General features: G+C 66.0%; 53 protein-coding genes and 1 riboswitch (1 of these 54 only partly in view). Of the genes, 19 read left to right on the top strand and 34 right to left on the bottom strand.

Annotation, left to right across the window (positions count from 1 at the left end; translation table 11 throughout):
- Positions 1-131: 131 nt before the first annotated feature.
- From SLQ30_RS29900 to SLQ30_RS29880, 4 genes are all read right to left on the bottom strand, one after another.
- A complete protein-coding gene (locus SLQ30_RS29900; protein WP_319450459.1) occupies positions 132-431 on the bottom strand; it encodes a GlsB/YeaQ/YmgE family stress response membrane protein in 300 nt (99 codons plus the stop codon).
- 118 nt (positions 432-549) lie between these two features.
- The gene (locus tag SLQ30_RS29895; protein ID WP_319450460.1) at positions 550-1,506 is read right to left on the bottom strand and encodes an APA family fibronectin-binding glycoprotein; all 957 of its coding nucleotides are present in this window, start codon (positions 1,504-1,506) and stop codon (positions 550-552) included.
- 196 nt (positions 1,507-1,702) lie between these two features.
- Positions 1,703-2,785 carry a sulfate/molybdate ABC transporter ATP-binding protein gene (locus SLQ30_RS33200; protein WP_413468216.1) on the bottom strand — a complete coding sequence of 361 codons (1,083 nt, stop codon included), beginning with the start codon at positions 2,783-2,785 and terminating at the stop codon, positions 1,703-1,705.
- Positions 2,786-2,830: 45 nt separating this feature from the next.
- Positions 2,831-3,631, bottom strand: coding sequence for an ABC transporter permease (locus tag SLQ30_RS29880; protein WP_319450461.1), 801 nt, complete (start codon positions 3,629-3,631; stop codon positions 2,831-2,833).
- 155 nt (positions 3,632-3,786) lie between these two features.
- Between SLQ30_RS29880 and SLQ30_RS29875 the strand changes: the two genes are divergently transcribed.
- From SLQ30_RS29875 to SLQ30_RS29860, 4 genes are all read left to right on the top strand, one after another.
- A complete protein-coding gene (locus tag SLQ30_RS29875) occupies positions 3,787-4,458 on the top strand; it encodes an SDR family oxidoreductase (RefSeq protein ID WP_319450462.1) in 672 nt (223 codons plus the stop codon).
- Between the two features lie 74 nt (positions 4,459-4,532).
- Positions 4,533-5,462, top strand: a complete 930-nt coding sequence (locus SLQ30_RS29870; RefSeq protein WP_319450463.1) for an LLM class F420-dependent oxidoreductase — start codon at positions 4,533-4,535, stop codon at positions 5,460-5,462.
- A 4-nt stretch (positions 5,463-5,466) separates the two neighbouring features.
- Entirely contained in the window at positions 5,467-6,396 is a 930-nt protein-coding gene (locus SLQ30_RS29865) for an LLM class F420-dependent oxidoreductase (RefSeq protein WP_319450464.1), read from the top strand.
- Positions 6,397-6,529: 133 nt separating this feature from the next.
- Positions 6,530-7,912, top strand: a complete 1,383-nt coding sequence (locus tag SLQ30_RS29860; RefSeq protein WP_319450465.1) for an NAD(P)/FAD-dependent oxidoreductase — start codon at positions 6,530-6,532, stop codon at positions 7,910-7,912.
- On the opposite strand, the gene SLQ30_RS29855 is transcribed toward SLQ30_RS29860, so the two are convergent.
- From SLQ30_RS29855 to SLQ30_RS29820, 8 genes are all read right to left on the bottom strand, one after another.
- The gene (locus tag SLQ30_RS29855) at positions 7,905-8,537 is read right to left on the bottom strand and encodes an urease accessory protein UreD (RefSeq protein WP_319450466.1); all 633 of its coding nucleotides are present in this window, start codon (positions 8,535-8,537) and stop codon (positions 7,905-7,907) included. The two genes, SLQ30_RS29860 and SLQ30_RS29855, sit on opposite strands and share 8 nt — an antisense overlap.
- Positions 8,538-8,551: 14 nt before the next feature.
- Positions 8,552-9,226, bottom strand: a complete 675-nt coding sequence (gene ureG / locus SLQ30_RS29850) for an urease accessory protein UreG (protein WP_319450467.1) — start codon at positions 9,224-9,226, stop codon at positions 8,552-8,554.
- A 24-nt stretch (positions 9,227-9,250) separates the two neighbouring features.
- Complete coding sequence (locus tag SLQ30_RS29845; protein ID WP_319450561.1) at positions 9,251-9,886, bottom strand: urease accessory protein UreF; 636 nt, start codon at positions 9,884-9,886, stop codon at positions 9,251-9,253.
- 8 nt (positions 9,887-9,894) lie between these two features.
- The gene (locus tag SLQ30_RS29840; protein ID WP_319450468.1) at positions 9,895-11,616 is read right to left on the bottom strand and encodes an urease subunit alpha; all 1,722 of its coding nucleotides are present in this window, start codon (positions 11,614-11,616) and stop codon (positions 9,895-9,897) included.
- Entirely contained in the window at positions 11,616-11,927 is a 312-nt protein-coding gene (locus tag SLQ30_RS29835; protein ID WP_319450469.1) for an urease subunit beta, read from the bottom strand. The genes SLQ30_RS29840 and SLQ30_RS29835 overlap by 1 nt, the downstream gene beginning before the upstream one ends.
- Before the next feature lie 7 nt (positions 11,928-11,934).
- The gene (locus tag SLQ30_RS29830) at positions 11,935-12,237 is read right to left on the bottom strand and encodes an urease subunit gamma (protein WP_319450470.1); all 303 of its coding nucleotides are present in this window, start codon (positions 12,235-12,237) and stop codon (positions 11,935-11,937) included.
- A gap of 84 nt (positions 12,238-12,321) precedes the next feature.
- Positions 12,322-12,720, bottom strand: coding sequence for a PaaI family thioesterase (locus SLQ30_RS29825; protein WP_413468215.1), 399 nt, complete (start codon positions 12,718-12,720; stop codon positions 12,322-12,324).
- 216 nt (positions 12,721-12,936) lie between these two features.
- A complete protein-coding gene (locus SLQ30_RS29820) occupies positions 12,937-13,716 on the bottom strand; it encodes an iron reductase (protein WP_319450472.1) in 780 nt (259 codons plus the stop codon).
- Positions 13,717-13,928: 212 nt separating this feature from the next.
- Between SLQ30_RS29820 and SLQ30_RS29815 the strand changes: the two genes are divergently transcribed.
- The 10 genes from SLQ30_RS29815 to SLQ30_RS29770 all read left to right on the top strand — a co-directional run bounded on the left by SLQ30_RS29815 (position 13,929) and on the right by SLQ30_RS29770 (position 26,459).
- Positions 13,929-14,363 (top strand): BlaI/MecI/CopY family transcriptional regulator, encoded by a 435-nt coding sequence (locus SLQ30_RS29815; protein WP_319450473.1) that lies wholly within the window; start codon positions 13,929-13,931, stop codon positions 14,361-14,363.
- Positions 14,364-14,377: 14 nt separating this feature from the next.
- The gene (locus SLQ30_RS29810; protein WP_319450474.1) at positions 14,378-15,313 is read left to right on the top strand and encodes a M56 family metallopeptidase; all 936 of its coding nucleotides are present in this window, start codon (positions 14,378-14,380) and stop codon (positions 15,311-15,313) included.
- Between the two features lie 56 nt (positions 15,314-15,369).
- Entirely contained in the window at positions 15,370-16,827 is a 1,458-nt protein-coding gene (gene gndA, locus SLQ30_RS29805; RefSeq protein ID WP_319450475.1) for an NADP-dependent phosphogluconate dehydrogenase, read from the top strand.
- Positions 16,828-16,829: 2 nt separating this feature from the next.
- Positions 16,830-18,266: a GuaB1 family IMP dehydrogenase-related protein gene (locus SLQ30_RS29800; protein ID WP_319450476.1), complete on the top strand. Its 1,437-nt coding sequence runs from the start codon at positions 16,830-16,832 to the stop codon at positions 18,264-18,266.
- Positions 18,267-18,306: 40 nt separating this feature from the next.
- A complete protein-coding gene (locus tag SLQ30_RS29795) occupies positions 18,307-18,441 on the top strand; it encodes a hypothetical protein (protein ID WP_319450477.1) in 135 nt (44 codons plus the stop codon).
- Positions 18,438-19,796, top strand: coding sequence for a hemolysin family protein (locus SLQ30_RS29790; RefSeq protein WP_319450478.1), 1,359 nt, complete (start codon positions 18,438-18,440; stop codon positions 19,794-19,796). Before SLQ30_RS29795 ends, SLQ30_RS29790 begins: the two co-directional genes overlap by 4 nt.
- A complete protein-coding gene (locus SLQ30_RS29785) occupies positions 19,789-20,838 on the top strand; it encodes a hemolysin family protein (protein ID WP_319450479.1) in 1,050 nt (349 codons plus the stop codon). Before SLQ30_RS29790 ends, SLQ30_RS29785 begins: the two co-directional genes overlap by 8 nt.
- 44 nt (positions 20,839-20,882) lie before the next feature.
- A complete protein-coding gene (locus SLQ30_RS29780; RefSeq protein WP_319450480.1) occupies positions 20,883-21,731 on the top strand; it encodes a 3-methyladenine DNA glycosylase in 849 nt (282 codons plus the stop codon).
- A gap of 120 nt (positions 21,732-21,851) precedes the next feature.
- Positions 21,852-24,062 (top strand): malate synthase G, encoded by a 2,211-nt coding sequence (locus SLQ30_RS29775; protein WP_319450481.1) that lies wholly within the window; start codon positions 21,852-21,854, stop codon positions 24,060-24,062.
- Between the two features lie 81 nt (positions 24,063-24,143).
- Entirely contained in the window at positions 24,144-26,459 is a 2,316-nt protein-coding gene (locus tag SLQ30_RS29770; RefSeq protein ID WP_319450482.1) for a substrate-binding domain-containing protein, read from the top strand.
- Here SLQ30_RS29770 and SLQ30_RS29765 read toward each other — a convergent pair.
- The 12 genes from SLQ30_RS29765 to secA2 form a co-directional block, all read right to left on the bottom strand.
- Entirely contained in the window at positions 26,456-27,322 is an 867-nt protein-coding gene (locus SLQ30_RS29765; protein ID WP_319450483.1) for an alpha/beta hydrolase, read from the bottom strand. The genes SLQ30_RS29770 and SLQ30_RS29765 overlap by 4 nt on opposite strands.
- 10 nt (positions 27,323-27,332) lie before the next feature.
- A complete protein-coding gene (gcvP, locus tag SLQ30_RS29760) occupies positions 27,333-30,140 on the bottom strand; it encodes an aminomethyl-transferring glycine dehydrogenase (protein ID WP_319450562.1) in 2,808 nt (935 codons plus the stop codon).
- 257 nt (positions 30,141-30,397) lie between these two features.
- Positions 30,398-30,496: riboswitch (glycine riboswitch) on the bottom strand.
- A 78-nt stretch (positions 30,497-30,574) separates the two neighbouring features.
- Entirely contained in the window at positions 30,575-31,192 is a 618-nt protein-coding gene (locus SLQ30_RS29755; protein WP_319450484.1) for a MerR family transcriptional regulator, read from the bottom strand.
- A gap of 231 nt (positions 31,193-31,423) precedes the next feature.
- Positions 31,424-31,918, bottom strand: a complete 495-nt coding sequence (locus SLQ30_RS29750; RefSeq protein WP_319450485.1) for a bifunctional nuclease family protein — start codon at positions 31,916-31,918, stop codon at positions 31,424-31,426.
- A 57-nt stretch (positions 31,919-31,975) separates the two neighbouring features.
- Positions 31,976-32,710 (bottom strand): MerR family transcriptional regulator, encoded by a 735-nt coding sequence (locus SLQ30_RS29745; protein WP_319450486.1) that lies wholly within the window; start codon positions 32,708-32,710, stop codon positions 31,976-31,978.
- Between the two features lie 61 nt (positions 32,711-32,771).
- On the bottom strand, positions 32,772-33,251 hold the full coding sequence (garA, locus tag SLQ30_RS29740; RefSeq protein WP_319450487.1) for a glycogen accumulation regulator GarA: 480 nt from the start codon (positions 33,249-33,251) through the stop codon (positions 32,772-32,774).
- A 127-nt stretch (positions 33,252-33,378) separates the two neighbouring features.
- Positions 33,379-33,774 carry a glycine cleavage system protein GcvH gene (gene gcvH / locus SLQ30_RS29735; RefSeq protein WP_319450488.1) on the bottom strand — a complete coding sequence of 132 codons (396 nt, stop codon included), beginning with the start codon at positions 33,772-33,774 and terminating at the stop codon, positions 33,379-33,381.
- 37 nt (positions 33,775-33,811) lie between these two features.
- On the bottom strand, positions 33,812-34,630 hold the full coding sequence (locus SLQ30_RS29730) for a DUF881 domain-containing protein (protein WP_319450489.1): 819 nt from the start codon (positions 34,628-34,630) through the stop codon (positions 33,812-33,814).
- A gap of 2 nt (positions 34,631-34,632) precedes the next feature.
- Positions 34,633-34,965 carry a small basic family protein gene (locus SLQ30_RS29725; protein ID WP_413468214.1) on the bottom strand — a complete coding sequence of 111 codons (333 nt, stop codon included), beginning with the start codon at positions 34,963-34,965 and terminating at the stop codon, positions 34,633-34,635.
- On the bottom strand, positions 34,962-35,876 hold the full coding sequence (locus SLQ30_RS33195) for a DUF881 domain-containing protein (RefSeq protein ID WP_413468213.1): 915 nt from the start codon (positions 35,874-35,876) through the stop codon (positions 34,962-34,964). The genes SLQ30_RS29725 and SLQ30_RS33195 overlap by 4 nt, the downstream gene beginning before the upstream one ends.
- Positions 35,873-36,511, bottom strand: coding sequence for a CDP-alcohol phosphatidyltransferase family protein (locus tag SLQ30_RS29715; protein ID WP_319450490.1), 639 nt, complete (start codon positions 36,509-36,511; stop codon positions 35,873-35,875). The genes SLQ30_RS33195 and SLQ30_RS29715 overlap by 4 nt, the downstream gene beginning before the upstream one ends.
- Before the next feature lie 11 nt (positions 36,512-36,522).
- The gene (gene secA2 / locus SLQ30_RS29710; RefSeq protein ID WP_319450491.1) at positions 36,523-38,871 is read right to left on the bottom strand and encodes an accessory Sec system translocase SecA2; all 2,349 of its coding nucleotides are present in this window, start codon (positions 38,869-38,871) and stop codon (positions 36,523-36,525) included.
- A gap of 220 nt (positions 38,872-39,091) precedes the next feature.
- Between secA2 and SLQ30_RS29705 the strand changes: the two genes are divergently transcribed.
- Genes SLQ30_RS29705 through SLQ30_RS29695 form a run of 3 tightly spaced genes read left to right on the top strand, consistent with a single transcriptional unit; the run spans position 39,092 to position 44,899 of the window.
- Positions 39,092-40,999 carry an ABC transporter ATP-binding protein/permease gene (locus tag SLQ30_RS29705; RefSeq protein ID WP_319450492.1) on the top strand — a complete coding sequence of 636 codons (1,908 nt, stop codon included), beginning with the start codon at positions 39,092-39,094 and terminating at the stop codon, positions 40,997-40,999.
- A gap of 42 nt (positions 41,000-41,041) precedes the next feature.
- On the top strand, positions 41,042-42,955 hold the full coding sequence (locus SLQ30_RS29700; protein WP_319450563.1) for an ABC transporter ATP-binding protein/permease: 1,914 nt from the start codon (positions 41,042-41,044) through the stop codon (positions 42,953-42,955).
- A gap of 36 nt (positions 42,956-42,991) precedes the next feature.
- On the top strand, positions 42,992-44,899 hold the full coding sequence (locus SLQ30_RS29695; RefSeq protein WP_319450493.1) for an ABC transporter ATP-binding protein/permease: 1,908 nt from the start codon (positions 42,992-42,994) through the stop codon (positions 44,897-44,899).
- On the opposite strand, the gene SLQ30_RS29690 is transcribed toward SLQ30_RS29695, so the two are convergent.
- From SLQ30_RS29690 to SLQ30_RS29680, 3 genes are all read right to left on the bottom strand, one after another.
- A complete protein-coding gene (locus SLQ30_RS29690; RefSeq protein WP_413468217.1) occupies positions 44,896-46,374 on the bottom strand; it encodes an FAD-binding protein in 1,479 nt (492 codons plus the stop codon). The two genes, SLQ30_RS29695 and SLQ30_RS29690, sit on opposite strands and share 4 nt — an antisense overlap.
- Before the next feature lie 32 nt (positions 46,375-46,406).
- Complete coding sequence (locus tag SLQ30_RS29685; RefSeq protein WP_319450495.1) at positions 46,407-46,901, bottom strand: VOC family protein; 495 nt, start codon at positions 46,899-46,901, stop codon at positions 46,407-46,409.
- 77 nt (positions 46,902-46,978) lie between these two features.
- The gene (locus SLQ30_RS29680; RefSeq protein WP_319450496.1) at positions 46,979-47,662 is read right to left on the bottom strand and encodes a TetR/AcrR family transcriptional regulator; all 684 of its coding nucleotides are present in this window, start codon (positions 47,660-47,662) and stop codon (positions 46,979-46,981) included.
- Between the two features lie 105 nt (positions 47,663-47,767).
- Here SLQ30_RS29680 and SLQ30_RS29675 point away from each other — a divergent pair, with 105 nt between their 5' ends.
- The gene (locus tag SLQ30_RS29675) at positions 47,768-48,208 is read left to right on the top strand and encodes a nitroreductase/quinone reductase family protein (protein WP_319450497.1); all 441 of its coding nucleotides are present in this window, start codon (positions 47,768-47,770) and stop codon (positions 48,206-48,208) included.
- A 6-nt stretch (positions 48,209-48,214) separates the two neighbouring features.
- Here the strand turns inward: SLQ30_RS29675 and SLQ30_RS29670 are convergent, their stop codons facing one another.
- The 7 genes from SLQ30_RS29670 to SLQ30_RS29640 all read right to left on the bottom strand — a co-directional run bounded on the left by SLQ30_RS29670 (position 48,215) and on the right by SLQ30_RS29640 (position 54,562).
- A complete protein-coding gene (locus SLQ30_RS29670; RefSeq protein WP_319450498.1) occupies positions 48,215-48,394 on the bottom strand; it encodes a SecDF P1 head subdomain-containing protein in 180 nt (59 codons plus the stop codon).
- A gap of 15 nt (positions 48,395-48,409) precedes the next feature.
- Positions 48,410-49,051: a hypothetical protein gene (locus tag SLQ30_RS29665; protein WP_319450564.1), complete on the bottom strand. Its 642-nt coding sequence runs from the start codon at positions 49,049-49,051 to the stop codon at positions 48,410-48,412.
- 146 nt (positions 49,052-49,197) lie between these two features.
- Entirely contained in the window at positions 49,198-49,788 is a 591-nt protein-coding gene (locus SLQ30_RS29660; protein WP_319450499.1) for a LysM peptidoglycan-binding domain-containing protein, read from the bottom strand.
- Between the two features lie 148 nt (positions 49,789-49,936).
- Complete coding sequence (locus tag SLQ30_RS29655; RefSeq protein WP_319450500.1) at positions 49,937-51,343, bottom strand: FAD-dependent oxidoreductase; 1,407 nt, start codon at positions 51,341-51,343, stop codon at positions 49,937-49,939.
- Positions 51,344-51,391: 48 nt separating this feature from the next.
- Complete coding sequence (locus SLQ30_RS29650; protein WP_319450501.1) at positions 51,392-52,315, bottom strand: sterol desaturase family protein; 924 nt, start codon at positions 52,313-52,315, stop codon at positions 51,392-51,394.
- Between the two features lie 37 nt (positions 52,316-52,352).
- The gene (locus SLQ30_RS29645; protein WP_319450502.1) at positions 52,353-53,918 is read right to left on the bottom strand and encodes a carboxylesterase/lipase family protein; all 1,566 of its coding nucleotides are present in this window, start codon (positions 53,916-53,918) and stop codon (positions 52,353-52,355) included.
- Positions 53,915-54,562, bottom strand: coding sequence for a VWA domain-containing protein (locus tag SLQ30_RS29640; RefSeq protein WP_319450503.1), 648 nt, complete (start codon positions 54,560-54,562; stop codon positions 53,915-53,917). The genes SLQ30_RS29645 and SLQ30_RS29640 overlap by 4 nt, the downstream gene beginning before the upstream one ends.
- Before the next feature lie 167 nt (positions 54,563-54,729).
- Between SLQ30_RS29640 and SLQ30_RS29635 the strand changes: the two genes are divergently transcribed.
- On the top strand, positions 54,730-55,750 hold the 5' portion of the coding sequence (locus tag SLQ30_RS29635) for an acyl-CoA dehydrogenase family protein (protein ID WP_319450504.1). It continues 221 nt past the right edge of the window; 1,021 of the gene's 1,242 nt are visible here — the first part of the coding sequence; the start codon lies at positions 54,730-54,732; the stop codon falls past the right edge of the window.

The raw sequence follows: 55,750 nt of genomic DNA, 5'->3' as shown, positions 1-55,750 counted from the left end.
AACGTTCATCCCAGTCGAAAGCAGTGCTCACCGGCCAGCGGCTCAATGATCAGCGTCCCGCCAACCGGCTCCCAAACCAGTCAACGCCACGCTCATCGACTCCCATTAGTCGAAGCGCTGGTGAATCGCGACTACGTCTTGCGTACCAATCCGACCAGCCACAAGAGGATCACCGAGCCGAGCACGGCGGTGAACAACGTGAAGAACCAGCCACCTCCCGCGGTATTGAGGATGAAGCTGAGCAGGAAGCCGCCGATCAGCGCGCCAATGATGCCGATGACGATGTTCATCAAGATGCCCGAGCCCGCGCCCTTGACGATCTTGCCCGCGAGCCATCCCGCAATCGCGCCGATGATGATGTAGCCGATCCATCCCACGCTGGTCAGCGTGCTCGACCGAGCCAAGAACTCGGTTGCCGCAACGATTTCCATGTCGAACTCCTTTTGCCAGCACGGCCCCAGCGGCTGCTGAGTCACCTTCCGGTATACCCGCCGAGCGTAACGATTCGACGTGCGAAACGTTTACGAAAACGCTGTCCTACCGGCTTTGCTAGCCCCCGGGCATCATCTCGGGCGGAGCATTCTCCACCGGTACCGGCACCCCGACGCCGGGCCTCGGCGCCGGTGCGTTCGGGTCTGGCGGAGGAGCGTTCGGGTCCGGTGGTGGAGCCTCCGGCGGAGGCGGCGGCGTAAACGGGCGGATCGACTGAGCCAGCACCGCCGCGTTGGCCTTGTCCACGGGGTTGGTGGCCGAACCGAGCCAGACCACGAACCAACGCTCGGGGGCCCGCTGGCCGCGCGGTGTTCCCGGCGCTGCCGTTTGCCCGACCACGCCGGCCCAGATCTGCCCGTCGGGCTTGGTGGTGTCGGTGAACTTCACCGAGTAGGACGAGAACGCCCCTGGCAAGCCCCCGGCGTTGAGCGGCCCGGCCTGCTGATCGTTGCGGGTACCGGCGAATGGCATGAAGAACTCGCCCATGTCGGATGCGAGTCGGGTCGCGGCCTTGGCGTTGTCCGTCTCGGCCCCAGCGAACAGCTTGAGGTCGAGACGGCCCAGCAGCACGCTGGTGTCCGTCGGAGCCTGCTCGGTGCCGGGTGCCGGAATCCTGGTCAACAGCGCTTGGCCGTAGGACAGATTGGTGTTGTCCGACACCTTCCAGCCGGCAGGCACGACGTAGCTGAATCCGCCAGAGGCGTTGTCGACGCGGCCGGGTTCCGGTGGCGGCGGTACGGGCGCGACGGCGCCCGGCGGCGCGTTGGGGTCGGGCGGGGGCGCGTTGGGATCCGGCGGAGGTGCGTTCGGATCAGGCGGAGGGAGCGGCACTCCTGGCGGCGGGGGCGGGACCGGCAGGCCGGGCGCCGGCGGAGGAGGAACCGGCTCCGGGTCAGCGAACGCCAGGCCGCCGGGGAAGGCGAGCGACACCGCCGTAGCGCCCGTGACGGCGGCGATCGCCAGCGATCTCATGAGGGTCTTGGGGTGTCGACCACGTGCGTCCGGGTGCTGCATGGGGAAGAAACTACCGTGTTACCGCCGTGACGCAAGTGTGAGTTGTTCTTAGGTTGTCATTCTTGGAAATAGCTGTGCACCGATAAGCCCAGTCATGGCTACATGGGGAAGGTTGCTGGCAGCAAAAGACGCGGGAGGCCGTAAAGCGACGCCATCCCGAGGTCTCGTCCGTTGATCGCCCGGGTGCGAGCGGTCGTTACGGCATGGGGTGGAGCATGACCTCCTGGGACTTCACCACGAAGTACACGCGCTCCCCCGGCGTCAGCCTCAGCTCGACCGCCGATTCCGCCGTCACGTCAGCGGCCAGCCCGGGCGAGCCGTCGAGTTGCTCCTCGGCGCGCACGCGCACCGCCGGTCCGCCGCTCTCTAGTTCGGCGACGGTCACCGCGATGACGTTGCGCGGGCTGCCGTGCGGTTCGTTTCGGTACACGGCGACCGCCGCCGGTGGGAAGACGGCAACCGCTGGGGCATCGACGGGCATGTCACCACTCGCGGTGCCGTGCCACGTCGTGCCCCACTCGGTGGTGAGCACCCCACCGGCGCCAAACCGCCCACCGACCAGGTTGACGCCTGCGAAGCGCGCCCCGAACCGGCTGCGCGGCGCGGCGAGAATCGCCGCCGTCGGCCCGGATTCGACGATGTGGCCCGATTCGAGCACGACGACGCGATCGGCGAGCGTGACGACGTCGAGCAGATCGTGCGTGACCAATAGCGCGGATCGCCCGTTGCGCGCGAGCACCCGACGCAAGAGCTGGCGCATCGCGGTGGCTACTCCGACGTCGAAACCCGCCATCGGCTCGTCGAGCAGCAGCACTTCGGGGTCGACGGCAAGAGCGCGGGCGAGCGCGACGCGCTGAGCTTGCCCTCCGGACAGCTGCCGCGGCATGTGGTAGGTGAGCTTCTCGGCGTCCACCTCTGTGAGCCATCGATCGGCCAACTGTCGAGATTCGTTGCGGCCAAGTCGTTTTCCGCTGCGCGGCCCGAACGCGACATTGGTGACCACGTTCAGATGCGGGAAGAGCAGCGGATCCTGCATGAGCAAGCCGACCCTGCGGTCGTGGGGAGCGACGTTGATGCCCGCCCACGTGTCGGTCAGCACTCGCTTTCCCAAGCGCACGGTCGCAAAGTCGGGCCGGACCAGTCCTGCGATCACGTTGAGCACGGTCGACTTGCCTGCCCCGTTCGCGCCGAGCAGTGCGACTACTTCGCCTGGCTCGACGCTCAATTCCACGTCCAGCCGCCGACTTTCGACTACCGCGCGCACCTCGATGCCGCTCACGTCGCACAGCCCCTGAGGCGCTTCGCGTCTGCCCCGCCGGAATGCTCACCAGCCACTGACGCCACCCGCCTTCAGTCGTCGGCTACCAAGCCCGAGCACGACCACGGCGGCGACCGCCACCAAGAGCATCGACAGCGCGACGGCGGCGTCGGCGTCGGTCTCGCGTTGCAGGTAGATCTCCAGCGGCAGCGTCCGCGTCACGCCCTCCCGCGACCCGGCGAACGTCAGGGTCGCGCCGAACTCCCCCAACGATCTGGCGAACGCCAGCACCGCCCCCGACACCAACCCGGGCGCCAACAGCGGCAGCGACACCCGCCACCACACGATGGTCGGGCGGACGCCGAGGGTGGCTGCGACCACCTCGAACTGGGAGCCTGCGGTGCGTGCGGCACCCTCGAGTGCGATGACCAGGAAGGGCAGTGACACGAACGTCTGGGCCAACACCACGGCCGATGTCGTGAACGCGATGTGAATGCCCGCGGCGTCGAGGTACCGACCGATCAGCCCCAGCCTGCCGAACGCGTACAGCAGCGCGATTCCGCCGACGACCGGCGGCAGCACCAGCGGCAACAGGATCAGCGGTCGCGTCCATCGCACCAGCCTGGACTGATTGCGGGCAAAGACCATGGCCATCGGCACGCCGAATGCAATGCACAGCGTGGTGCTCACCGCGGATGTCTTCAGGCTGAGTTTCAAGGCGGTCAACGACGAGGTGCTCGTGATCAGTGACCAGAACTGCGACCAGTCGACCCTGGCTGCGACCGCAACGAGCGGCAGCACCACGAAGATCGCCCCCACTGCGGCAGGGAAATAGAGCCACCGGGGCAGGCCGGTCGAATGGGTCAAGGCTCGCGGCGGATGCTCGGCACGGTGAAACCCTAGGGCAAACGAAACCGGACTGTCCGCAGATCTCCGCGTGGCGATTTCCTCGGCTAGCTACTGTCCAGTAACATAACGCTCGACTCGCTGGGTTCAGCGTTGAACACGAGGAGGTCGTGGCCATGGACATGCTGCTAACCGGTGGCGACACCGAACTCGGACGCACCATTGCGGAGGGTTTCCGCGATGCAGGGCACACCGTGGTGATCGCAGGCGCCCGTCGCGACGACCTCGAGGTCGCCGCCAAGGAGCTCGAAGTCGACTCGATCGTGTTCGACAACACCGATGCGGCCAGCCTCGAAGAGGCGCGCAGCCTGTTCCCCCACCACCTCGACACCATCGTCAACGTGCCCGCACCCCTTTGGGTCGGCGGCGACCCACGCACGTTCACCCTCGCCGACCAGGCCGCCGCCTGGCGTAGTTCGCTCGACGCCACGTTGCTGTCGGCGGTGCTGACCGTCCAAATCCTTGGCGACCATCTGCGGTCCGGAGGCGCGATCGTCAACGTCGTGCCAGAGAGCCCGCGCGAGGGCAGTTCGGAAGCTGCCATCAAGGCCGCGGTCTCCAACTGGACGGCCGGTCAGGCCACTCACTTCGGAATCCGTGGGATCACCGTCAACACCGTGGCCGCCGGACGCGGCGCCGAACCCGGCTACGACGGCATCGGTGGCACTCCGTCGTCGGTGGCCTCCGAGATCGCCAGGCTCGCACTGTTCCTCACCACGCCGTCCGCGCGGCACATCACGGGGCAGACGTTGCATGTAAGCCACGGCGCGCTCGCCAATTTCGGCTGAACTGCGATTTATTCCGGCTTCGCGCCAAGCGAAACGGACGGCCCTCCGGCTCGATCGGTGGTTAGGTCGAATTCGTGAGCATTCGACTCGGACTTCAGATCCCCAACTTCTCCTACGGCACCGGCGTCAACGAAATCTTCCCCACTGTCATCGCACAGGCCAAGGAAGCCGAAGCGGCGGGCTATGACTCGGTCTTCCTGATGGACCACTTCTATCAACTGCCAGGGCTCGGCACGCCCGACCAGCCGATGCTGGAGGCCTACACCGCGCTGGGCGCGCTCGCCGCGGCCACCGAAAGCGTGCAGTTGGGCACCCTGGTCACCGGCAACACCTACCGCAACCCGACGCTGCTGGCCAAGGCCATCACCACGCTCGACGTCATCAGCCAGGGCCGCGCCATCCTCGGCATCGGCACCGGTTGGTTCGAGCTCGAGCACGACTCGCTGGGCTATGACTTCGGCACGTTCACCGACCGTTTCAACCGGCTCTACGAAGCGCTCGAGATCATCCTGCCGATGTTGGAAGGCAAGCGCCCCACCGTCACCGGAAAGTACTACCGCACCCAGGAGGCGATGGCCGAGCCGCGGTTCCGCGATCACATTCCGCTGATGATCGGTGGTAGCGGCGAGAAGAAGACGATTCCGTTGGCGGCCAAGGAATTCGACCACCTCAACATCATCGCCGGCTTCGACGAGCTGCCCCGTAAGGTGCAGGTGGTCCGCGAGAGCTGCGAGAAGATCGGGCGGGATCCGGCCACGCTGGAGACCAGCATGCTCGTCATCGCGATCATCGACGAGAACGTCACGGCGGACTTCGTTCCCGACGACTTCAAGCAGCAGGCCGTGTTCGGCAGCCCGGAGCAAGTGGCCGACCAGATCAAGACCAAGGTGCTCGATGCCGGGGTCGACGGCGTCATCATCAGCCCGGTGACGAGCCTGAACGGCTACCAGCCCGGCGGTGCCACCGCGGTCGCCGAGCTGCTCAAGCCGCACCTCGCCGGGTGAGCGGATGAGCATTCGACTCGGGCTCCAGATTCCCAACTTCTCCTACGGCACCGGGGTCGACGAGTTGTTCCCCACCGTCATCGCGCAAGCTCGGGAAGCCGAGGCGGCGGGTTTCGACTCGGTCTTCGTGATGGACCACTTCTATCAACTGCCCATGCTGGGCACCCCGGATCAGCCGATGCTGGAGGCCTACACCGCGCTGGGGGCGTTGGCCACGGCAACGGAGCGGGTGGCGCTCGGCACGATGGTGACGGGCAACAGCTATCGCAACCCGGCGCACCTGGCCAAGGCCATCACCACGCTCGACGTCGTGAGTCAGGGCCGCGCCATCCTGGGCATCGGCACCGGTTGGTTCGAGTTCGAGCACGACTCGCTCGGGTTCGAGTTCGGCACCTTCACCGACCGTTTCAACAAGCTCGGCGAGGCGTTGCAGATCATCCTGCCGATGCTCGAGGGCAAGCGGCCGACGTTCACCGGAAAGCACTACCGCACCGTCGAGGCGATGGCGGAACCTCGCTTCCGCGAACACATTCCGCTACTGATCGGCGGCAAGGGCGAGAAGAAGACCATCCCGCTCGCCGCCAGGCACTTCGATCACCTCAACCTGACGGCGGGCTTCGACGAGCTCCCCGGCAAGCTGGACGTCGTCAAGCGCAGCTGTGACGAACTCGGCCGCGACCCGGCGACGCTCGAGACCAGCGCGCTCGTCACGGCGTTCGTCGACGAGCACGTGAGCGTCGACGTGATTCCCCCCGAAATCGTGCAACGGACGGCCGTGGGCAGCGCCAAGCAGGTGGCCGAACAGATCAGGGCGAAGGTGTTCGACGCCGGTGTCAACGGGGTGATCATGAACATGCCGACGAACATTCAGGGCTACGTGCCCGGGCTCATCACGGCGGTCGCGGAGGAGCTCAAGCCGCTGATCAACGGGTGAACTTCCGAGGGGCTGGAGCGAAGCCCCCCGGGATGAACAATTGGCGTGGTGGGTTATCTCACCGCGCTGGCGGGATGGCGGCCGACTAACCTATGGGTTGTATTGATTAGGTTTTCGTCGGCGAGGAGCAGCAATGAGCCACCCCGGAGCTACGGCATCGGATCGGCATAAGGTCGTCATCATCGGTTCGGGGTTCGGCGGTTTGAACGCCGCCCAGAAGCTCAAGCGAACCGATGTCGACATCAAGCTGATCGCGCGCACGACGCATCACCTGTTCCAGCCGCTGCTGTACCAGGTGGCGACGGGCATCATCTCCGAAGGTGAGATCGCCCCACCGACCCGGCTGATCCTGCGCAAGCAGGAGAACGCGCAGGTGCTGCTCGGAGACGTCACCCACATCGATCTCGAGCACCAGACCGTCACGTCTGAACTGCTCGGGCACGATTACACGACCCCGTACGACACGCTTATCATCGCCGCGGGCGCAGGCCAGTCCTACTTCGGCAACGACCACTTCGCCGAGTTCGCCCCCGGCATGAAGTCGATCGACGATGCGCTCGAACTGCGTGGGCGCATTCTCGGCGCCTTCGAGCAGGCCGAGCGGTCAAGTGACCCTGTGCGTCGCTCGAAGCTGTTGACCTTTGTCGTGGTGGGCGCTGGCCCGACGGGCGTCGAGATGGCCGGCCAGATCCAGGAGTTGGCCGACCAGACGCTCAAGGGCAGTTTCCGGCACATCGACCCGACCGAGGCGCACGTCATCCTGCTGGACGCGGCTCCCGCCGTGCTGCCGCCGATGGGCGAGAAGCTCGGGCTGAAGGCGAAGGCTCGGCTGGAGAAGATGGGCGTCGAGATCCAGCTCAACGCCATGGTCACCGACGTGGACCGCAACGGCCTCACCGTCAAGGACAAAGACGGCACCATCCGGCGCATCGAGTCGGCGTGCAAGGTGTGGTCGGCCGGTGTGCAGGCCAGCCCGCTCGGCAGGGACCTGGCTGAGCAGTCCGAGACCGAGATCGACCGCGCCGGTCGGGTGAAGGTCAATCCGGATCTGTCGATCCCCGGCTATCCGCACGTCTTCGTCGTTGGCGACATGGCCTTCGTCGACGGCGTGCCAGGCATGGCGCAGGGTGCCATCCAAGGCGCCAAGTACGTCTCGAAGATCATTCAGAACGAGGTCGCGGCGCGCGCGCACGGCAATGTGCCGAAGCCCCGCGAGCCGTTCAAGTACTTCGACAAGGGTTCGATGGCCACGGTGTCGAAGTACAACGCGGTCGCCCAGGTCGGCAAGCTGGAGTTCGGCGGCTTCTTCGCCTGGCTCGCCTGGCTCGGCCTGCACCTGATCTATCTGGTCGGCTTCAAGACCAAGATTGCCACGCTGTTGTCCTGGGCGGTGACGTTCCTGAGCCGCAGCCGCGGTCAACTGACCATCACCGAGCAGCAGGCGTACGCGAGAACCCGGATCGAGCAGCTCGAGGACATGGCTGCGGCGGCAGTGCAGGAGAAGGCTGCTAGCTGAGTAGCCGTTCGCCCTGCCAGGTGGCCAGGCATCCGCCCGCGGCGAGGTTGAGTTTGGTGCCGACGCCGTCGAACTCCGTTTCCGGATAGCGCAATTCGCTGATGCAGGCGAGCGGTGTGCCGAGTTCGTCGTCGTTCACCGAGCCTGCGCCCAACTCGATGCGGTGCCGCAACAGCGGCGCACCATCTACGTCGGCGCGCAGGGTGCCCGTCCAAAAGCCTTGGCGCTCGCCAGATCTGCCGACCTGAATGCGCTCGCGCAGGCGTACGCGGCCCTCCCCCGTCACCGACAGGCGCATTGACGTCACGTGCCTCGCCTGCCCGGCGACGATGGTCGGTTGAGGGTCGACGTCGAGATGACCTGCCACCTCGAGTTCCCAGTCTGCGCGTGACTCCATGGTGAGCGCGCCCGGCATCGCCATGGTGGCCGCGGCGGTGCGCAGCCGGAGCACGGCACCGGGTTCGACGATCACGCGCACTCTTATGGTGTCTCCGCCGAGTGGCGTCGCCGCGGTCGAGATCAGGTGAACGGTGAAGGCGTCGGTTCGGCGGGCCGCCACCCCGCCCGCACACTCGAGCCGAGGCGAACGGTCGGGGCTTGCCACGATCAGAACATCGGAAAGCATTGTGGCGGTTACCGTTACACCGGAACGCGGAGCTGTTGATGGACCCAGTCCAGCACCAGGGACGCCGCCGGATCGTCGGTCAGCGAGATCAGGACGAATGGGCGGTCACCGCGGACCGTCGCGGAGTCCCTGCGCATGACGTCGAGGTCGGCACCCACCATCGGGGCCAGGTCGGTCTTGTTGATCACCAACAGATCCGAGAACGTCACCCCGGGTCCGCCCTTGCGTGGCACCTTGTCGCCGCCCGCGACGTCGACGACGAAGATCTGTACGTCGACGAGGCCAGAGGAGAACGTCGCGGTGAGATTGTCTCCCCCTGACTCGACGAGGATCAGGTCGAGTTTCGGGTTGGCCGCGACGAGGTCGTCGATCGCGTCGAGGTTGGCAGTGATGTCGTCGCGGATCGCCGTGTGCGGGCATCCACCCGTCTGCACGGCCGCGATCCGCTCATCGGAAAGAACGGCATGTCTGCGAAGGAAGTCGGCGTCCTCGGTGGTGTAGATGTCGTTCGTCAGTACCGCAAGGGACAACTCGTCGCGCAACTGTCGGCACAGCGCGGCAACGAGTGCCGTCTTCCCCGAACCGACGGGACCGCCGATGCCGATGCGCAGCGGCTCGCCCGCGTGGCGGACGCGGCGGGGACGAGCGGTATGGGCGTGGGGCTCGCCGTCGAGCAGATGTGGTGGCATGTGGCACCTTTCGGGGGTCGAGCGTCACGAGACGAAGAGCGGACGGTCGCGTTCGACGTGACGCTGGGCCAAGGCGTCGAGCAGCGGGTCGGACAGGTCGGCGAGTTCCTTGGCCGCCTCGGCGGCGGTCTGGTCGCACAGCGGCGAGAGCGTAAACGTGAGCGCCGCGACGTCACCCGGATCGAGGGCAAGCAGGCGCTGGGCGGCGGTCGCCGAGCCCGTCATCGTGGTGTAGACCACCGAGATCGCCGTCTGCTCGGGGAGCAGGCCGCTGGCCGAGCCGAGGGCACCCGCCGCAACGCCAAGGTGGGGTTTGACCCCGACGGAGTCCCAGTCCCACTCCGGCCATACCTTGCGGGCCAGCCGGACCAGGCCCCTGCCCTGCGCCCTCGATGCGCTGCGTGCCGCGGGAGCCGGTGTGCGAGCATCGGATTCGCGGTCGCCCTCCGGGAGACTCAGTGAGCCGGCATGCACGGCTGCGGCCACCGATGCGGTGACGAGCCCATGCGTACGGATCCGCCTGCGCAGGAACGCGCGCAGCGTCGCAAGGTCTACGACAAGACCGCTGGTGACGGCCTCTTCGACGCCACCGGAGTGGACGTGTCCGCCGGTCGGGAGCCGCGAGTCGGCCAATGCCAACAACGTGGACAGCCCAGGCAAGCTAGTCATCAGAACAGGAAATAGCGTTGTGCCATCGGGAGTTCCACGGCGGGCTGTTCGGCCCAGACGTCGCCGTCGATGGTGACGGTGAAGGTGTCGGGGTCGACCTCGATCTTGGGCAGTGCGCTGTTGAGCGGCATCTGGGCTTTACCGACCTTCCGAACGTCCCCGACCGCTACCAGCCTGCGATTGACCGCAAGCCGGTCGGCGAGCCCGTCCTCGATGGCCTGCGGCGCGACGAAGTGCACCGAGGTCGCCGCGGCCGCCACAGGCGCGGCGCCGAACATGGGGCGTGGCAATACCGGTTGCGGGGTGGGAATCGAGGCGTTGGCGTCGCCCATCGCCGCCCACGCGATCATGCCGCCCTTGATCACGGCGTGCGGTCGCACTCCAAAGAAGGCGGGCTCCCACAGCACCAGGTCGGCGAGCTTGCCGACCTCGACGGAACCGACCTCGTGGTCGAGGCCGTGTGCGACGGCCGGGCAGATCGTGTACTTGGCGACGTAGCGGCGCACCCTGTTGTTGTCGGCCGCCGTGTCTCCTTCCAGCGCGCCGCGGCGCTTCTTCATCACGTGGGCGGTCTGCCAGGTGCGCAGCACCACCTCGCCGATGCGCCCCATCGCCTGGGCGTCGCTGCCGATCATCGAGATTGCGCCGATGTCGTGCAGCAGGTCCTCCGCGGCGATCGTCGACGGCCGGATCCGGCTCTCGGCGAACGCGAGATCCTCTGGGACGCTTGGGTTCAGGTGGTGGCACACCATCAGCATGTCGAGGTGCTCGTCGAGCGTGTTGACGGTGTGCGGCCGCGTCGGGTTGGTGGAGCTGGGCAGCACATTGGGGTGCGACACCACGGTGATGATGTCGGGCGCGTGACCGCCGCCCGCTCCCTCGGTGTGATAGGCGTGGATGGCGCGGCCGTTGATCGCGGCCAGCGTGTCCTCGACGAAGCCGGCCTCGTTGAGTGTGTCCGAGTGAAGGTTGACCTGTACCCCCGCGACCTCGGCGACGGTCAGGCACGCGTCGATGGCAGCGGGCGTCGTGCCCCAGTCCTCGTGCAACTTGAATCCTGCTGCGCCGGCACGCAGTTGCTCCCACATGGCGTCGGCGCTCACGGTGTTGCCCTTGCCGAGGAGCGCGACGTTCAATGGCCAGTGATCGAGCGCCTCGAGCATGCGGGCCAGGTGCCACGCGCCCGGCGTGACGGTGGTGGCCTTGCTGCCCTCTGCGGGTCCGGTGCCGCCCGCGACGATCGTGGTGATGCCGCCGCCGAGGGCCTCTTCCATGATCTGCGGGCAGATCAGGTGGACGTGGCAGTCGATCGCGCCTGCGGTCAGGATCCGCCCGTTGCCCGCAATGATCTCGGTCGACGGGCCGACGACCAGCTCCGGATGGACACCCGACATGATGTCCGGGTTGCCCGCCTTGCCGATCGCCGTGATGCGGCCGTCGCGAATCCCGACGTCGGCCTTGATGATTCCCCAGTGATCGATGATCACCACGCCCGTGATGACGGTGTCCGGCGCGCCGTCTGCGCGGGTCGCTCGCGACTGACCCATGGACTCGCGCAACACCTTGCCGCCGCCGAAGACGGCTTCGTCGCCCGCCAATCCCGGCCCACCGCTGCGGTCTTCGGTGATTTCGATGAACAGGTCGGTGTCGGCCAGCCGGATCCGATCGCCGGTAGTGGGTCCGAACAAAGCTGCGTAGCGTGCGCGGGACAGCTCACTCATCAGGCGTCCAGCTTTCCGGGCGGATTCAGCGACAACCCCCACACCTCGCGGGTGCCGCTGAGTGGGACCAATGAAACATGTTGAGCAACACCGGGTTCGAAGCGCACTGCCGTGCCTGCCGGAATGTCGAGCCGGTGCCCGTGCGCGGCCACGCGATCGAACTCCAAGGCGGCGTTGGCCTGCGGCAGGTGAACGTGACTGCCCACCTGGACGGGCCGATCGCCGTTGTTGACGACGTTGAGCTCGAGCCGTTCGGCGCCCTCGTTGATCACGATGTCGCCGTCGCCGTAGACGACCTCTCCTGGGATCATCGCAACCTCACGGGATCGGGTGATGGACGGTGACGAGTTTGGTTCCGTCCGGAAAGGTGGCCTCGACCTGGACGTCGTGGAGCATTTCGGGCACGCCCTCCATCACGTCTTCGCGGGTAAGCACCTCGCGCCCGCTGTTCATGAGCTCCGCGACCGTGCGGCCGTCGCGTGCCCCCTCGAGCAGGTGATCGGTGATCACGGCGACGGTTTCGGGATGGTTCAGCCGCAATCCGCGCGCCTGACGGCGACGGGCAAGTTCGGCCGCGTACGAGATGAGCAGGCGATCCTGCTCATGCGGGGTCAGGCGCATAGTGCGCGATCCTGCCACGGCACGCGACAGTCAGCAGCGCACGCGCGAACGGCCCTGGGCCGTAGGCCCTCGGGCGGAAGGGCGCTAGGCCTCCGGAGGAAGGTTCTGCAGGCGCACCTGACCGCGCGCCACCATCTTGTCGTTGGTGTCGGTGATCTCGACGAGCCACAGCTGTTGACGCCTGCCGCGATGGATCGGGGTGGACACCGCGGTGACCATGCCCGCCATGATGGCCCGCAGGAAGTCGGTGTTGTTGTTCACCCCGACGACCTTGTTTCCACCGCCACTGGCCTGAAGCCAGGCGGCCGCTGACACGCTGGCCACGCTCTCCACGACCGAGCAGTACACGCCGCCGTGCACGATGCCGTGAGGCTGCAGCAGTTTGTCGGTGATGGTGAGTTGCGCCGTCACCTTGTCGGGACTCACGTCCAGATAGGTGAGTCCGAGCTCGTCGTCGAATCCGCCGCCTACGTCGGTTGGCATCCAAGTCGTCACATCGATCTGTCTACCCGACGCCCGCCTGGAACTCGTGGGCTACCCCAAAGATGCGGGCGGGCCCCGCACTGATGTGCGGGGCCCGCCCTCGAGAGGACCGGGAGTCTCTGCAGCCCTCAGGACTCCGGTGCGGTCCGGTGGTTTCTCGACGATGTGGCTCGAACCTCGCCCACATCTCGTGTCGTAAGCATAGGCAAGGCTGCCCTAATTTAGCAAGACCTTACTTCGACCGGTACGCGACTGGCCGCGCACTGGCGCGCCGAATCCGACCAGCGCATCGAGCACCGCCTGCGCCCGTCGCATGCTCGTCAGTTCGCTCGAGCCCGCCAGAAGAGGAACCTGGGTGGCTGCGCCGACGACTGCAATGCCGACGGTGTGCCACATGGCAGACACCGACATCGCGCCTTCGCTCACTTCGCACAGCTTCTCGAACAACGGCTGCAGCGCGCGATGGCTGCGATGGGCCACCCACGTCGCCAAGGCCGCCTCGCTCGGCAGCGCGACGATGCGATCCCTGGCGGGATGGCGCCTGCGAAAGCCCGAGTGGCTGCTGAAGTACGGATCTTCTTGCAGCACCCGCAATGTGGGGTCGGCAACGCCGACCCAATCGATCGCGCCCTCGGAGTCGACGTGCACCCACAGGTTCTCCAGGCCGGTGTCCCACGCCCGGCCTTCGAGCGCGAGCAGCGGGACGACCCGGCCGATGACCACGTGGGACAGCGTGGCGGCCAGTTGCTGAGCCACCGCCAGGCGGCTGTCGGTCTCGGCCGCGGCGGCGTCGAACATCACCTGAAGGCGGTCGGTGGTGAGCGCCTCCGTCAGCGGCCACCACCTGCGGCGGGTGAGGTCGCCGATGACGGCCACGCCGTACACGCGGGGACATTCCGGATAGAGGTCGCGCAGTCGCCGGCTCGACTCGTGCAGGGGCAGCGTGTGGCTGATCGCCATGCGCGAGATCAGTGGGTCGTCAACGACCACGGTCATAAGGCACCTCCAAGTTAGGTTAGCCTTACTATAGTGTGACTGGCGGCAGGGGAAACCCCTTGTGACTCGACTCACAGCGTCGCGGGAAATGGTCGCTGACCGGCGAAGGATCCATCAATGCGGGAGTCGACACCGCCCACCGAGTTTGGATACGACACACGGTAGTACGCGCGTAGTACTCTGGATTTACTGCTCAGGAGAGTGAACGGACTATGTCTGTTAATAGGACGAGGGCCAAATTGACGCGACTCGGGGAACTCGAACGCGAGGTGATGGATCACCTGTGGGCCTCGCGCGAACCCCAGACCGTACGCCAAGTGCACGAAGCCCTCTCGGCGCGCCGTGACCTGGCCTACACCACCATCATGACGGTGCTCCAGCGGCTCGCCAAGAAGAATCTCGTCGTCCAGCACCGCGATGATCGGGCTCACCGGTACGCGCCCACCCACGGCCGCGATGAACTCGTCGCCGGCCTGATGGTGGACGCGCTCGACCAAGTCTCGGACTCCGGGAGCCGCGAGGCCGCGCTGGTCCACTTCGTCGAGCGGGTGGGCGCGGACGAGGCCGCTGCGCTACGCCGTGCGCTGGCCGAACTGGAAGCCAAACATCGCAGTACGCCGTTGGCTGGCGATCAGGGCACCGCCTGAGGGACACTGGCAGTGTGTCCGCGCTGGCCTTCACCCTCGTCGCGCTGATACTCGTTGGGCCGGTACCGGCCATGCTGGCCAGAGCGTCGTGGCCGTTGCGCGCGCCGCGTGCCGCCATCGTGCTGTGGCAGGCCATCGCCCTTGCTGGGGTGCTCTCGGCGTTCAGTGCGGGCCTGGCGATTGCCAGCCGCCTGTTCGTACCGGGCCCCGATGGGCGCCCGACGGCAACGGTGACCAGCGAGCTCGAAGTGCTGGGCTGGCCGTTGTGGACGCTCTACGTCGTGGTCTTCGCGCTCACGCTCATGGTCGGGGTTCGCCTCGCGGTCGCCGTGATTCAGGTGGCGATCGCCACGCGGCGTCGCCGCGCTCACCACCGCATGCTGGTCGATCTGCTTGGCATCGACCATGATTCGGCGCCACGGGCCAGCGGCCTTCGCATTCTCGACGTCGCGCAGCCGCTGGCCTACTGCCTTCCCGGGGTGCGCAGTCGCGTCGTCGTCAGCGAGGGCACCTTGAGCGCGCTGTCGGATGGGGAGATGTCCGCCATCCTCAGCCACGAGCGCGCCCACCTGCGGGCCCGCCACGACCTGGTGCTGGAGATGTTCACCGCAGTCCACGCCGCATTCCCCCGCTTCGTCCGCAGCGGCAGTGCGCTCGACGCCGTCCGGCTGTTGATCGAACTGCTCGCCGACGACGCCGCCGTGCGTACCGCGGGTCCCACTCCCCTGGCCCGCGCGCTGGTGGCGTGCGCCTCCGGCCATACCCCGTCGGGCGCCCTCGCCGCGGGTGGCCCGACCACCGTGTTGCGCGTGCGGCGCCTTGGCGGCCGCCCCAACAGTTTGGTGTTGGCGGTGTTCGCCTACCTCGCCGCGGCTGCTGTGCTCCTCGTGCCGACCATCGCGCTCGCGGTACCGTGGCTGACGGAACTCCAGCGGTTGTTCACCAGATAGCGCTGCGCAAGACTCATCCAAAGATCCACTGCTGCAACCAAACCGAAAGGCCTTCCATGAGCCCGTCTGAAACCCCTGTCGGCACCGCCCAAATCGGCGTCACCGGCCTGGCCGTGATGGGTTCGAATCTCGCGCGCAACTTTGCGCACCATGGCTACACGGTGGCGCTGCACAACCGATCGATCGCCAAGACCGACGCGCTTCTGGCCGACCACGGTACTGAAGGCAAGTTCGTGCGCAGCGAGACCATCCCGGAATTCCTTGCCGCCCTTGAAAAGCCACGCCGCGTCATCATCATGGTCAAGGCCGGCGATCCCACCGACGCCGTGATCAACGAGCTCGCCGACGCCATGGAGGAAGGCGACATCATCATCGATGGCGGCAACTCCCTCTACACCGACACCATCCGCCGCGAGAAGGCCATTCGCGAACGTGGCCTGCACTTCGTCGGCGCGGGCATCTCGGGTGGCGAGGAGGGCGCGCTCAACGGCCCGTCGATCATGCCTGGCGGACCCGCCGAGTCCTACAAGTCGCTTGGCCCACTGCTGGAAGAGATCTCCGCCCACGTCGACGGGGTGCCCTGCTGCACGCACATCGGCCCCGACGGCTCTGGGCACTTCGTCAAGATGGTGCACAACGGCATCGAGTACTCCGACATGCAGTTGATCGGCGAGGCTTACCAGCTGCTTCGCGACGGGCTTGGCAAGACCGCGCCCGAGATCGCCGACATCTTCGCCGAGTGGAACAAGGGCGATCTGGACAGCTACCTCATCGAGATCACCGCAGAGGTGCTCAAGCAGGTCGACGCCAAGACCGGCAAGCCGCTGGTCGACGTCATCCTCGACGAGGCCGAGCAGAAGGGCACCGGGCGGTGGACGGTGAAGTCCGCACTGGACCTCGGGGTACCCGTGACCGGCATCGCCGAGGCCGTCTTCGCCCGCGCGCTGTCCGGCTCGGTGGCTCAGCGTAAGGCCACCACCGGCCTGGCGTCGGGCGAGCTTGGCGCCAAGCCAGGAGATGCCGCGCAGTTCATCGACGACGTCAGCAAGGCGCTGTACGCGTCGAAGATCATCGCGTATGCCCAGGGCTTCAACCAGATTCAGGCCGGCAGTGCCGAGTACGACTGGGGCATCACGCTCGGCGACATGGCCACCATTTGGCGCGGTGGCTGCATCATCCGGGCGAAGTTCCTCAACCGCATCAAGGAAGCGTTCGACGAGGACCCGCAGCTTGCCACCCTGATCGCCGCACCGTATTTCCGCAGCGCAGTGGAGGCCGGGATCGACAGCTGGCGCCGCGTCGTCGTGACGGCCACCGAACTGGGAATCCCGATCCCCGGCTTCGCCTCGGCCCTGTCCTATTACGACGCGCTGCGCACCGAACGGCTGCCTGCGGCGCTGACGCAGGGTCTGCGCGACTTCTTCGGCGCCCATACCTACGGCCGCATCGACGAGGACCCGAGCAAGAAGTTCCACACCCAATGGAGCGGCGATCGCAGTGAGTCGCCGGTCTAGTCATGGAGTTCCTTCACGGTCACATTCCGCCGTACGACCTCACGTACAACGACGTCTTCATCGTTCCCGGGCGATCCGATGTCACGTCGCGGTTCGACGTCGACCTGTCCACGGTTGACGGCTCCGGCACCACCATTCCGGTGGTGGTCGCCAACATGACGGCGGTGGCAGGTCGGCGCATGGCCGAGACCATCGCGCGGCGCGGAGGCATCGTCGTAGTGCCGCAAGATCTTCCGATCACGGCGGTGAAGGAGACGGTCGACTTCGTCAAGAGCCGTGATCTGGTGGTGGACACCCCGGTGATCCTCGCGCCCGACGACTCCGTCTCGGATGCGATGGCCTTGATCCACAAGCGCGCCCACGGCGCCGCCGTCGTCGTCTTCGAGGACCGCCCGATCGGACTGGTCACCGAACAATCCTGCGCGGGGGTGGACCGCTTCGCGCGGGTGCGGGACGTGGCCGTTTCCGACTACGTCACGGCGCCCGTCGGGACCGATCCGCGCAAGGTGTTCGACTTGCTCGAGCACGACGCGATCGGCGTGGCGGTGATGACGGGACCAGATGGCCGGCTGGCCGGTGTGCTGACCCGCACGGGCGCGATCCGTGCGGGCATCTACGCGCCTGCAGTGGACGCGACGGGTCGGCTGCGGATCGCGGCGGCCGTTGGCATCAACGGCGACGTGGCCGCGAAGGCTCGCGCGCTGGCCGAGGCAGGGGCCGACCTACTGGTCATCGACACCGCCCACGGCCATCAGCTCAAGATGCTCGACGCTATCAAGTCGGTGTCGTCCCTCGACCTCGGGCTGCCGCTGGCCGCCGGCAACGTGGTGTCGGCAGAAGGAACGAGGGACCTCATCAGCGCGGGCGCATCGATCGTGAAGGTCGGCGTCGGACCCGGTGCGATGTGCACCACCCGGATGATGACCGGGGTGGGACGACCACAGTTCTCTGCCGTAGTCGAATGCGCCGACGCGGCAAGGCAACTCGGCGCTCACGTCTGGGCCGACGGTGGCGTTAGGCACCCGCGGGACGTCGCGCTGGCGTTGGCCGCGGGCGCCGCCAACGTCATGATCGGATCCTGGTTCGCAGGCACCTACGAGTCGCCGGGCGATGTGATGTACGACCGGGAGAACCAGCTGTACAAGGAGAGCTACGGGATGGCGTCCAAGCGGGCCGTGGCCGCCAGAACCGCGGCGGACAGTCCGTTCGACCGAGCCCGCAAGGCGTTGTTCGAGGAAGGCATCTCGAGCTCCCGGATGGGCATGGATCCGACCCGCGGTGGCGTGGAGGACCTGCTCGACCACATCACCTCCGGCGTCCGAAGCACCTGCACGTACGTCGGCGCCGCGACGTTGCCGGAGCTGCACGAACGGGTGGTGCTCGGCGTCCAGTCGGCGGCCGGGTTCGCCGAAGGCCATCCGCTGCCCAGCGGTTGGTGAGTAAACCGACTCCCCCCGAGACCGCTAACATGGTGCATTCATGACGCCGGCCAAGGAGAGGGAGCACGTGCCGCTGGTGCCCGCAACGGCCCCTGCATCCGAGCCGGACGACGCCGAGCCATCCAGTAGTTCGCCGGGCCAAGTGCCTGGCGCCTTCGCCGCGGACACTCGATGAGTCTTACCGTCACCTTGCTGGGTTTGCTGGCGTTCGTGGTGCTCACCGCAGGTACTGCGATATTCGTCGCCGCCGAATTCTCTCTGACCGCGCTCGAGCGCAGCACCGTCGACGCGAATGCCCGCACCGGCGGCCCCAGGGACAAGCTGGTGCAGCGCGCACACAAGACGTTGTCGTTCCAGCTGTCGGGCGCGCAAGTCGGCATTTCGATCACCACCCTGATCACGGGCTTCTTGGCCGAGCCGCTGCTCGCCCAGCTGCTCAAGCCGGCCTTCGAGGCGCTTTCTCTGAGCAAGGGGCTCTCCGATGGCCTTGCGCTGGCCGCGGCGCTGCTGATCGCCACCTCGGTGTCGATGGTGTTCGGCGAACTGGTCGCGCAGTATCTCGCAGTCGCGAAGCCCCTGGCGACAGCCCGTGTCGTGGCCGCGCCGCAGCTGTTGTTCTCGATGGCCACCACGCCGTTGATCAAGATGACGAACGGCACTGCCAACTGGATTCTGCGTCGACTGGGCATCGAACCAGCCGAAGAGCTGCGGTCGGCGCGGTCGCCGCAGGAACTCGTCTCATTGGTGCGAAATTCGGCCAAGAGCGGCTCGCTCGACATCGCGACGGCCACGCTCGTCGACCGTTCGTTGCGGTTCGGCACCCGGACCGCCGAGGAATTGATGACGCCCCGTTCGAAGATCGACGTGCTGCAGTCCGACGACACCGTCGCCGACTTGGTGGCCAAGGCGATGGAAACCGGCCACTCGCGATTCCCGATCATCGAAGGCGACCTCGACGAGACCATCGGGATCGTGCACGTCAAACAGGTTTTCGAGGTGACCCGAGCCGACCGGCCCCACACCAGGCTGGCGACCCTCGTCCAACCGGCCCCGACGGTGCCGTCGACCCTGGACGGCGACGCTGTGATGACGCAGCTGCGAGCAAGCGGACTGCAGACCGCGATGGTCGTCGACGAGTACGGCGGAACGGCCGGCATGGTGACCGTCGAGGACCTCATCGAGGAGATCGTCGGCGACGTCCGCGACGAGCACGACGACGAGACCCCCGACGTCGTCGAGATGCGCAACGGCTGGCAGGTTTCGGGGCTACTACGCATCGACGAGGTCGACACGGAAACCCCGTTCCGGCCGCCAGAAGGTGACTACGAGACCATCGGTGGCCTGGTCCTTCAGGAGATCGGCCACATTCCGGTCGAGGGCGAGTCGGTGACGTTGACCCAGTTCGACCCCGACACGACGCTCGATCGAGCGGTGCGGTGGGAGGCCAGTGTCGAGCGGATGGACGGTCGCCGCATCGACCTGATCAAGCTGGTCAGGCTCCCCCCGGACGAGGAATCCACGGATGGGTGACCTCCTGGGTGTGCTGCTCACCGTGCTGTTGTTGGCAGCCAACGCGTTCTTCGTCGCTGCGGAGTTTGCATTGATCTCCGCGCGCCGCGACCGGCTCGAGGCGCTGGCCGAACAGGGCAAGCGCAACGCGGTCGCCGTCATCAAGGCGGGGCAGAACCTCTCGCTGATGCTTGCCGGCGCGCAGTTGGGCATCACGGTGTGCTCGATCCTGCTGGGCCGGGTCGGCGAACCCGCGGTAGCTCACCTCTTGGAGAAGCCGTTCGACCTGTTGGGCGTCCCGGACGCCGTGCTGCACACCGTGTCGTTCCTCGTCGCGATCACGGTCGTCGTGGTGCTACACGTATTGCTCGGCGAGATGGTCCCGAAGAACATCGCCATCGCCGGGCCAGAGGCGGCCGCAATGCTGCTCGTCCCGCCATATCTACTCTGGATCCGGATCGCGCGCCCGTTCATCGCCTTCTACGACTGGTGCGCCAAGCTGGTGCTCCGCGTGTTCGGTGTCGAAGCCAAGAACGAGCTCGAGAACACCGTGTCGACCATCGAGCTGTCCGAGATGATCGCCGAATCTCTGTCCGAGGGCCTACTCGACCCGGAGGAGCACACTCGCCTGTCGCGGGCGCTGCAGATCCGCAACCGCGTCGTGGCGGACGTCGCAGTGCCCATCAAGGAGATCTACGCATTGCCCGCCGCATCCGATGGCAGGGCGCCGACCGTGGCAGCCATCCAACAGGCGCTCGCCGAGACTGGATACTCCCGATTCCCGGTCGTCGATCCTGCCGGGCGGATCACCGGCTACGTGCACATCAAGGACGTGCTGCCACTCGTCGATGACATTGACGCGGTGCTCGACTCGTCAATGGTGCGGCCCTTGCCGTCGGTTCCTGCTTCCATGCCGCTGCCCGACGCATTGTCCCGGCTGGTGCTCAACAACAGCCACCTCGCCTTGGTCACCACCGACGACGTCGTCACCGCGGTGGTCACGCTCGAGGATCTGGTGGAGGACCTCGTCGGCACCGTGCGCGACGGAACCCATCGGGTCTAGCGGTCAGCGTGCCTCGAGAAGTCGTTCTTGCGCAGCAAGACTGGATGCGTCGCCGAGACGTCCACGAGAGTCGCCTCGATGGGCTCGCCGGCCCGTACCTACGTGCGCGAGCGGCAGGCCAACCGCATCCGGTGCTTGACTTCTTGTTCACCTACTACAACCTGAAGCCGCGCCACCTTCGGCGCTGGCATCCGGGTTTCGGTGTCACCCTCGCCGGACCGGGAGCCGACGAGTATTCGCATCTAAAGGGTTACTGTGCAACGGATTTGGGTGTCACCGTGGACCGGCGCCAGCTCGCGCGTCGCCGCGAGACCACCGAGTATGTCGAGCGGCTCATGGCGGCGACCGCAAGTCGCTCCCCCGCGCTGTCCTGCTTTGGGCTGCACGAATGGGCCATGGTGTACCGGGCGAAGGAGCTGCGCCACGACGCGATTCCGCTTCGGCTGGGTCCCGCGGGAACGGACGTCGTGGTCGAATCGTTGCCCGTGCGCTGTACTCATTTCGACGCGTATCGGTTCTTCACGGAGTCGGCGCGCCCGCTCAACGCCACGCCGCTGACCCGACAGGGTCAGGTCGCCAGCGAACAGCCGGGGTGCCTCCACGCGACGATGGACCTGTACAAATTCGCCGCCAAGCTGTTGCCGCTTGTCGACTCCGACCTACTGATGGATGCGTTCGAGCTGGCGTTCGCAGCGCGCGAGCTCGACATGTGCGCCAGCCCCTATGATCTTCGCGACTTCGGATACGAAGCCGTGGCGATCGAGACGGCTTCGGGCCGAGCGGAGTACACGCGGCGGCAGGCCGACCTGTCGCGGCGGGCCGCCGGCGTACGGACCGCACTGCTCCATCGGTGCCGGGAGCTGCTGGCGGCCTCCAGCGAAGTGGCCGGATAGCGCCCGCGACGCATCTTGCTCGCGCTAAACAATGGTATGACGGGCTTCTCACCCCGGGTACATGGCAGTTAGCTGCAGTTACTCGCGGGTAAGCTTGATCGACGCTTCAGAGAGGAAACCATGACAGATCGCGTGACGGCCGGGAACCTGCGGGTGGCCCGCGTGCTGTACGACTTCGTCAACAACGAGGCCCTACCAGGTACGGGTCTCGATCCGGACAGCTTCTGGGCGGGCGTCGACAAGGTCGTCACTGATCTTGCCCCCAAGAATCAGGACCTGTTGGCCCGCCGCGACGACCTGCAGGCCCAGATCGACAAGTGGCACCGCCAACGCGTGATCGAACCACTCGACATCGAGGCCTACGAGCGGTTCCTCAACGAGATCGGCTACCTGCAGCCCGAGCCCGCCGACTTCACGATCACCACCTCGGGAGTCGACAGCGAGATCACCAGCACCGCCGGACCGCAGCTCGTGGTGCCCGTCCTGAACGCACGGTTCGCGCTCAATGCCTCCAACGCACGCTGGGGTTCGTTGTATGACGCGCTGTACGGCACCGACGTCATTCCCGAGACCGACGGTGCCGATAAGGGCACCAGCTACAACAGGGTGCGTGGCGACAAGGTCATCGCCTACGCCCGCGCGTTCCTCGATGAGGCAGTGCCCCTGGCCACCTGCTCCTGGGCGGACGTGACCGGACTCAGCGTCGCCGACGGCCAGTTGGAGGTCGCGACCAGCGCCGGGGAGTCCGTGGCGCTCGCGAGCCCGGAAAAGTTCGTGGGCTACACCGGAACACTCGGCTCGCCCGAATGGTCGGTGCTTCTGGTCAACAACGGCCTGCACATCGAGATCCTCGTCGACCCCGAGTCGCCCGTCGGCTCCACCGACGAAGCCGGCATCAAGGATGTCGTGCTGGAGTCGGCGATCACCACGATCATGGACTTCGAAGACTCCGTGGCCGCCGTCGACGCCGACGACAAGGTGCTCGGATACCGCAACTGGCTCGGCCTGAACCGCGGTGACCTGACCGAAGAGGTCAGCAAGGGCGACAAGACCTTCACCAGGGTGCTCAACGAGGACCGCACCTTCACTCGGCCGAATCCGGGCCTGGACGGCGAGTCCGAACTGACCCTGCCTGGGCGCAGCCTGCTGTTCGTGCGCAACGTGGGCCACCTGATGACCAACGACGCGATCACCGATGCAGACGGCAACGAAGTGCCCGAAGGCATTCAGGACGCGCTGTTCACCAGCCTCGTCGCGATGCACGGACTCAAAGCCGACGATGACAACGGCCCGCTGCTCAACAGCCGCACCGGCTCGGTGTACATCGTCAAGCCCAAGATGCACGGTCCCGACGAGGTCGCGTTCACCTGCGAGTTATTCAGCCGGGTCGAGGACGTGCTCGGCCTTCCGCAGGCCACGCTCAAGGTCGGCATCATGGATGAAGAGCGCCGCACGACGCTGAACCTGAAGGCATGCATCAAGGCGGCCGCGGATCGCGTCGTGTTCATCAACACCGGGTTCCTCGACCGCACGGGCGACGAAATCCATACCTCGATGGAGGCTGGCCCGATGGTGCGCAAGGGCACGATGAAGAACCAGCCCTGGATCAAGGCCTACGAGGATGCCAACGTCGACGCGGGCCTGGCCGCCGGGCTATCCGGCAAGGCGCAGATCGGTAAGGGCATGTGGGCCATGACCGAGCTGATGGCCGACATGGTCGAGCAGAAGATCGGGCAGCCCAAGGCCGGCGCCACGACGGCGTGGGTGCCGTCGCCGACCGGCGCGACGTTGCACGCGATGCACTACCACCAGGTCGACGTGTTCGATGTCCAGAAGGAACTCGCAGGCAAGAAGCGCACCACGATCACCGAACTGCTCACGATCCCGCTGGCCAAGGAGCTTGCATGGGCGCCCGAGGAGATCCGCGAGGAGGTCGACAACAACTGCCAGTCGATCCTCGGTTACGTGGTGCGCTGGATCGACGCCGGCGTCGGTTGCTCCAAGGTGCCCGACATTCACAATGTGGCATTGATGGAAGACCGTGCCACGCTTAGGATTTCGAGTCAGCTACTCGCGAACTGGCTGCGCCACGGGGTCATCACGGAGGCTGACGTCAAGGCGAGTCTGCGGCGGATGGCGGCGGTTGTCGACGAACAGAACGCAAAGGATCCTTCGTATCTGGCCATGGCGCCCGATCCGGACGCCAGCATCGCCTTTGCCGCTGCCCAGGAGCTGATCCTGTCGGGTACCGAGCAACCGAACGGCTACACGGAGCCGATCCTGCACCGGCGCCGCCGGGAGTTCAAGGCTCGCCAGCTTGCCAGTGGCTAGACTTCGGCGTCAGGACCCGGATGACAGAGGTAAAACCACGTGGGCGACGTCCACGTCGCGTAGCGAGCACAGAGGTTAGGGATGGGTAGGCACAGCGTTCCCGATCCCGACGACCTGTCGGGCGAGCAGCCCTACCAGGGCGACGACTACGACGACGATTACCGGACCACCCAGATACCGCGGGTCGAGCCGGAGCAGGAGCCACCGCCTGGCTACGACCAGTACGGGCAGCCGGGGTACGGCGCGCGCGGTTACCGAGACACAGGTCATCGGGACACAGGCCGCCAGGACGCTCGGTATCAGCCTGGCTACCCCGACGCCGGCTACGAGGACGATGCTTATCAAGCGGCCGGTTACGAAGAGGCCGAGTATCGGGCACCTGGCCGTCAGGACGCCGGCTACCGGGACGGCGGATACCAGGCACCGGGATATGCGGCGCCTGGATATGAGGACGCTGGTTACGAGGTGGCCGGTTACGACGATGCCGGCGATGACGATCAAGAGGATCAGGACTACCCCGAATCCGACTTCTGGTCGCATGACGACGACCTCGGCTACGAGGAGCCCGAACAGGCCGCCCTGTCGTTCGCGGCGTCCACCCCGCCGCCCCGTCCGCCCGCGACCGGCCCGCAGCACGGCGGCGAATGGGAGGGCGGCGATTGGACCGGCAGCCACCGCGCGGTCGCTGCCGGACGGCGTGGTGTCAGCAAGGGCGTCGTCGGCGCGCTCGCAGCGGTCGTCGTGGTCGTCGGCGCGTTCATCCTCTGGCGCTTCTTCGGTGACGCGTTGTCCAACAGATCCCAAGTCGCGGCCGCGCGCTGTGTCTCAGGCGACGTCGCCGTCGCGGTCATTGCCGATCCGTCGATAGCGGACCAGGTCCGTACGTTCGCAGACCAGTACAACAAGTCGGCCACCCCGGTCGGCGACAAATGCGTGAAGGTCGGTGTCACGTCCGCTGGTTCGGATCAGGTGGTCGACGGATTCACCGGAAAGTGGCCAGCCGAACTCGGTGAGCGACCCGCGCTGTGGATTCCTGGCAGTTCCCTTTCGGCCGCCAGGGTGGAAGCGGCGACCAGCCAGAAGACCATCACCGCCAGCCGCTCCTTGGTCAGCTCGCCCGTCATGCTCGCCATGCGTCCGGAGTTGAAGACCGCACTCGCCCAGCAGGGTTGGGGTAACTTGCCTGCCTTGCAGACCAATCCGACCGCCCTGGACGGACTGCGCCTGCAAGGCTGGGGGCCGCTACGTCTGGCCTTGCCGTTGATCGACGACAGTGACGCCACGTACCTCGCGGCCGAAGCGGTTGCCACCGCTGCCGCACCGCCCGGCGCCCCCGCCACGGCCGGCGCAGGTGCCATCTCGACGCTGATGTCGGGACAGCCCAAATTGGCCGACACCAAGCAGTCGACGGCGCTGGACGCCTTGTTGCAGGACGGCGCTCCTGCGGCCGCCCCGGTTCATGCCGTGGTGGCTACCGAACAACAGATCTTCCAACGGGCTGCCTCCCTGCCGGATGCCAAGAGCAAACTGGCGGCGTGGCTGCCCTCGGGCCCGGCAGCCATCGCCGACTACCCGACCGTGCTGCTGTCCGGGGATTGGCTCGAGCAGGAGCAGGTCACTGCTGCAAGTGAGTTCGAGCGGTTCCTGCACAAGCCGGAGGCTCTGGCCGACCTGTCGAAGGCCGGTTTCCGAGTCGATGGCGCGACGATGCCCGAGAGCGACGTCACCGAGTTCAGCGCGCTGTCAGGGCCGCCGCTTTCGCTGGGAGACAAAGACGTCCGGACAACGCTCGCCAACGCCGTGAGCGCACCGGCTCAGAACCCAGCGGTGACCATCATGCTCGACCAGTCGATGAGCACCGAGGATGGCGGGAAGTCGCGGGTAGGCAACGTGACCGCGGCGCTCAACACCCGACTCCAGGCGTTGCCACCTACCGCGGTCATCGGCCTGTGGACCTTCGATGGTGTCGCTGGTCGCTCCGAGGTCGCCACCGGTGAGCTCGGTGATCTCGTCAACGGGCAGGCGCGTTCGGGCGTGCTCACTTCCAACCTGAACGGTCAGGTGGCGTCCGGGGGCGGTGCGGTGTCGTTCACTACGCTCCGTGCGCTTTACACCGACGCGGTGGCGAACTTCCGTGAGGGCCAGGAGAATTCAGTGCTCGTCATCACGACGGGTCCGCACACCGACCAGAGCCTCGACGGGGCAGGTCTGCAGGAGTTCATCAAGCAGAACTTCAGTCAGGCGAAACCCGTTGCGATCAACGTCATCGACTTCGGTGGCGACCCCGACCGGGCCACGTGGGAAGGCGTGTCCCAGTCCACGGGCGGCAGTTACCAAAATCTCAACTCCTCGGTGGGCCCCGAACTCGGTGCGGCGCTCGCCACCGTCCTCGGTTAGCCGCCAAGCAGCGCCAGCGCCCGCGCGGTGAACTGCTCGGGTACCTCGACCTGCGGGTAGTGGCCGACACCTGGAAGCTCGACCACGTCAGCGGCAGGTCGCAGCAGGCGTAACCCGTCGAGCACGTTCGGCGTGGCCACCGGATCGTCGAGGGCCCAAAGGAAGCTGAGCGGCTTGGCCCAGTCCCGTACCGCACCATGCCAACGTTCGGCGTACTTCACGCGCTCGTCGAGGTACGAGATCAACAGGTGCGCAATCCGGTGGCCACCGTTGTGTTCCAACAGTTCCCACTGCGCCGTCGCCTCTTCTTGCGACAAGGGATGCGCGGCGCTGAACAGCTCCGCGAAGCCCTTGGTGAACATCGTTCGGTTGGCCAGCCTGGAGGCGAGCGGGCCGAGTGGACCGCGGAGCACCTTCTGAATCGGGCGCAGGCTGGCACGTTCGAGGATGACGCTGCCGTTGGTCAACACCGCGCGCTGAAGCTCGAAGGGCAAGCGGCCCTCGAGATCTCGGGCGAGCAGTTCGGTGGCCACCGACGTGCCCATGTCATGGGCTATGAGCACCACGGGGCCCGACGACTCCCCTGCGACGACGGTCTGTACCAGATCGGCCTGCTCGAGCAACGAATACCGGTGCGGCCGCGGTTTTCCGGACAGGCCGAAGCCGAGGAAGTCCATCGTGACCCAGGCCCGTCCGCCAAGATGCGGGACCACCATGCGGTAGTCGAACGAACTCGACGGGTAGCCGTGAAGCAGCAATATCGTGGGGCCGTCACCTGCTGCGGCCCGGACGAATATCGAGCCGACACCGGTCTTGATGAAATGGCCGCCTTCGAGCCAGTCCCGAACGATTGCCGCCGACATGTCCGGAAGGCTAGGCGAACGCCTCCACCGGCGGGCAGGAACACATCAGGTTGCGATCGCCGTACGCGCTGTCGATGCGTCGCACCGGCGGCCACACCTTGGGACGGAAGCCCTTGCCCAACGGATATGCGGCCTGTTCCCGACTGTAGGGGTGGGTCCATTCGTCGACCAGCAGGCACTCGGCGGTGTGCGGCGCTCCGCGCAGCGGATTGTCGTCGGCGGGCCAGTTGCCGGAACCCACCTCGTCGATCTCGGCCCGGATGGCGATCATCGCCTCGCAGAACGCATCGACCTCGGCGAGGCTCTCACTCTCGGTCGGCTCGACCATCAGGGTGCCCGCGACGGGAAAGCTCATGGTCGGGGCGTGAAAACCGTAGTCCGCCAATCTCTTCGCGACGTCATCGACGGTCACGCCGGTGGTCTTGGTGATACCGCGGAGGTCGAGGATGCATTCGTGCGCGACCATTCCGCGCTCACCCGTGTACAGCACCGGGTAGTACTCATCTAGCCGACGCGCGATGTAGTTGGCCGACGCCATCGCCACCAGCGTGGCCGCCCGCAGCCCTGGTGCGCCCATCATCCTGATGTATGCCCACGTGATGGGCAGGATCGATGCGGAACCGTACGGCGCCGCCGAGACGGTGTAGTCGTCGCCGAGCTCGTCGGCGAGTGGATGGCCGGGCAGGAACGGCGTCAGATGGTCGCGCACCGCCACCGGACCAACGCCTGGGCCACCGCCGCCGTGCGGGATGCAGAACGTCTTGTGCAGGTTGAGGTGGCTGACGTCTCCGCCGAACTTCCCTGGCCGCGCCAGCCCCACCAAGGCGTTCAGGTTGGCCCCGTCGACATATACCTGGCCGCCGACGTCGTGCACGGCGGCGCAGATTTCGGCCACGTCGTGTTCGTAGACGCCGTGAGTGGACGGGTATGTGATCATCAGTGCTGCAACGTTTTCCGCATGTTCGGCGATCTTGGCGCGCAGATCGTCAAGGTCGACGTCGCCGTTGTCGCGGCAAGCGATCACCACGACCCGCATGCCGGCAAGGGCTGCCGATGCGGCGTTGGTGCCGTGGGCGCTGGATGGGATGAGGCAGATATTGCGTTGGTCGTCGCCGCGGCTGCGGTGATAGGCCTGAATCGCGAGCAGACCGGCGTACTCACCTTGAGACCCCGCGTTGGGCTGCAACGACACCGCGTCATACCCGGTGAGCTGCGTCAGCCAGGCTTCGAGGTCGGCGATCAACGTGCGCAGGCCCGGGGTATCCGACGTTGGGGCGAACGGATGCTGGCGAGCGAACTCCGGCCAGCTGATCGGTTCCATCTCGGCCGCAGCGTTGAGCTTCATGGTGCAAGAGCCCAGTGGAATCATGCTGCGATCGAGCGCGATGTCCTTGTCGGCCAGCGACCGGAGATAACGCATCATCTCCGTCTCGGTGCGGTACCGCGTGAACGCCGGGTGGGTGAGGAAGTCCGTTGTACGAGTGGCAATTTCGGGTCCCGACCAGTGATGTCCGCCCCGGGTTGCGCCGAATGCTGCGAGCACGTCCTCCACATGGTGCGCGGTCGTCGCCTCGTCACACGACACCGACACGTGGTCGGCATCGACCAGCCACACGTTGATGCCCCGCGCCTTCGCCGCTGCGCGCACCTCCTCGGCACGCCCGGGCACGCGGGCCAGCACGGTGTCGAAGAAGGCTGCGTGCACGACCTCCACCCCGGCTTCGGTCAGCCCCATCGCCACGGCGAGGGCGTCGCCGTGCACCCGGTGCGCGATGGCCCGCAGTCCGTCCGCGCCGTGGTAACTGGCGTACATGGACGCCATCACGGCGAGTAGCACCTGGGCGGTGCAGATGTTGCTGGTCGCCTTGTCCCGCCGGATGTGTTGTTCCCGGGTCTGCAGCGCGAGGCGGTAGGCCGTCGATCCGTCAGCGTCGAGCGACACCCCGACCAGCCGGCCGGGCAGCTGACGGGCATGCTTGGTATGCACTGCCAAGTAACCGGCGTGCGGTCCACCGAACCCCATTGGCACGCCGAAGCGTTGGGTGCTACCGAACGCCACGTCGGCGCCGTACTCCCCCGGTGGCGCAACGAGGGCGAGCGCCAGCAGGTCGGCGCCAACGGCCACGAGTGCGCCGCGGTCGTGTGCTTCGGCGACCAATCCCGACCAGTCGACCACGGCGCCGCTGGCCCCCGGCAGCTGGACGATGACGCCGAAGAACTCTCCGTCGGGCAGGCCGTTGCGGAGGTCGGCGGACACGACCTCGATACCCAGCGGCTTGGCGCGCGTCTCGATGATGGCCGCCGTCTGACGATAAATGTCGACGTCCACTGCGAGCCGGTTGGCTGAACCCTTGACCGCGCGGTGCATGAGCGTCATCGCCTCTGCCGCGGCCGTACCCTCGTCGAGCATCGACGCATTGGCGACCTCTAGGCCGGTGAGGTCTTCGACCATGGTCTGAAAGTTCAACAGCGCCTCGAGCCGGCCCTGGCTGATCTCGGGCTGGTACGGCGTGTAGGCCGTGTACCACGCCGGGTTCTCAAGGATGTTGCGACGCAGCACCGGCGGCGTGAGCGTGTCGAAGTAACCCTGGCCGATCATGGAGACGGCCACCGTGTTGCTGTCGGCCATGGCCCGCAGTTCAGCCAAGGCATGCTCTTCCGTCGCAGGAGCCGGCAGCCGGTCGAGTCCTGGTGCAACACCGTCCACGGTCAAGGTGTCGAGGATGCCTGCGGGGAGCGCCTTTTCGGCGAGTTCATCGAGTGAGTCGACACCGATCACCTTGAGCATCGTCGTGACTGCGACGGTGTCGGGACCGATGTGCCGATCGGCGAAGCGGGCTTGGTGGCGACCGTCCCCCGAATCCGGACGACCATCTGAATCAGAACCTGGATGAGCATGTGTACCGGACACGGGAACCTCTCGGACTCAGAGCGCAGAACCGCCCAGCGGTTCCTCTCCCTCTGTCGTCGACCCGTACCGGGCGCCTGAGAGATTCGGCAACTGCGGCTGGTGACCGCCTGCGCCTTTCCCCATGGGCGGGCGAGTTAACTACTCACCGCTTTCCAGAGGCATCGTGGCTCCGCGCGGTCCTGGGTGCCTGAGAGGTTGACGGAGAGGTATTGCTCCTTCGGCGCTCGTGGCTGGCGACCACGAAACTCTCCCGCGCAGGGGCGATGCTCGGCTGAGTCTACCGGAGGGCAGGAGCGAAGCGACCCGGGAAGTGCGGCCGGCATGCATCCCGCGTCGAGCGATCAGCCGATCTTGCGGTCGCGAGTCTTGCGCCGGGAGGCCAGTTCGTCCTCGGGGGTGGGAAGGGACTCGCCGCCGTCGGCGCGCTCGCCAGGAAAGTCTGCAATGGCTCCGGTGAGTTCCCGCATGGCCCCGGATACCGCGATACCGAAGACGCCCTGGCCGCCCTGCAACAGGTCGACGACCTCCTCGGCGGACGTGCACTCGTAGACGGTCGTGCCATCGGAGAACAGCGTGATGTTGGCCAGGTCCTTGACGCCGCGCTGACGAAGGTGATCGACGGCCACCCGAATGTTGTGCAGCGAGATGCCAGTGTCCAGCAGCCTTTTCACGATCTTGAGAACAAGGATGTCCTTGAACGAGTACAGCCGTTGGCTACCGGAACCCGCGGCACCGCGGATGGACGGCACGACGAGCGACGTGCGCGCCCAGTAGTCCAGCTGGCGGTAGGTGATGCCCGCGATCTGGCACGCACTTGGCCCGCGATAGCCGACGAGCTCGTCGGGCACCGAATTGTCGGGGAACAAGCCGGCCTGCACGGGCTCACTCGGCGCGGCGGCCGGTGGCGGCGTGTCGATCGAAGAGAGCTCCAATTGATCTTGACGTGGCGTGTCGCCCACTGTCCATCCTCTCGCCGATCGAACTCGCCCAGCAGCGCTACCAGCAAAACTCCCGCAACGCGTTTGTCCCCGAGCCCGAGTGTGTCGAGCATACGCTTTTCGTCCTAGCCGCACTGCCCTAAAGCTGCCCGGGTCCTCAAAGTATGGCTGCCCGATCGACGGATGACGGAAACCTCCGCCGCGTGTCGAGCACGATGCCGCAGTTGAGACGCATCCGTGATGAAAGCGGCCTCAGGTGGCCTTGAAGTCGTCGGGCGACACGCTGTCGAGGAACTCCTTGAACTTCTCGACTTCGTCCTCACGAACGGCGCCTGCGGCTTCTTCGTCGTTCTCGTCGGGGATGAGCAGCCCGGCCTCGGCCAGCACGGCTTCCTCGACGTAGATCGGGACCCCGACGCGCATCGCGATGGCCACCGAGTCCGACGGTCGCGCCGACACCTTGATGTCGCGGTCGAACACCAGATCTGCGTAGAAGGTGCCCTCCTGAAGGTCCACGATCCGGACTTCCTTCAGCGAATGCCCAAGGGCGGCAATCAGATCTCGAATCAGATCATGGGTGAGCGGTCGGGCCGGCTCGACGCCCTGCTGCTCGAGGGCGATTGCGTTGGCCTCGGGCTGCCCGATCCAGATCGGAAGATAGCGGTCACCGTTGGACTCGCGAAGCAACAAGACCGGTTGGTTCTGGGGCTGCTCAATGCGAATGCCAACCACGCGAACCTCGCCCATCAGTGTCTGCCCTCCAGCACCGTCACGCCCGCCATCAGCCTGTAGCGAGTCTAGACCTCAGTGATCCAGAACGTCGCGCACAGCGGACTTGATCAGCGACGTGTGCAACGTGATAGCCAGCGCCGCGACCTCGCGAGCAAGGTCGTCGGCGCGATCCCGGGCGCCGGCCTTGCCCGCCTTCACGACGGGACCCGCGATCTGTGCGATGAGGTCGGACTGGCGGTCGGCCGCGGACCGGAACGCGCGCAGATGGCGGGGTTCGATGCCGTACTCGGCCAAGGCCTGCGCACACTGCGCCGTGACGACGGAGTGTTCGTCGAAGAATCCGCCCGGTCCTGGCTTGATGATGCCCGCCTTGACGAGCGCGTTGAGCACCTCGACGCCCACCCCCGAGCGAGCCAGGAGATCCTCCCGGCTCAATCGCACCTGAGCGGGCCCGACGGCCGCGATGCCTTGGTGGTCTGCTTCGTCGTTCACCGGCACCAACCGCGGCACCCCGTAAGTAGACCGCTGCTCCGGCAGGTCACCGTCAGGGTGCGAATCCAATTGCGACTTGATGACCTTCAACGGAAGGTAGTGGTCCCGTTGCGCGGTCAGGACGAAACGAAGCCGAGCGCAGTCATATGCGGTGAATCGTCGGTATCCGGACGCCGTGCGCTCCGGCGTGACCAGTCCTTCGGCTTCCAAGAACCTGATCTTGGAAATGGTGACGTCCGGGAAGTCGGGGCGGAGCAGATCAAGCACCGCTCCGATGGACATCCCGGCAAGCGCGGGCTGGTCGGGCTGAGTCATCTGCTTTTCCCGCAAGCGCTCATCGGCGTCATCTGCTTTCCGCGCAGGCGCTCATCGGCGCCTAGCTACCGGCGCTGCCGTCGTCGGATTTGGGTCCGGTCAGGAACACCAGGCGGAACTTGCCGATCTGCACCTCGTCACCGTTGGCGAGGACCGCGGAGTCCACCGGCTCACGGTTCACGTAGGTGCCGTTGAGGCTGCCGACGTCAACCACCTGGAACTCACTGCTCTCGAGCCGGAACTCTGCGTGCCGACGACTGACCGTGACGTCATCGAGGAAGATGTCGCTATCGGGATGACGACCGGCCGATGTTCTCGGCTGGTCGAGCAGGAACCGCGAGCCCGCATTGGGGCCGCGCTTGACCACGAGCAGGGCCGAGCCTGCGGGTAGTCCCTCAACTCCGGACACCGCAGTTTCGGTACCGGTGGTCGTGGACGGGTCGAGTTCGTTGAGGAAGTCAGAGCGGAAGACCGATGTGGTCTCCACCGAGACGTCATCCGACGTCTGGTCCGCTCCCGAAGTGGTGTCGTTATCCGTCACCCGCTGCTCCTCACTGGCCGCTGTGGCGATCGTTGGTCGGCCTTCTGACGCGATGGCCGACGGGCATACATCTCCCCACGACCGTACCGCGCGGCGTGGCGGGATGTGCCCACCACCGCCGTAATGGTCATTCCTCGACGACCTCGCGGTAGCCGTCGGCGTCGAGCAGCGCTGCGAGGCCCTGTTCCAACGCCTCGGTACCGAGCTCGAGGTCGATGAGCCAGCCAGCGCCATACGGATCGGAGTTGACCAGCTCCGGTGAGTCTGCCAGATCACTATTGATCGCAACGACTTTCGCGCTGATCGGCGCGTACAGATCTGACTGCGACTTGGTCGACTCCACGTTTCCGAATTCGGTGCCCGCGGTCACGTCGGCTCCGACTTCTGGCAACTCTACGAACACCACGTCACCGAGCGCGGACTGCGCGTAGTCGGTGATGCCGACCCGCACGGTGCGCTCACCGGTGCGTTGCACCCACTCGTGGTCGGGGGTGTAATTCAGCTCGGACGGAATCTCGCTCACGTTGCTCCTTGGGTGTGTCGGCGCGGGGAATCGACCGTCATTTGACTGGCTGAGCGTATTGGCGCGGTTTCGGTTGTCGCAAGGTGGTCACGTTAACGACGTCGGCCTGTTGGACCGTCATCGTCCCACCGACCCGCTCGATGCTGTCCATCGCGCCGCCGGGGATGTTCATCGCCGCGGCCAGCGTCGCTGGATCGCCAATCGCCAGAACTGAATACGGCGGACTCATCGGTACCCCGTCGAACACCAACGCGCCCGGCGCGCCTACCACCCACGTGTCGACGCCAACGCGCACGGTCGACTGACTCCCCTCTTGCCCTCCGGCATCATTTCCCGGGTCGCTTCGCTCCTGCCCTCCGGAGCCGACTTGCATGGCTTCGGCTCCCGCTGCGCGCAACTCGTTGATGACGTCGAGCATCGTCTCGGACGACACGCCCGGCGCGGTGTCGCCGATGGTCAGCGTGACGCCAGGACCGGTCGCTGCGACGGTCCCGATCAGGATCGACAGGGCGGCCAGCCGGGACTGCGCATTTTCGATCGCCGCCTGGTCGCTGCTGCCCGAGGCTTGCAACGCCGCCAGGGTGCGCTGTAGATCGGCCACCTCGGTGTTGAGCGCGGCTTCTCGCTGCTGCAGCGAATCGAGCAGGATCAGAAGGTCCGCAGGGCGGGCGCTGTCCAACGAATCGCCGGATTCCGTCTGCCTGACCTGTGTGACGATCGCGATTCCGAGCACGACGCACAGCACGACCGCCAACGCCCCGAAGACGAGCCGTGATCGTCCGCGTCGCGCGCCGCCACCTGGCGGTTCGCCGGGGGTGAGCTCGTGCCTGCCCTTGGGGGCGTCCGGATCAGTCATGGTCACGCCCCAAACAGCCTGCGCCGGAGCGCGGCGGCGTTACCGAAGATGCGAATGCCGAGCACGACGATGATCGCCGTGGACAGCTGGGTACCGACGCCCAGCTGGTCCCCCACGTAGACGATGAGTGAGGCCACCAGCACGTTGAACACGAAGGAGATCACGAAGACCTTCGAGTCGAAGATGTGCTCGAGGTAGGCACGGAGTCCACCGAAGACCGCGTCGAGTGCGGCCACCACCGCGATCGGCAGGTACGGCTGGATGACCTCCGGCACACTGGGATGGAACACCAGGCCAAGCGCGATCCCGGCGACGAGGGCGATGATTCCGATCATGACGACCCAATCTTCTTGGCGAAGTTGAGGTCTCGGACCGAACTGGCCGGGACCACGAGGCCTTCGCCTTCACTGACGTTGACACCTACGCCGTAGGACGTCTCCAGCAGCCGGAGCCGCTGCAGTGCGGGACTGTTGCCGAAGACGTCGCGCACGGCGTGCGGTGGTCCGATGGCAACGATCACGTACGGACTGGCAATGGGTTGATTGTCGACCAGCATGCCGCCCCCAGCCTGCCGGATGGTCACGTTGGGTCCAATTCGCACTCCCCCCACGGAGATGGCCTCGGCGCCACTCACCCAAAGGGAGTTCACGGTGAGTTGCAGGTCGCGATCGAGGATGATCTGCCGACTCCCCGCGATGCGCTGCTTCGACACGTCGCTCAAGTCCTTGGCGGCAGCCGGTTCGGTGACGGTGACCGTCAATCCCGGCCCGGTGACTGCAGTGGCGGCGGCGGCGGACTCCGCGGCGTCCAACGCTGCGAGCAGCTGCCTGCCGCGCTCGTCGCCCTCCAGCCGGCTGCGCCGCTCGGACTCGACCTGTCCGGTCAGCGCATCGCGCCGGGCGGTCGCATCGCGGGTGGAGGTATCGGCGGCCCGCACACGGGCGGCGAGCACCTGCTGAGCGGTCTTGGTCGCGGGTGCGACGGACTCGGCCTGGGCGGCCGCGGTCGCGAACACCGTGGCAACGGCCAAGCCTGCACAGAGCTGCCAGGCCAATTCGGAAGTCCGGCCCCGCCCCTTGCCGTCCTTGCGACGTTCGGCAGCTGCCGCGTAGCCCGGGTCGAGATGATCGGACAGCAATGAGCGCAACAGCGACGGCACCGGGATCAGCGTCGGTGCGTCCGCCTCGTGGGCGTTGCGTCCGGCCTCAAGGCTGTAGCCACCGAGCGCGCGCTCGTCGTCGCTCACCTGCCAGACGTCCCCTGGTCGCCAGTCGCGCGCGGCAGTTGCCGCACCACCAACTGCACCTGAATGAGGTACAGCACCGCGGACCACAGATACATCGCCATGCCCCAGATGAGGAAGGCCCAGCCGCAGGCGAGGATGACGCGACTCCACAACTCATCCCACTGACCAAGCAGGACAAGGGGAAAGCCCGACATGAGCGCGAACGTGGCGGCCTTGCCCAAATACGAAACGGGCAGCGCCGTCAGCCCGCGGCTACGCAATACCGGAAGCGTGGTGGCCAGCAGCACGTCGCGCCCGAGCAGGACGGCGACGAACCACCACGGCACGATGCCCGCAAACGCGAGGGCGATCGGAACGGCCGCCATGTAGATGCGGTCGACCGCCGGATCCAGCAGTGCCCCCAACCGCGACGACTGGTTGGCGACCAACCGCGCGATCTTGCCGTCGGCCCAGTCGGAGAAGCCGCTGAACATCAACACGGCCACCGCCCAGCCGTATTCGTGAACACCGAACAACAGATAGAGAAAGACTGGAACCAGGATCAGCCGCAACACGCTCAACGCGTTCGGCACCGTCAACACCCGATCGCCGGGTGCCTCCCGCACGTCGCGCTTGCCCTCGGTATTGGGCTCCATAGGCCGTAAACCTAGCGGAACACTCCGGGCAGACTGAGCGCCGCCATGGCGTCGTCGTCCAGCGGATTGTCGTGGATCATGTACGTCCACGTCGAGGTGGGCCTTGCGAGTTTCGACAAGTCGAGTCCTGGCTCGTCTTCGAGCACGTTCGCCGTCTCAAACGTTTGTTGCGCCGCCTCGATCGCATCCGCGGCGAGCGACCCGAACGCGTCGACCGCCATCCGGTGGAATTCGTCGAGCGGGTCCTGCCTGCCAAGCGCGCGCAGGTGGATGCTCTCTCGGATGTCGGAAAGGTAGGCCTGGTGATCGGCCCATCCGCGGTCGAGGTGATACAGCATGATCAACCGACAGATCTTCTCCAGCCGTTCCTCACCCACCTCCTCGACCAGTTCGTCGTAGCGCTCGGGAGAAAGTTCGGCGAGCTCCTCTCGGGCGGCCGCGGTGCGCAGGAGGTGCTCGCGGCGCTCGGAGATGATTCCGCGCTGCTGAGCGATGAGTTGGTTGTAGCGCCAGGTGTTCGCGTGGACGTCGAGCAGCTTGCCTTCCGCGACCCGCTGGGCGTGTTCGAGCAGCGTGGCCGCTCGGTCGCTGGTGATGCGGCCGTCCTCGTCGGTATCCATGGGCAGCTTCTGGGGCTCCAGGTGGGCGACGACGACGTCGTCCTCCCAGCTGGAGAAGAACAATGACGACCCGGGATCGCCCTGCCGTCCGGCCCGCCCGCGCAGTTGGTTGTCGAGGCGCTCGGTGTGGTGCCTGCCGGTTCCGATCACGTGCAGGCCACCGAGCTCGGCAACATCGTCGTGGCCGGTCTCGTCGGAGCCGCCCAGTCGGATATCGGTACCGCGTCCGGCCATCTGAGTGGACACCGTGACCTTGCCCAACGTGCCCGCCTCGGCGATCACCGCCGCTTCCTCGGCGTCGTTCTTGGCGTTCAGCACGACGGCGGGGATGCCCGCCTTGACGAGCCGTTCGTGAAGTTCTTCCGATTCGGCGACGTCGCGGGTGCCGACCAACACCGGTTGCCCGGTCTTGTGGACCGCGGTGATGTGCTCGACGACGCCGTCGTACTTGGCGGCCGCCGTGATGTAGACCCGGTCCGTCTCGTCCTCACGGACGTTCGGAGTGTTCGGCGGAATCGGGGACACCCCGAGCTTGTAGAACTTGCGCAGCTGCTCGCCCGCCGCCAACGCGGTGCCCGTCATTCCGCACACGGTGGGATACCGGTTGATCAGCGCCTGCACGGTGATGGTGTCGAGTACCTCACCCGTCTCGGTGGTCTCGATGCCCTCCTTGGCCTCGACGGCGGCCTGCAGCCCATCGGGCCACCGCTGCAGCGACGCGATCCGGCCGCGCGACGAGTTGATCAGATGCACGGCGTCGTCGCGGACGATGTAGTGCACGTCGCGTTGAAGCAGCACGTGCGCGTGTAGCGCGACGTTGATCTCGGTCAGCGTGGTTCCGACGTGCTCCTCGGAGTACAGATCGATGCCGCCGAGCGCCGACTCGAGCTTGGCCGCCCCGGCTTCGGTGAGTTGGACGTTGCGCCGATCGGCGTCGGTTTCGTAGTACGTACCCGACGTCGATCCCGTGGTCAGGTCGCCGATCAGCGCGATGATCTCCAATCGGGGGGTCTCGCGGTGTGTGGTGCCTGCCAGCACCAAGGGCACCAGCGCCTCGTCGACGAGCACCGAGTCGGCCTCGTCGATCAGTGCGACGTCCGGCTCAGGCGAAACCAGGTCGGCGACGTCGGTCACCAACTGATCGCGCAAGACGTCGAAGCCGATCTCGTTGACCGAGGCGTAGGTGACGTCGCACCCGTAGGCATGGCGCCGCTCGTCAGCAGTCGAGTCGGCGGTGATCCAGCCGACGGTCAGTCCCATCGCCTCGAACAGCGGACCCATCCACTCCGCGTCGCGCCGCGCCAGGTAGTCATTGACCGAGATGACGTGGACGCTGCGCCCCGCGATGGCGTACCCGGCCGCAGCGATGGCACCGGCAAGCGTCTTGCCTTCGCCCGTTGCCATCTCCACGACGTCGCCCGCAAGCATGCGGAGCGCGCCGAGAAGCTGAACGTCGAACGGCCGCAAAGCGGTTGCGCGTTCGGAAGCCTCCCTGGCGATGGCGAGGAACTGTGGGATGTCGGCCGATTCCGCCAGGTCGTCGAGGACGAGCAGGGTGGCGGCTTTGCGCAGCTGATCGTCGTCAAGCTTGGCGGCCTTGGCGTCGAACCCCTCGGAGGAGCTCACCTGCGTCATCGAGCGAGCCTGATCTCGATCGGTGCTCGCACCGAGCAGCTTCCAGAATCGGTTGCTGAATCGACCGGGCGAGGCGGTCTTGGATTTGGGTGCAGTCTTGGGCACGTGTTTACGGTACGCGGCACGAAGACGGACCCCCGACGGACAACCCCGAAAGCGCGCACATCACGCGCCCGGACGGCTACCTACCTGCGCGGCACCTTCGGCTGATCGGCGTCGCCGACCCGAACACGGGGGTCGCCGACCTCCCAGAGACCGTGCTGCGCTGCGGTAACTTCGCCCGAGAGCGGTTGCCAGGGGACGGCCCCACGGAGGTGCTTCGTCGATGAACTCGGAGATACTCAGATCCTCCGTCGACTGGAACAACGAACTCCTCAACTCGGCGTTCTGGGTGCTCAAGGCCTTCGCGATCGCTGCGATCTGCGTGCTGGTCGGGCTTGCGCTGGTCGGTCGGTTCACTGAGTGGGGACAGCAGTTTCGGCGGATCACCGGTCAGTACTTCGTCGGGCGCGCCAGCGTGCCGGTATGGCTGGCCGCGGCAGTGCTGCTGTTGTCGGTCGTCGTGTCGGTGCGCATCACCGTGCTGCTGAGCTACTACGCGAATGATCTGTTCTCGGCGCTGCAGTTCGCGTTCCAGGGCGGTGGATCCTCCAATCAAGCCCTGAAAGAGGCTGGTATCGATGGCTTTTGGAAATCGATGGCCATCTTTGCCGTACTCGCCACGCTGTCGGCGTTTCGGTTCTTGCTCGATCTCTATGTGACTCAGCGGTTCGTGCTCCGATGGCGCGTGTGGTTGACGGGCCGATTCGTAGACGACTGGCTCGACGGATACGCGTACTTCCGAGGGCAACTCGCGTCGAAGCCGATCGACAACCCCGAACAGCGCATTCAGCAGGACGTCGACATCGTCACCGCAATCACCGGGCTGCCGAATGCGCCTGCGCACGGATCCGAACGGATGCTGGTGTTCGGGGCGGTCGAATCCTGCTTGAGCGTGGCCTCATTCGGAACTATCCTCTGGCAGTTGTCTGGACCGTTGACCATGCTCGGCGTGACGATCCCGAAGGCGCTGTTCTGGATCGTCATCGTGTACGTGGGGGCGGCCACGGTCATCGCGTTCTGGATCGGACACCCGTTGATCCGGCTCAACTTCTTGAATGAGTTGCGCAATGCGAGCTTTCGCTATGCGATGACACGATTGAAGGACTCGGCCAGCGCGATCGGATTGTATCGGGGTGAGGACGTCGAACGACACCAGTTGCACGACAAGCTAACTGGCATCGTCGAGAACTACCGCGGATGGTTGAACCGCATGATGTGGTTCGTCGGATGGAACTTCTCGGTGAGTCAGGTGATCAATCCGTTGCCGTTCATCGTTCAAGCACAACGACTCTTCGCCCACGAGATCTCCTTCGGGGCCGTCATGCAGTCGGCGACGGCGTTCCAGGCCATCCACGATTCGCTGTCGTTCTTTCGCTACGCCTACGACTCATTCGCGGGGTATCGGGCCGCGCTCATGCGCCTCGACGGGCTACTGGACGCCAACACGCGCGCAAGAGTGCTGCCGCAACTGAGCGCCCATCGCTCGCCAGACGCGGCCTTGCGACTCGAGGGCGTGGACGTGCGCACGCCGGCAGGCCAGCCCTTGATCCAACGCCTGAACGTCAGCCTCGACCCCGGCGACAGCCTGGTGATCAGAGGACCTTCGGGAAGCGGTAAGACGGTGCTCTTGGAGAGCATCGCCGGCTTGTGGCCATATGCCACAGGCAATGTCTTCTTCCCGATCCCCGGCCGCGAGACGATGTTCCTCTCCCAGCTGCCCTACCTCCCACTCGGCGACCTACGGGCGGTGGCGTCGTACCCACTTCCCGACGGCGCCGTCAGCGACGACGACATTCAGCGCGCACTGTTGACAGCGGCACTGCCGCATCTGATCATCCGGATCGGAGAGGTCAGGGACTGGGGCAAGATGCTCTCGGTCGGCGAGCAACAGCGCATTGCGTTCGCCCGCATCCTGGTCAACCGACCGAAGGCGGTGTTCCTCGACGAGGCCACCTCCGCCCTGGACGAAGGCCTGGAGATGATGCTCTACGCGGCCATTCGCTCAGCGCTGCCCGACTCGATCATGGTCAGCGTGAGCCATCGAAACACCGTCGAGCAACATCACGAACTGCAACTCGAACTACTCGGCGGCGGCGAATGGCGGCTCGAACGCTTCGCCGCGACCACTTGAGCCATCGGCAGCAAGTCAAGGTACCTTGCCGGGATGGACGGAATGGACATGTGGGCCCCGACGCTCGATTGGGGCAGCGAGCTTCTCACGTCTCTAGTGTGGATCGCCAAGGGCTGGGCCATTGCGGCCGTCGCCACCCTGATCGTCCTGGCACTCATCGGCCGCTTCACGCTCTGGGGCCGGCAGTTCTGGCGCGTGACGGGCGCATATTTCACCGGCCGCTCGAGCGTCACGGTGTGGCTGTGGCTGGCGGGGCTGTTGCTCTCGGTCATTGTCGGCGTACGGCTCTCGGTGCTACTCAGCTACTACGGCAACGATCTGTCGACGAGCTTCCAAGTGGTGGCCGCAGGGCTGGCGAGCGGTAACCAGACGGTCAGAGCCTCCGGAATCCACGGCTTCTGGTTCTCCATCCTCATCTTCTGCATCCTGGCGACCATCTACGTCGCGCGGGTCATGCTGGACCTGTTCCTGATGCAGAGGTTCATGCTGCGGTGGCGGGCTTGGCTAACCGATCGGCTCACCGGCGACTGGCTCGACGGCAAGGCCTACTACCGAGCGCGCTTCATCGACGACACGATCGACAACCCCGATCAGCGCATCCAGACCGACATCGACATCTTCACCACGGGTGTCGGACCGACGCCGAACACGCCGAACAACACGACCGGTTCGACGCTGTTGTTCGGTGCGATCAGCGCCATCGCCTCGATGATTTCGTTCACCGCGATTCTGTGGGGGCTCTCGGGACCGCTCACGCTGTTCGGGGTCACGCTCCCCAAGGCGATGTTCTGGATAGGGCTTGGCTATGTGCTGATCGCTTCGGTGATCGCGTTCTGGATCGGTAAGCCGATCATCTGGCTCGCGTTCGACAACGAGAAGTTCAACGCCGCTTTCCGATACGCGCTGGTGCGGCTGCGCGATGCGGCGGAGGCGGTCGCCTTCTATCGTGGCGAGCTCGCCGAACGCACTGGGCTGCGGCATCGCTTCGCGTCCGTCGTCGCCAACTACAAGCGCTACATCAACAGAATGATGGGCTTCTACGGCTGGAACCTCTCCGTCAGCCAGGTCATCGAGCCGCTGCCCTACGTCTTGCAGTTCCCGCGGTTCTCCGCAGGCGAGATCCAATTGGGCGACATGACCCAGTCCGCGGCGGCGTTCGGCAGCATCCAGGAAGGCCTTTCGTTCTTCCGCAACGCCTACGACCAGTTCGCCGGCTACCGCGCGGCGATCATTCGTCTACACGGTCTGGTGGTCGCCAACGAGGAGGGCAGGGCGCTGCCCGCCGTGACGACTGCGGCCTGTGTGGACGGCACCGTGCAGCTGGAGAAGGTCGAGGTCCGTACCCCGGACGGCCAGCAGCTCGTCAACCCGCTCGACCTGCATTTGCAGGTCGGCGACACGCTCGTGGTCACCGGCAAGTCGGGCAGCGGCAAGACGACGCTGTTGCGCAGCCTCGCCGAGCTGTGGCCGTTCACGTCCGGCACGTTGACCCGGCCGTGTGGGCCCAACGAGACACTGTTCCTGTCCCAGCTGCCCTACGTTCCGCTCGGCGACCTGCGCGCCGTGGTCTCCTACCCGTGTGAGGAGGGCACGCTCACCGACGCCGAATTGCAGCAGACGTTGGAACGGGTCGCGCTCCCGCATCTCGTCGCACGGCTCGACGAGGTTCAGGACTGGGCCAAGGTGCTCTCCCCCGGCGAGCAGCAGCGCATCGCGTTCGCCCGGATTCTGTTGACCAAGCCCAAGGCGGTCTTCCTCGACGAGTCGACGTCCGCCTTGGACGAAGGCCTCGAGATGACGTTGTATCGGCTCGTCCGCACCGAGCTGCCGGACACCATCCTGGTCAGCGTCAGTCACCGCAAGACCGTCGAACAGCATCACAACCTCGAGCTGCAACTGCTCGGCGGTGGCGAATGGCAGCTCAGCAGGCTCGACGAGGAGCCGGTCGGCGTATAGCGACCGGGAACGCCCCGCCCCGGTAACTTCCCTGCGATGGAGCTGTTCACCCCGTCGCTGGACTGGAACAACGAAGTCGTCGCATCGCTGTGGTGGGTGCTCAAGGCGTGGGCCATCAGTGCCGTGGTCACGGTGGCGGTGCTGTTCCTGATCGCGCGCTTCACGACGTGGGGTAGGCAGTTCTGGCGGGTCACCGGGGCCTACTTCACGGGGCCCCAGAGCCTTCCGGTGTGGGGGCTGCTGGCGTTACTGCTCTTCCTGGTGATGCTCTCGGTGAAGATCGACGTGCTCTTCACGTACAACAGCAATGACATGTACTCCGCGCTACAGGCCGCCGTTTCGAGCGACGACGCTGTCAAAGCCTCTGGCCAGCACGGCTTTTGGCGGGCCATCCAGCTGAACATCTTGCTGATCGTCATCTTCCTGACCCGTACTCTGCTCGATCTCTACCTCATGCAGCGGTTCATCATCAGGTGGCGGGTGTGGCTCACTCACCGGCTCACCGGGGATTGGCTGGACGGCCAGGCCTACTACCGTGGGCGCTTCGTCGACTCGTTTGGAAGCGAGTCGATCGACAATCCGGATCAGCGCATCCAGCAGGACGTCGACGTCTTCACAACGGGCACCGGACCGCAGACCAACACGCCGGACGTCGGGACTGGACAGACGCTGTTGTTCGGCGCCATCACGTCCGTCGTGTCGGTGGTGGCGTTCACGCCCATCCTTTGGAACCTGTCGGGCCCGTTGACCGTGTTCGGCCTGACCTTGCCGAAGGCCCTGTTCTGGTTCGCGCTTGCCTTCGTCGCGATCACCACGGTGGTGTCGTTCTGGATAGGCCGCCCGATGATCGGCTTGACCTTCCGCAACGAACTGACCAACGCGGCCTTCCGGTATGCACTGGTGAGGATGCGCGATGCCGCCGAAGCCGTTGGCCTGTATCGCGGAGAGCGCTCCGAGCGCGCCATGCTGTCCGGCCGGTTCGCGGCGATCATCACCAACTATCGCGCGTTCGTGCGCCGCGGAGTCGCATTCCTCGGCTTCAACATGGCGACCAATCAGATCGTGGACCCGTTGCCGACCATCATTCAAGTTCAGCGACTGTTCGCAGGCGAGCTGAAGTTGGGCGACGTTCAGCAATCGTCGGCCGCCTTTCTCAACGTCGCCCTGTCGTTGTCTTTCTTCCGCGCCGTCTACGACTCGTTCGCCGGCTATCGGGCCGCGATCATGCGCCTCGATGGACTGGTCGCGGTCAACCAGGAAGCAAGGGCGCTACCGCGATTGGCCAGCGAGCCCAGCGCGCGCGGCGCGTTGGAACTCGAAGCCGTCGTGGTCACTACGCCCGCCGGTGCGCCCGTCATCGACCGGCTGGACCTGAGCGTTGCGCCGGGTGAGTCGTTGGTGATCACCGGGCCATCGGGCAGCGGCAAGTCGACGTTGGTACGCAGTATCGCGCAACTGTGGCCCTTCGCCTCAGGTGTGCTCCGTACCCCTGGCGGTGACGGAGCAAGTCTGTTCCTCTCGCAGGCTCCGTATCTGCCGCTGGGCGACCTGCGAACGGTTGTGACCTATCCGAACGAGACTGGGACATACGATGATCCGCGTATTCGAGAGGTTTTGGATACCGTCGCGCTCGGTCATCTGGCGCAGCGCCTCGACGAGGGCGCGGACTGGTCGAAGGTGCTCTCCCCTGGTGAGCAGCAACGGGTCGCATTTGCGCGGGTGTTGTTGAGCAAGCCCAAGGCAGTCTTCCTCGACGAGTCGACGTCGGCGTTGGACGACGGTCAGCAGTTTGCGTTGTATCGCGCGCTTCGTACCGAGCTCCCCGACTGCATCGTGGTGAGCGTCAGCCATCGCGGCGGCGTCGAGCAGCACCACGACAGGCGATTGCGGCTGCTCGGCGACGGCCGATGGGAACTCGGTCCGACGACCGAGGTGCTGGCTTAACGCACGCTTGCGGCGTGCGTGCCTGCGCGGCGCCCGAAGAACGAACCTTCGCCCAGTTGAGTGCCGCTGGCGTAGCCCTTGCCGTCCTGGGCGATGTTGGACGCGCATGCGCCCGCCGCATAGAGGCCAGGTATCACCGTGCCGTCGGGCCGCTTGACCTCACCGTCGATCGACACAGTGAGTCCGCCCATGGTGAAGCCGGAGTACATCGCTACGCCGAGTGACAGGTCGAACGCCGCCCACGGCCCGTTGTCTTGGGCCGCAAGGTGTTCCGACTGCTTGTGGAAGTCCGGGTCTTGGCCCTTGGCGGCGTGCTCGTTGTAGCGCTCGAGCGTCGCGGCGAAGTTGCCCTGCGGGATACCCAATGCGGCCTCAAGCTCGGCTACCGTTTCCCAGCCGTCGATGAATTTGATCAACGGCATGTCGGGCATCTGCATGTGCGCTTCGTCCACGATGAGGTACGCCTGCTGGTCGGGCTGTTCGAGGACGAAGGCCGATGTCCGCGAATGGTAGGAGTCCTCAGCCACGAAGCGCTTGCCCTGATTGTTGATGACGAGACCGGTGAGCAGGATCTCCGGAGGGTAGGCGGCAGCCGTGATGAACAATCCGTCGAGGTTCTTGGCCTCGCCGCCTGCCGATACGCCCAATCCGATGCCAAGCCCGTCGTCGTGGGGGTTGCCGAGGATGTACGGCGCCACCATCCCGTGACGCTTGGTCTTGCGTTGATGACCCAACGCGGGGGTGTGCTTCGCAACCATGTCGGCGTTCATCGCGAAACCGCCTGCGGCGACGATGACGGACTTCGCCCGCACCGTGCCCGTTTCGCCGAAGTTCTTCCAGCGCACGCCGATTACCGCACCGTCGTCGTCGACGACGAGGTTCGTGACGCCGGTCTCGTAGCGGATCTGCACGCCCAACTCGGCGGCCCGCTTCAGCAGCAGCTCGATCACCATGGAGGCGCCGCCCAGCTCGCCGGGTACCGGCACGGAGTGCCCCCTCGGTGCGGGCATGGCCTGCTCGCAGAACGGCCACACCTTCTCGTTTCCGGTGTACGACAGTCCCTCGGTACCGGGCGGGACGACGACCTTGCCCTTCCAGTAGCTGCGCTCGAACTGGAAACCCAGTCCCTCAAGCCAATTGAAGTGCTCGACGCTCTCGTCGCAGTACGCGCGGATCTTCTCGTGATCAGGCTCTTGTGTGACCGCCACCAGGTACTTGTACATCTCGTCGGGACTGTCGTCGTGTCCGGTGGCCTTTTGAACGGCGGTACCACCACCGAGATAGAAGTGCCCGCCTGCCATCGACGACGTGCCACCCGCGGCGGCTGCCCGCTCGAGCACCAGCACACTGGCTCCCGCGGCCGCGGCGCTGACCGCCGCGCTGCCGCCGGCCATGCCGAATCCGACGACGACGACGTCGAATTCGTCGCCCCAGTCCGTCACGTCGGCGCCGCTGACGGTGTCCGGGACGGCCATCGGCTCCTCGGGCGAGGCCTCGTCGGCGTGACTCATTCTTGCTCCTGTTTCACGTAGTCGTAGAACTTCTGAATGTCGGGCGATGCGTAGGCGATTTCGAGGTACGGCACGCCGGCATCGGGAGCGGACACATACGCGAAGTGCATGCCGCCCGGCATGGTGCCGCGCGTGATGATCGGCGTGCCGCGCCGCTCGGCGTCGTCACACAATGCCGTGAAGGCCGCTTCGTCTGGCGCCGCGACACAGATGTGGTGCAGCCCGGGTTCGGACTGTTCCAGAAACTCCGAGTAGACGCCGACACCGGACACGGGCTCGATGAGCTCCAGCTGCATGTCGCCCGCATAGGACAGTGAGATGTTGGCGACGAAGTCCGCGGGCTCCCCGCGGTGCGTGCACGTATCCGGGCTGAAGTGCACCGACGGCATCCGGATCCATTTCTTGGCACCCAGAAGTCTGGTGAGCGCGGCCTCGGTGGCATCAAGATTCCGAGTTACCCACGCGATCTGGACAGGTGTGTGGGCAAGCATCGCCTAGAGGATATCCCCGGGCTCCCGTCCTGGCTAGAACGTGTTCTAGTTTTGTCGCGCGTGGCGGAATTCGGCAGCTATTTCCTCACCCCGGCGATCAGGAGCTCGAGTTGGATGTCGAAGACAGCGCCGGGGGTGGAAAGCGTGTCGGCACCGTACTGCCCGAACACCTCGAGACTGATGGCGCCGACCAGCGCGGCCCACAGCAGGAAGCACCACGCCACCGCCGTGTCGTCCCCCAAGAAGGCGAACTCCGCCCGTAGTGCATCGAAGTCGGCCGATATCGACTGTGCGACTTCGATGTTCGAGATCGTCACCTGATCCTCGGAAATGCCACGTGCGACCACGCCGAACATCGCGCCGACGACCCTGGTGCCCGGCCCGACGGTGAGGTCCGCTGGTGCGTGATACCCGGGCACTGGGCTGCCGTACAGCAGCGCCCAGCTCGCCGGTTGGGTGATCGCCCACTGACGCGCGGCGTGCGCCATCGCCTTCAACTGCTCGGCCCACGTCGCGTGTTCGTTGGCTGCGCGCGCGCCGTCCACGTCATCGGCCAATTCGGTGTACGCGTCGACGAGCAGGAGGGTCAGCAGGTCGTCGCGGCTCGCGACGTAGCGGTACATCGCCGACGACACCATGCCGAGCTCGCGCGCGATGGCCCGCACCGACAGCCCGGCCGCGCCCGTCGTGACGAGCTGACGCCTGCCGAGCTCGACGATCTGCCGTTCGATCCGTTCGCGTGACTCCTGCCGTTTTCCCACGGAGCAAGTGTGGCACAGAACGAGATCACTGCTCTTGATTTCAGAGCGGCCCCGTGTCATCCTATGAACGAGAGCGCTGCTCTCGAATACTGGAGAGGACAGGTCATGACCATCCGATACGACGAGCCGAACTTGGCTGCCAGGACTGCCAACGGGTTCTTCCGCTGGCTTGCCGAGGCGGGCATCGGGGTGGCGGGTACCCGGGCCATACGGGTACGCGGCCGAAAGACCGGGAAGCGGCGCGGCGTTGTCGTCAACCTGCTGACCGTCGACGGTCGCGACTACCTCGTCTCGCCGCGCGGGAACACGCAGTGGGCCCGAAATGCCAGGGCGGCAGGCGAAATCGAACTCGGTCCGCGCTGGCGTAGCCGCGACGTGCGGATCGTGGAACTCGCCGACGAGGCCAAGCCGGAACTGTTGCAGCGCTACCTCGATCGCTGGTTCTGGGAGGTCAAGGGACACGTGGCCGGCCTCACGCCAGCATCGAGCGAAGCCGAACTGCGGGCCGCCGCCCCGGCGATACCGGTCTTCGAGTTGACGCCTTAGTCAGGGTCAGGAGCCGTCGCGCAGCATGCGGGCCATGGTCTCGGCGGTTGCGGCCGTCAGGTCCCCTGACAACTGCAGCGAATCCCCGTCCAGCGCAGCGCCGATCGTCGGAGCGGCCAGTACTACCCCATCGCGGACGAACGCCATCCCCGCTTCGTCGAACCCGAAGTTGCTGCCACGTACCAACGTTACGACGTGGGGCTAACCGACCGGCGGTTCCACAGTCCCAGACGAGGACTTGAAAACGTCCTCGCGGATCTGTTGATCGGCGGCCTGCCACGACACCGCCGCCGGGAACTGACCCCAGGTGCTGTTGAACATGCCGATGATGACCGCCCGCCCGTCGTCAGTCAGTGCGTATACCGGGCCGCCCGAATCACCCTTCTGGCTGACCACGCCGTTCGCCATCGTGAACCACCCGTTGTTCACCGCGTCCACGGTGCCGCACGTCTCACCCGTCGCCACGCCGAAATGGCAGACCCGTTCGCCGGCCACGGGGACGACGGCCGGGTCAGCCGTCAGGACTCGGCCGCCGGGCAGCACGTCGTTCAGCGAAACCTCCGGCACCAGGGCGATAGCCTCCCAATCGGTGATCGGGTGATCCGTGGCGATGGTGGCGCCGTCGGGAGTGTTGTCCCGGAACAGGGTCTGGTAGCCGAGTAGATTTCCGGCACTGTCCTTCACCGGCCCACTGCCGTGGCAGTGGCCTGCGCTGAATCCCGTTCGCGTCTGCAGGTCGACGAAACCGAGTGTGCAGACGTTGGTGTCCTGCCGTATCTCCATGCCCGGATACACCAGCACGCCCGGGTCGGCGTGCGCCGATGTGGGCGCAAAGGCCGACATCGCGATCGCGGCGGCTGTCAACGCGAGCACGCGCAAACTCCGTGGGTACAAAGCCGCCCCCAATCGGTCAAGGTGGATGAGGGCCAAGCCTACCCACAAGCAAAGGCGGCCCGGGCCAAAAGGCCCGGGCCGTCTAAGCACGTCCGCTACGGAATCGTCACGACCTGACCGGGTTGAATCAGGTCGGGGTTCGAGATGCCGCTGGCTTCGGCAATCTGCGGGTACTTATTGCCGTCGCCGTAGAACCGCTCGGCGATGGCCCACAGCGTGTCGCCGGATACGACCGTGTAGGTGCGCGGGGCGGGCGGCGGTGGCGGTGGTGGTGGCGGTGCAGGCTCTTCCGCCGGCGCCGGCTCCTCGACCGCGGCGGGCTCCACCGGAACGATGACGACCGGGGGCGCATCGTCGGTGTGCGTGTTCGATGACCACGCAGGTCCGCTGGACGCGTAGAGCACCAGGTTGCGATCGTCTTGCAGGGTGAGCCGAACGTCCTTGGCACCCTTGGTCTGGCTGGCCCAAACCGCCTTGTCGGCTGTGTACAGCACGAAGTTGCCGTCGTCCTGAACCTCGGCCCGCTGCACGCTCTGGCCGTTGGTGCTGGTCGACCACACCGACTGGTCACCTGCGTACAGCACCAGATTGCCGTCTTCCTGCAGGGTCAGCTTGTACGCCCCGTTTTGGGACGTCAAGGAATCACCTACGCCTAGCTTTTCACCATGTTGAAGTGTGTCTCCCACGATTTCTACCCTTTCCAGTGTTCGGCGTGACCGAGCTTACTGACCCTTGCTGGTCTTGTGTGCGGTTCGGCTCGGCGCAAGCAAAACGGTTGGTGAACAACCTGTTGCGCGCTGCTGCGAGTTGGCTCACAGCAGCCTCGGAGGCTTCTTAGGAGTCGAAGCCCAGGCCGAGCGCGTCGAGGGTACGTAGCAAGGCGTTGCGCTTGCCTGCCGTGTGATCGGCCCTGTCGAGTGACCATCGCGTCGCCTGGATTCCGATGCTGGCCAACGGTTCAGGGGGAAACGGCAGCGGTCGTTTGCGAACCATCTCCAGTTCAGTCCGTGCCGTTGGCGTGCCACGCAGAAGATCGAGACACACGTCGGCCGCAAACCGGGTGGCTCCGACACCCAGGCCGGTGAAACCATTTACGTAGGCCACCTTGTCATCTCTCGCCAGCCCCCAGTGCGCACAAAACCGTGTGTTGGTGTCGATCGGGCCCGCCCACCGATGAGTGAATCGAACGTCCTCGAGCTGCGGAAAGGTGATGAAGAAGTGCGCGGCAAGTCGCCGATACGTCTCCGGCCGGTCCTCGTAGGCCGCGTCGACGCGCCCTCCGAACCGGTAGATCGCGTCGTATCCACCCCAGACGATCCGGTTGTCTTTGGTGAGCCGGTAGTAGTGAAACTGGTTGGCGCAGTCGCCGATTCCCTGACGGTGGCGCCAACCGATGCTGTCGAGTTGGGCGTCGGTGAGCGGTTCGGTTGACAGCACGTAGTCGTAGACGGGCACCGTATGCAAGCGGTTGCGCCGCAGCAGGTGCGTGTACACGTTGGTGGCGAGCACCGCCTGGCGAGCGGGGATGACGGCGCTCCCGGTATCGACGTTCAAGGCCGCGCCGCCGGAGTGAATGGACGTCGCGTTGGTGTGCTCGTAGATGGTGACGCCGAGTTTCGTGCACGCCCGCGCGAGCGCGACCGCCAGCTTGGCTGGGTGGACGATGGCGCACGTGTCGGGATCGAACAGGCCGGCGAGATAGGTTGGCGAATGGACTTCGGCACGAACCTGCTCGCGATCGAGGAAGCTGCCCTCCCCCGCTGCGGCCGCCTCTTCCAACCAGCCGACCTGGTGTGGCTCGGTGCCCACTGTCAACATGCCGGTGCGCTGCCAGTCGACGTCGAGGCCGAGCCGTTCGAGCTCAGCCTGCATTCCGTCGAGGTTCTCCATGCCCATCAGATTGAGTTGATCAATCTCGTTGGGCCACCGTGCCTTTCCATTCTCAAGTCCATGGGTCAGGCTCGCGTCGACGAATCCGCCATTGCGCCCGGACGCTGCCCAACCGATGCGATTGGCCTCGATCAAGACGATCCGCTGGTCCGGATTGCGCTGTGCGGCATGTAGTGCCGTCCATAGCCCGGTGTAACCACCGCCGACGACCAGCAGGTCGCAGGAGGTGGCGGCGGTCAAACGCGGGTAGTCGGGGCGCTCGATGTCGAGCCACATCGATCCGAAGGAGCTTGCGGCCAGCGCACGTTCGATCAGTCCGGGAGCTACCTTGGCGTCGAACACCGTTTCCACAGCTGGGACCTTACGTGCTGGCTTTGGGGCGCGCCGCCGATTCGGCGGCTAGCCGGCGGCCGTGGCGGGTGCGGCGATGTCGGGTTGCGTGGTCTCTCGCGGGCCCCATCCAGGCGGGCCGAACACGAAGCCGATCCGGTCGCGCCACCGCCCGGCGCGACGGACGTCACGGGCGATCGCGACGTACTCGTGGGTCTGCAGCGTCCAGACGTTGTAAGTGTCCACCTGCTTGGTGAGGCCGTAATTGGGCCGCGACGTCTCGCGGGCGAAGCTGCCGAAGAGTCGGTCCCAGACGATGAGAATGCCGCCGTAGTTCTTGTCAAGGTACTGCTGGTCCATGCCGTGGTGCACGCGGTGGTGTGACGGCGTGTTGAAGATGAATTCGATTGGCCGCCAAAGCTTGCCAATGCGCTCGGTGTGGATCCAGAACTGGTAGACGAGGTTGATCGAGAAGCTGGCGAAGACGATCCACGGCGGCACGCCGAACAACGGCAGCAGGGCACGAAGGAACACGTCGCCGCTGATGTTCCACTTTTGCCGCAATGCGGTGGCGAAGTTGAAGTATTGGCTGGAGTGATGCGCCTGATGCGTCGCCCAGAAGATGCGGACTCGGTGGGCCATCCGGTGGTAGGCGTAGTACAGCAGGTCGACACCGAGGATGGCGATCGCCCACGTGTACCAGGCGGTGGCAGGCAGGTGCCATGGCGCGACGTAGACGTAGAGCGCTGCGTAACCGAACAGGGCGATGCCGTTGAGCAGCCCACTGGTTCCGATGGACACCACGCCCATCCAGATGCTCGCCCACGCGTCCGGCTTCAGGTAGGCCCCGGCCGGGACGCGCTCGGCCTCGGTATGGGCAAGCTTGCGGGCCGCCGCCCACTCGATGACGAGCAGAAGTAGGAAGAACGGGACGGCGAACGTCACCGGATCGTGCATGAGCGGAGGCAACACCTCGGAGAACAGCCAATCCATCTCAGATACCTCCCACGGGGAGCCTAGCCGTCGAGCATCAGCGGAAACTCAGGACGTCGTCACCCCAGGCGTCGCGCAGCGGTCCGTCGAGGTCGGCGACGACGGCGTCGGCCTTGTCGATGACCAGGGCCGCACGGTCCGTCCCGCGATAGGGCCGCCACGTCGGGGTGCCCGCCGGGCCGACGGGTTCGCCGTGCGCTGCAAAGTTCAGCCATCGGGTTCGCATGCGCTCGGACACGGCGGTGCCGGATCGGAGCCCACCGAGCTTGAACGTCGGATCCTTCGGTCCGGCAACCAGATTGCCCCATACGTACGGCAATTCGGTGGCGTGTGCGCCGCCGAGTCGGAGCAACCGAAGCATCGGCGTCGCCCAGTCGAACCGGTAGAGGTACACCGGGGCGACGGCGCTGTGGCCGTCGGCGAACCACAACGACGGCATGCGGAAGCCGATGTCGCGTGCCACCCCCATGCCAGGAGCCTTGCCGCGGCCTCGGTACGTGGAGCCGAGTTGCGCTTCGCTGGGTAGCTGCGCGCCGGGTTGCTCAGCGACGAGCTCGGCGAACATCGACCTGATGGCCTCGGGTGTGATCGGCATCAGCGGTGACTTCATCCAGCGGAACAGTGCGGCCTCGTGCTCGTTGGTTCCGATGATCAGGGGCACCGGGTGCGTGCGCCCCTCGCGTGCCGACCTGACCGGATAGTCGGGCACGAGATCGCCGTCGACGATCGGTGCGAAGGCGAGCGTGCCTGGGTTACGCAGCGGGACCTCGTCGAACAGCTTCTTGGATGCGCCCAACAGCTCGGCGATGGGGACGTCGATCAACTGGTCGGCATCCGCTGGGTCCAGCCCAAGGGACTGCAAGTAGGTTTCGGCCAGCGCCTGCGACCGGCTGGAGTCGTAGACCGAGGTGGCCGGCGAACTCTGCGCGATGGCTGCCGAGAAGAGCCCGGCGGACTCGGGGCTGGCGAGCAAGGTGGTGACGACGCCGGCGCCGGCCGATTCACCGAAGAGCGCGACCCGGTCGGATGCTCCGCCGAAGGCTGCGATGTTGTCGCGCACCCACTGCAGTGCGAACAGCACGTCACGCAGCCCGAGGTTGGTGTCGAATGTCGTTCGGGGCGTGCTGAACCCGGATAGATCCAAGAATCCGAACGCGCCCAACCGATAGTTGAGCGTGACGATGACCGCGTCGCCACCGCGGGCCAGCACTCCACCGTCGTACAGCGGTTGGGCGCCCGAGCCGAGGATGTATGCGCCTCCGTGCACCCAGACCAGCACCGGCTTGCCGTCGCCGGGACGGGTATCCGACGAGCACCACACGTTGAGCGTGAGGCAGTCGTCACCCTGAGGCGCCCCAAGGTCGATCGGGATCCGCGGATCGGTGGGTTGCGGGCAGACCGGGCCGACCTTGGTCGCATCGGCGAGTTCGGTCCAGGCCGAGGGTGGCTGTGGCCGCCGCCACCGCAGCTCGCCGACCGGCGGGGCGGCGTAGCGAATTCCCTTCCACGACTTGACCGTACCGTCGTCGACACCCTTGACCGGTCCGTAACACGTGTCGACGACGGGAGGGGTCGCGCGACCTGGGGCCGTGTCGGTCGTCACCGTCGGGCGCCCCGCGCGGCCGCCCGATCGGCATCGGAGAAGCCTTCGGCCCGCTCGCCTGCGGGCGCGCTGCGCATGCGCGAGATGAGTTTGCTGTTGGCGCTGTACGTGCTGACGACACCTTCGGGACTGGGTGCGTAGGTCATCGAGCGGTCGGCGGCGAAGCCCATGTGCCTGCCGACCTCGACGGCGTCCATGTTCGCGCCGAGGAAGATGAACTCCCACGAATAGTCGTCCTGCTGCCTCTTGATCGCGGTACGCACGCCGTCGACCGTCCACTCCACGCTGGAGTTCTCCAGTCCGTCGGTTACCACGACCACGATCACCTTGCCGGGACGCTGCTGCTCGGGCAACGCCGAGAGTTCGGCGCCCACGTCGGTGATGATGCGCCCTACCGAGTCGAGCAAGGCGGTCATGCCGCGCGGCTGCAGTTCGAGGGGGCCGACGTCCGCGATCGGACGGTTGGCGTAGACGACCTCATACTCGGTGTCGAACTGCGCCAGCGTGACCCGCGCTTCGCCCGCTTCCTCACGCTGATCGGCGATCAACGCGTTGAACCCACCCTCGCTGTCGGACTTGATGGACTCCATGGAGCCGGAGCGGTCGAGCAGTGTGGCGATGAGCGTGAGCTTCGGATCCGTCATTGGGGCCCCCTTGAATATCGGCTGAACACAACTGCACCAGGGTACTCGCGCACACCGACAGGATCCTGATTTGCTGAGCGTCCCTTCTGCCGGACGAAATCGGCAGAAACATTCTGGGTGGTCGCAATTCTGGGCGCGGCAGGCGGCTGTCCGTAGCGTCCACCCGCATGACCGTTGAGCTCACGACCACCGCTCCCCTGCTGGCATCACCGCAGGCCGCATTGCTTGCCGCAGCCGCCGTGGCCGCCGACCTCGCGGTGGGCAGCGCCGAACGGGAGCGCGCTGGCACACCGCTTACTCCCCAGCTTCGACAGGTCGCCGATGCCGGGCTGCTCGGCATCTCGGTACCTGTCGAGCACGGTGGACCAGGGCTGCCCGCGTCGACGACGGTCGAAGTGCTTCGCCGGTTGGCGCGCGGCGATGGCGCAGTGGGTCAGCTGCTGTTGTCGCACTTCGTGATTGCTCAGGCCATTTCGGGTCTCGGACAGGCGCAACCCGCACCGACGATCTACGGCGACATCCTGGCCGGGGCGCAACTCGGAAACGCCACTGCCGAACGCGGAACGAAGACGGCGCTGGACCGTCGCACCACGGTCACCCCGCGCGACGACGGGACCTGGTTGCTCAACGGCACCAAGTACTACGCCACCGGAGCGCTGGGGGCAGCGTGGCTCGGCGTTGCCGCGGTCGTCGGAGGTCGCGCCACCGAGACCGCAACGGTGTTCGTCCGACCCGATCAGTCAGGCGTCACACTGAATCTCGACAGGTGGTCCGCGTTCGGCCAACGCGGCACGGCAAGTGGCGAGGTCCGACTCGAAGACGTCGTCGTCGACGGCGCGTTCGTGATCGAGGAGGGCAGCCCACCTGACCCGCTGAATGGTCCGCCGACCGTTCTCGGCGCGTTCGACCAGGCCTTGCACGCCGCCATCGACATCGGAATCGCCAGGGCCGCATTGGAAGACGGTGCCGAGTTCGTGCGCACCCGCTCTCGGCCGTGGAAGGAGGCGCTCGACTCGGGCTTCGAACGCGCCGACGAGGAGCCGCACATCGTGCGCCGGTTCGGCGAGTTCACCGCCCGGCTGTATGCGCTCGAGGCACTGCTGTCCAGCGGTACTGCGCTCATCGACGACGCGTATGCACAGCCGGAAGTCTCGCGGGACGCCGCGGCGGAAGCGACCTTGAAGGTCG

It is taken from the genome of Mycobacterium sp. RTGN4 (assembly GCF_033804635.1).
GTDB lineage: Bacteria > Actinomycetota > Actinomycetes > Mycobacteriales > Mycobacteriaceae > Mycobacterium.
The sequence above is the reverse complement of the archived record's forward strand: the minus strand, read 5'-3'. Positions and strand labels throughout refer to the sequence as shown.

Excerpts from the sequence above, each read along its gene's own strand:
- SLQ30_RS29900 (WP_319450459.1), bottom strand. The coding sequence starts at position 431 with ATGGAAATCGTTGCGGCAACCGAGTTCTTGGCTCGGTCGAGCACGCTG.
- SLQ30_RS29895 (WP_319450460.1), bottom strand. The coding sequence starts at position 1,506 with ATGCAGCACCCGGACGCACGTGGTCGACACCCCAAGACCCTCATGAGA.
- SLQ30_RS29875 (WP_319450462.1), top strand. The coding sequence starts at position 3,787 with ATGGACATGCTGCTAACCGGTGGCGACACCGAACTCGGACGCACCATT.
- SLQ30_RS29865 (WP_319450464.1), top strand. The coding sequence starts at position 5,467 with ATGAGCATTCGACTCGGGCTCCAGATTCCCAACTTCTCCTACGGCACC.
- SLQ30_RS29860 (WP_319450465.1), top strand. The coding sequence starts at position 6,530 with ATGAGCCACCCCGGAGCTACGGCATCGGATCGGCATAAGGTCGTCATC.
- SLQ30_RS29855 (WP_319450466.1), bottom strand. The coding sequence starts at position 8,537 with ATGCTTTCCGATGTTCTGATCGTGGCAAGCCCCGACCGTTCGCCTCGG.
- ureG (WP_319450467.1), bottom strand. The coding sequence starts at position 9,226 with ATGCCACCACATCTGCTCGACGGCGAGCCCCACGCCCATACCGCTCGT.
- SLQ30_RS29840 (WP_319450468.1), bottom strand. The coding sequence starts at position 11,616 with ATGAGTGAGCTGTCCCGCGCACGCTACGCAGCTTTGTTCGGACCCACT.
- SLQ30_RS29835 (WP_319450469.1), bottom strand. The coding sequence starts at position 11,927 with ATGATCCCAGGAGAGGTCGTCTACGGCGACGGCGACATCGTGATCAAC.
- SLQ30_RS29830 (WP_319450470.1), bottom strand. The coding sequence starts at position 12,237 with ATGCGCCTGACCCCGCATGAGCAGGATCGCCTGCTCATCTCGTACGCG.
- SLQ30_RS29825 (WP_413468215.1), bottom strand. The coding sequence starts at position 12,720 with ATGCCAACCGACGTAGGCGGCGGATTCGACGACGAGCTCGGACTCACC.
- SLQ30_RS29820 (WP_319450472.1), bottom strand. The coding sequence starts at position 13,716 with ATGACCGTGGTCGTTGACGACCCACTGATCTCGCGCATGGCGATCAGC.
- SLQ30_RS29815 (WP_319450473.1), top strand. The coding sequence starts at position 13,929 with ATGTCTGTTAATAGGACGAGGGCCAAATTGACGCGACTCGGGGAACTC.
- gndA (WP_319450475.1), top strand. The coding sequence starts at position 15,370 with ATGAGCCCGTCTGAAACCCCTGTCGGCACCGCCCAAATCGGCGTCACC.
- SLQ30_RS29800 (WP_319450476.1), top strand. The coding sequence starts at position 16,830 with ATGGAGTTCCTTCACGGTCACATTCCGCCGTACGACCTCACGTACAAC.
- SLQ30_RS29795 (WP_319450477.1), top strand. The coding sequence starts at position 18,307 with ATGACGCCGGCCAAGGAGAGGGAGCACGTGCCGCTGGTGCCCGCAACG.
- SLQ30_RS29790 (WP_319450478.1), top strand. The coding sequence starts at position 18,438 with ATGAGTCTTACCGTCACCTTGCTGGGTTTGCTGGCGTTCGTGGTGCTC.
- SLQ30_RS29785 (WP_319450479.1), top strand. The coding sequence starts at position 19,789 with ATGGGTGACCTCCTGGGTGTGCTGCTCACCGTGCTGTTGTTGGCAGCC.
- SLQ30_RS29780 (WP_319450480.1), top strand. The coding sequence starts at position 20,883 with ATGCGTCGCCGAGACGTCCACGAGAGTCGCCTCGATGGGCTCGCCGGC.
- SLQ30_RS29775 (WP_319450481.1), top strand. The coding sequence starts at position 21,852 with ATGACAGATCGCGTGACGGCCGGGAACCTGCGGGTGGCCCGCGTGCTG.
- SLQ30_RS29770 (WP_319450482.1), top strand. The coding sequence starts at position 24,144 with ATGGGTAGGCACAGCGTTCCCGATCCCGACGACCTGTCGGGCGAGCAG.
- SLQ30_RS29765 (WP_319450483.1), bottom strand. The coding sequence starts at position 27,322 with ATGTCGGCGGCAATCGTTCGGGACTGGCTCGAAGGCGGCCATTTCATC.
- SLQ30_RS29750 (WP_319450485.1), bottom strand. The coding sequence starts at position 31,918 with ATGGGCGAGGTTCGCGTGGTTGGCATTCGCATTGAGCAGCCCCAGAAC.
- SLQ30_RS29745 (WP_319450486.1), bottom strand. The coding sequence starts at position 32,710 with ATGACTCAGCCCGACCAGCCCGCGCTTGCCGGGATGTCCATCGGAGCG.
- SLQ30_RS29730 (WP_319450489.1), bottom strand. The coding sequence starts at position 34,630 with ATGACTGATCCGGACGCCCCCAAGGGCAGGCACGAGCTCACCCCCGGC.
- SLQ30_RS29725 (WP_413468214.1), bottom strand. The coding sequence starts at position 34,965 with ATGATCGGAATCATCGCCCTCGTCGCCGGGATCGCGCTTGGCCTGGTG.
- SLQ30_RS29715 (WP_319450490.1), bottom strand. The coding sequence starts at position 36,511 with ATGGAGCCCAATACCGAGGGCAAGCGCGACGTGCGGGAGGCACCCGGC.
- SLQ30_RS29705 (WP_319450492.1), top strand. The coding sequence starts at position 39,092 with ATGAACTCGGAGATACTCAGATCCTCCGTCGACTGGAACAACGAACTC.
- SLQ30_RS29700 (WP_319450563.1), top strand. The coding sequence starts at position 41,042 with ATGGACATGTGGGCCCCGACGCTCGATTGGGGCAGCGAGCTTCTCACG.
- SLQ30_RS29695 (WP_319450493.1), top strand. The coding sequence starts at position 42,992 with ATGGAGCTGTTCACCCCGTCGCTGGACTGGAACAACGAAGTCGTCGCA.
- SLQ30_RS29690 (WP_413468217.1), bottom strand. The coding sequence starts at position 46,374 with ATGGCCGTCCCGGACACCGTCAGCGGCGCCGACGTGACGGACTGGGGC.
- SLQ30_RS29685 (WP_319450495.1), bottom strand. The coding sequence starts at position 46,901 with ATGCTTGCCCACACACCTGTCCAGATCGCGTGGGTAACTCGGAATCTT.
- SLQ30_RS29675 (WP_319450497.1), top strand. The coding sequence starts at position 47,768 with ATGACCATCCGATACGACGAGCCGAACTTGGCTGCCAGGACTGCCAAC.
- SLQ30_RS29665 (WP_319450564.1), bottom strand. The coding sequence starts at position 49,051 with ATGTCGGCCTTTGCGCCCACATCGGCGCACGCCGACCCGGGCGTGCTG.
- SLQ30_RS29650 (WP_319450501.1), bottom strand. The coding sequence starts at position 52,315 with ATGGATTGGCTGTTCTCCGAGGTGTTGCCTCCGCTCATGCACGATCCG.
- SLQ30_RS29640 (WP_319450503.1), bottom strand. The coding sequence starts at position 54,562 with ATGACGGATCCGAAGCTCACGCTCATCGCCACACTGCTCGACCGCTCC.